This window comes from Pseudodesulfovibrio karagichevae (genome assembly GCF_041414475.1).
GTDB lineage: Bacteria > Desulfobacterota > Desulfovibrionia > Desulfovibrionales > Desulfovibrionaceae > Pseudodesulfovibrio > Pseudodesulfovibrio karagichevae.
On the sequence record NZ_JBGLYH010000035.1, the window covers coordinates 1 to 43,034 of the forward strand.

General features: G+C 64.8%; 35 protein-coding genes, 1 tRNA gene and 1 other RNA gene. 9 read left to right on the top strand and 28 right to left on the bottom strand.

The genetic code is table 11. The features are described from left to right. Window positions 1-86: 86 nt before the first annotated feature. Both AB6M95_RS12280 and AB6M95_RS12285 read left to right on the top strand, forming a co-directional pair. Entirely contained in the window at window positions 87-836 is a 750-nt protein-coding gene (locus AB6M95_RS12280; protein ID WP_371387049.1) for a TlyA family RNA methyltransferase, read from the top strand. A gap of 4 nt (window positions 837-840) precedes the next feature. Continuing rightward, window positions 841-1,716, top strand: coding sequence for a DMT family transporter (locus AB6M95_RS12285; RefSeq protein ID WP_371387050.1), 876 nt, complete (start codon window positions 841-843; stop codon window positions 1,714-1,716). Window positions 1,717-1,732: 16 nt separating this feature from the next. Here AB6M95_RS12285 and AB6M95_RS12290 read toward each other — a convergent pair whose 3' ends face one another. The 4 genes from AB6M95_RS12290 to AB6M95_RS12305 all read right to left on the bottom strand — a co-directional run bounded on the left by AB6M95_RS12290 (window position 1,733) and on the right by AB6M95_RS12305 (window position 5,463). Next, entirely contained in the window at window positions 1,733-2,557 is an 825-nt protein-coding gene (locus tag AB6M95_RS12290) for a rhodanese-like domain-containing protein (RefSeq protein ID WP_371387051.1), read from the bottom strand. Window positions 2,558-2,656: 99 nt separating this feature from the next. After that, window positions 2,657-3,367: a cobalt transporter gene (locus AB6M95_RS12295; RefSeq protein WP_371387052.1), complete on the bottom strand. Its 711-nt coding sequence runs from the start codon at window positions 3,365-3,367 to the stop codon at window positions 2,657-2,659. After that, a complete protein-coding gene (locus tag AB6M95_RS12300) occupies window positions 3,364-4,107 on the bottom strand; it encodes an energy-coupling factor ABC transporter ATP-binding protein (RefSeq protein WP_371387053.1) in 744 nt (247 codons plus the stop codon). The genes AB6M95_RS12295 and AB6M95_RS12300 overlap by 4 nt, the downstream gene beginning before the upstream one ends. A gap of 138 nt (window positions 4,108-4,245) precedes the next feature. Next, a complete protein-coding gene (locus tag AB6M95_RS12305) occupies window positions 4,246-5,463 on the bottom strand; it encodes an OmpP1/FadL family transporter (protein WP_371387054.1) in 1,218 nt (405 codons plus the stop codon). A gap of 280 nt (window positions 5,464-5,743) precedes the next feature. Between AB6M95_RS12305 and AB6M95_RS12310 the strand changes: the two genes are divergently transcribed. Further along, the gene (locus AB6M95_RS12310) at window positions 5,744-6,181 is read left to right on the top strand and encodes a hypothetical protein (protein ID WP_371387055.1); all 438 of its coding nucleotides are present in this window, start codon (window positions 5,744-5,746) and stop codon (window positions 6,179-6,181) included. Between the two features lie 40 nt (window positions 6,182-6,221). Here the strand turns inward: AB6M95_RS12310 and AB6M95_RS12315 are convergent, their stop codons facing one another. The 3 genes from AB6M95_RS12315 to arsS all read right to left on the bottom strand — a co-directional run bounded on the left by AB6M95_RS12315 (window position 6,222) and on the right by arsS (window position 9,046). Beyond that, window positions 6,222-6,968 (bottom strand): DUF4198 domain-containing protein, encoded by a 747-nt coding sequence (locus tag AB6M95_RS12315; RefSeq protein WP_371387056.1) that lies wholly within the window; start codon window positions 6,966-6,968, stop codon window positions 6,222-6,224. 129 nt (window positions 6,969-7,097) lie between these two features. Continuing rightward, complete coding sequence (locus AB6M95_RS12320; protein WP_371387057.1) at window positions 7,098-8,021, bottom strand: bile acid:sodium symporter family protein; 924 nt, start codon at window positions 8,019-8,021, stop codon at window positions 7,098-7,100. An 80-nt stretch (window positions 8,022-8,101) separates the two neighbouring features. Further along, complete coding sequence (gene arsS, locus AB6M95_RS12325; protein ID WP_371387058.1) at window positions 8,102-9,046, bottom strand: arsenosugar biosynthesis radical SAM (seleno)protein ArsS; 945 nt, start codon at window positions 9,044-9,046, stop codon at window positions 8,102-8,104. Between the two features lie 165 nt (window positions 9,047-9,211). On the opposite strand from arsS, the gene ffs reads away from it, so the two are divergent. Continuing rightward, window positions 9,212-9,305: signal recognition particle sRNA small type (ffs, locus tag AB6M95_RS12330), an RNA gene on the top strand. 41 nt (window positions 9,306-9,346) lie between these two features. On the opposite strand, the gene AB6M95_RS12335 is transcribed toward ffs, so the two are convergent. Further along, window positions 9,347-12,739, bottom strand: coding sequence for a hybrid sensor histidine kinase/response regulator (locus tag AB6M95_RS12335; protein WP_371387059.1), 3,393 nt, complete (start codon window positions 12,737-12,739; stop codon window positions 9,347-9,349). A gap of 226 nt (window positions 12,740-12,965) precedes the next feature. Further along, window positions 12,966-13,712: a transporter substrate-binding domain-containing protein gene (locus AB6M95_RS12340; protein WP_371387060.1), complete on the bottom strand. Its 747-nt coding sequence runs from the start codon at window positions 13,710-13,712 to the stop codon at window positions 12,966-12,968. 206 nt (window positions 13,713-13,918) lie between these two features. Between AB6M95_RS12340 and AB6M95_RS12345 the strand changes: the two genes are divergently transcribed. Then, window positions 13,919-14,107, top strand: coding sequence for a hypothetical protein (locus AB6M95_RS12345; protein WP_371387061.1), 189 nt, complete (start codon window positions 13,919-13,921; stop codon window positions 14,105-14,107). 170 nt (window positions 14,108-14,277) lie between these two features. Here AB6M95_RS12345 and AB6M95_RS12350 read toward each other — a convergent pair whose 3' ends face one another. The 4 genes from AB6M95_RS12350 to AB6M95_RS12365 form a co-directional block, all read right to left on the bottom strand. Then, complete coding sequence (locus tag AB6M95_RS12350; protein ID WP_371387062.1) at window positions 14,278-14,583, bottom strand: hypothetical protein; 306 nt, start codon at window positions 14,581-14,583, stop codon at window positions 14,278-14,280. 182 nt (window positions 14,584-14,765) lie between these two features. Continuing rightward, window positions 14,766-14,857: transfer RNA gene (locus AB6M95_RS12355), tRNA-Ser, on the bottom strand. A gap of 61 nt (window positions 14,858-14,918) precedes the next feature. Then, a complete protein-coding gene (locus AB6M95_RS12360; RefSeq protein ID WP_371387063.1) occupies window positions 14,919-15,836 on the bottom strand; it encodes a dihydroorotate dehydrogenase in 918 nt (305 codons plus the stop codon). Window positions 15,837-15,848: 12 nt separating this feature from the next. After that, window positions 15,849-16,634, bottom strand: coding sequence for an iron-sulfur cluster-binding protein (locus AB6M95_RS12365; protein WP_371387064.1), 786 nt, complete (start codon window positions 16,632-16,634; stop codon window positions 15,849-15,851). A gap of 11 nt (window positions 16,635-16,645) precedes the next feature. Between AB6M95_RS12365 and AB6M95_RS12370 the strand changes: the two genes are divergently transcribed. Beyond that, window positions 16,646-18,658, top strand: coding sequence for a peptidase U32 family protein (locus tag AB6M95_RS12370; RefSeq protein WP_371387065.1), 2,013 nt, complete (start codon window positions 16,646-16,648; stop codon window positions 18,656-18,658). A gap of 73 nt (window positions 18,659-18,731) precedes the next feature. On the opposite strand, the gene AB6M95_RS12375 is transcribed toward AB6M95_RS12370, so the two are convergent. The 8 genes from AB6M95_RS12375 to carB all read right to left on the bottom strand — a co-directional run bounded on the left by AB6M95_RS12375 (window position 18,732) and on the right by carB (window position 30,949). After that, window positions 18,732-20,759: a methyl-accepting chemotaxis protein gene (locus AB6M95_RS12375; protein WP_371387066.1), complete on the bottom strand. Its 2,028-nt coding sequence runs from the start codon at window positions 20,757-20,759 to the stop codon at window positions 18,732-18,734. Between the two features lie 307 nt (window positions 20,760-21,066). Then, the gene (locus AB6M95_RS12380) at window positions 21,067-21,405 is read right to left on the bottom strand and encodes a phenylpyruvate tautomerase MIF-related protein (RefSeq protein ID WP_371387067.1); all 339 of its coding nucleotides are present in this window, start codon (window positions 21,403-21,405) and stop codon (window positions 21,067-21,069) included. Between the two features lie 9 nt (window positions 21,406-21,414). Next, window positions 21,415-22,197 (bottom strand): PhzF family phenazine biosynthesis protein, encoded by a 783-nt coding sequence (locus tag AB6M95_RS12385; RefSeq protein ID WP_371387068.1) that lies wholly within the window; start codon window positions 22,195-22,197, stop codon window positions 21,415-21,417. A 15-nt stretch (window positions 22,198-22,212) separates the two neighbouring features. Beyond that, a complete protein-coding gene (locus AB6M95_RS12390) occupies window positions 22,213-24,561 on the bottom strand; it encodes a penicillin-binding protein 1A (RefSeq protein ID WP_371387069.1) in 2,349 nt (782 codons plus the stop codon). 10 nt (window positions 24,562-24,571) lie between these two features. Continuing rightward, window positions 24,572-25,135, bottom strand: a complete 564-nt coding sequence (locus AB6M95_RS12395) for a YkgJ family cysteine cluster protein (protein WP_371387070.1) — start codon at window positions 25,133-25,135, stop codon at window positions 24,572-24,574. Beyond that, window positions 25,135-26,148: a KpsF/GutQ family sugar-phosphate isomerase gene (locus AB6M95_RS12400; RefSeq protein WP_371387071.1), complete on the bottom strand. Its 1,014-nt coding sequence runs from the start codon at window positions 26,146-26,148 to the stop codon at window positions 25,135-25,137. Before AB6M95_RS12400 ends, AB6M95_RS12395 begins: the two co-directional genes overlap by 1 nt. 125 nt (window positions 26,149-26,273) lie before the next feature. Then, entirely contained in the window at window positions 26,274-27,686 is a 1,413-nt protein-coding gene (gene purF / locus AB6M95_RS12405; RefSeq protein ID WP_371387072.1) for an amidophosphoribosyltransferase, read from the bottom strand. A 29-nt stretch (window positions 27,687-27,715) separates the two neighbouring features. Beyond that, window positions 27,716-30,949 carry a carbamoyl-phosphate synthase large subunit gene (carB, locus tag AB6M95_RS12410; protein ID WP_371387073.1) on the bottom strand — a complete coding sequence of 1,078 codons (3,234 nt, stop codon included), beginning with the start codon at window positions 30,947-30,949 and terminating at the stop codon, window positions 27,716-27,718. Between the two features lie 319 nt (window positions 30,950-31,268). Here carB and AB6M95_RS12415 point away from each other — a divergent pair, with 319 nt between their 5' ends. The 3 genes from AB6M95_RS12415 to AB6M95_RS12425 all read left to right on the top strand — a co-directional run bounded on the left by AB6M95_RS12415 (window position 31,269) and on the right by AB6M95_RS12425 (window position 33,600). Beyond that, a complete protein-coding gene (locus AB6M95_RS12415) occupies window positions 31,269-31,550 on the top strand; it encodes a FeoA family protein (protein ID WP_371387074.1) in 282 nt (93 codons plus the stop codon). Window positions 31,551-31,688: 138 nt separating this feature from the next. Beyond that, complete coding sequence (locus AB6M95_RS12420; RefSeq protein ID WP_371387075.1) at window positions 31,689-32,639, top strand: YbgA family protein; 951 nt, start codon at window positions 31,689-31,691, stop codon at window positions 32,637-32,639. Then, on the top strand, window positions 32,632-33,600 hold the full coding sequence (locus AB6M95_RS12425) for a YbgA family protein (protein WP_371387076.1): 969 nt from the start codon (window positions 32,632-32,634) through the stop codon (window positions 33,598-33,600). The genes AB6M95_RS12420 and AB6M95_RS12425 overlap by 8 nt, the downstream gene beginning before the upstream one ends. A gap of 57 nt (window positions 33,601-33,657) precedes the next feature. On the opposite strand, the gene AB6M95_RS12430 is transcribed toward AB6M95_RS12425, so the two are convergent. The 7 genes from AB6M95_RS12430 to AB6M95_RS12460 form a co-directional block, all read right to left on the bottom strand. Next, window positions 33,658-34,416 carry a hypothetical protein gene (locus tag AB6M95_RS12430; protein ID WP_371387077.1) on the bottom strand — a complete coding sequence of 253 codons (759 nt, stop codon included), beginning with the start codon at window positions 34,414-34,416 and terminating at the stop codon, window positions 33,658-33,660. A gap of 404 nt (window positions 34,417-34,820) precedes the next feature. Continuing rightward, on the bottom strand, window positions 34,821-36,758 hold the full coding sequence (gene metG, locus AB6M95_RS12435) for a methionine--tRNA ligase (protein WP_371387078.1): 1,938 nt from the start codon (window positions 36,756-36,758) through the stop codon (window positions 34,821-34,823). 45 nt (window positions 36,759-36,803) lie between these two features. Continuing rightward, window positions 36,804-37,946 (bottom strand): PSP1 domain-containing protein, encoded by a 1,143-nt coding sequence (locus tag AB6M95_RS12440; protein WP_371387079.1) that lies wholly within the window; start codon window positions 37,944-37,946, stop codon window positions 36,804-36,806. A 179-nt stretch (window positions 37,947-38,125) separates the two neighbouring features. Then, the gene (locus AB6M95_RS12445) at window positions 38,126-38,521 is read right to left on the bottom strand and encodes a response regulator (protein ID WP_371387080.1); all 396 of its coding nucleotides are present in this window, start codon (window positions 38,519-38,521) and stop codon (window positions 38,126-38,128) included. Window positions 38,522-38,631: 110 nt separating this feature from the next. Further along, a complete protein-coding gene (locus AB6M95_RS12450) occupies window positions 38,632-39,513 on the bottom strand; it encodes an MBL fold metallo-hydrolase (protein ID WP_371387081.1) in 882 nt (293 codons plus the stop codon). Continuing rightward, window positions 39,513-40,376, bottom strand: coding sequence for an HDOD domain-containing protein (locus tag AB6M95_RS12455; protein ID WP_371387082.1), 864 nt, complete (start codon window positions 40,374-40,376; stop codon window positions 39,513-39,515). Before AB6M95_RS12455 ends, AB6M95_RS12450 begins: the two co-directional genes overlap by 1 nt. Before the next feature lie 48 nt (window positions 40,377-40,424). Next, entirely contained in the window at window positions 40,425-42,818 is a 2,394-nt protein-coding gene (locus tag AB6M95_RS12460) for a DNA internalization-related competence protein ComEC/Rec2 (protein ID WP_371387083.1), read from the bottom strand. Between the last annotated feature and the right edge of the window lie 216 nt (window positions 42,819-43,034).

Consider the following 43,034-nt stretch of genomic DNA (forward strand, 5'->3'; position numbering starts at 1 on the left):
GGGATGGGGGTCCGGGGGAAGGGAGGGAAAGAACCCTTTTCAAAGGGTTTTTCCCTCCCTTCCCCCGGCCGCCGGAGGCACACACCATGCCCAAGAAACAACGCGCGGATCAGCTCCTGGCCCAGCAGGGCCTTGTGGAGAGCCGTGGCAAGGCCAAGCGGCTGATCATGGCCGGCAAGGTCCACTACATGGACCGCGGCCAGAAGACGCCGGTTATCAAGCCGGGCCAGCAGTTCGACCCGGAAACGGAATTCGTGGTCCCGCACGACGAGCGCTTCGTGTCGCGCGGGGCGTACAAGCTGCTCACGGCCATCGAGGAATTCTCCATCGATTTCACGGGCAAGGTCGCGCTGGACGCGGGCGCGTCCACGGGCGGGTTCACGGACTGCATGCTCCAGTACGGGGCGGTCCGGGTCTATGCCGTGGACGTGGGCTACGGCCAGCTGCACGAAAAGCTCAGGCAGGACGAGCGGGTGATCAACCTGGAGCGGACCAACGTGCGCCACGCCGAGCCCGACCTGATCCCCGAGCCGGTGGACGTGATCGTGGCCGACGTGTCGTTCATCTCCCTGACCAAGATCCTGCCCGCATGCCTGCAGTTCCTCAAGCCCGGCGGCGAGCTGGTGGTGCTGATCAAGCCGCAGTTCGAGGTGGGGCCGGGCCAGACCGACAAGGGCGTGGTCCGCAGCAAGCGGCTGCAACAGGAAACCGTGGATACGGTGGTCGGGTTCTGCGAGACCGAGCTGGGGCTGACCGTGCGCGGCGTGGTGCCGTCCCAGATTCTGGGCCCCAAGGGCAACCAGGAATACATGGCCTACATGGCCAGACCGGAATAGCACCATGCTCCAGGGGCTCATTTATGCGCTGATCTCGGCCGCCTGCTTCGGCTCCATGGCCATCCTGGTCAAGTTCGGCTACGCGGCGGGCATGGACGGCGCGGTGATGATGCAGACGCGCTTCACCCTGGCCACGGCCATGCTGTTCGTCTACCTGCTGGTCAAGTCCCCCCGGATGCTGCGCATCTCGCTGCCCGACCTGGCCAAGTGCGCCTTTCTGGGGCTGGTGGTCTGTTGGATGCAGACCTCCTGCTTCGTCTACGCGCTGGAGACCATCCCGGCCTCCACGGCGGCTCTGGTCCTGTACGGACACCCCATGGCCGTGACCCTGCTCTCCTCCCAGTTCCTGCGCATGCGCATCAACCGGGCGGTCATTTTCTCCCTGATTCTGGTCATGACCGGCTGCTGCCTAGTCTTCTACGACGCCTTCCTGCGCGAGGTGAACGGCACGGGGCTGGCCTACGCCCTGGGGGCCATGGCCACCTTCTCCATCTACGTCATCCTGGTCCAGGTGCTGCTCAAGGGGCTCAGGCCGCTGACGGCCACCTTCTATGTCATCGGGTTCGCGGCGGTGTCCTTCACCCTGTCGGGCGACATCCACGTATGGGGATCGATGAACCTGGAACAGGCGGGCATCAGCCTGGCGCTGGGCCTTTTCCCCGGCCTGCTGGCCGCGACCTTGCAGTACACGGCCATAGAACGGGTCGGCAGCGCGTACGTCTGCATCTTCTCGTCCGTGGAGCCGGTCATCACCCTGGCGGCGGCGGCCGTGTTCCTGGGCGAACCCGTGGTCTGGCTCCAGATCTGGGGCGCGGTCCTGATCATCCTGGGCATCATCGTGCCGAACCTGCGCAGACGGGAGCCCGCAGCGGCGGCCTGACGACGCCCGGGCGGGATCAGTCCCGCCCGTCCATGAACTTTCCGAGCAGCTTGAGGTGGGCCTTTTCCTCGCGGGCCAGGAGCTGGAGCACATCCCGCGCGTCGTCGCTCTTGGCGCGCATGGCGCAGCGCAGGTAGTAGTCCAGGGCCTGGGCCTCGACCATGGAGGCCAGTTCCAGCACGCCGCGATCGTCGTCGAACGCGCCGGGGAAACGGTCCATGAACTCATTGACCGGCACCCCGCCCTCGGCCAGATCCGAGGCGTTGCGCAGGGCCACTTCCTCGAACTCGTCGCGGCTCATGACCTCTTCGGCGGTGCGGGTGTACAGCTCGTACAAAACGTCCTTGTGCTTGTCCTCAAACCCGGCCAACTGCATGAACAACTCGATGCGCTCCATGGTCTCGGCCATGTCCGCGCGCTGCACGTAAAACGCCTGGAGCACGTTCTCCATGGCGTAGGCCTTGAGGATGATCTCGGCCGGTCCCTCGGCCCCGGTGAAGGCGATCATGCCCAGTTCCATGGGCCCGAACGCACCCTCGCCCTCCCAGGCGGAGATGCCGCCCACCAGGTTGTTGACGTCCTCGAAGCCCTGACCCTGAAGGAGCCCTGCGGCGGCCATGGACCGGCCGCCCGAGGCGCAATAGACCAGCAGGGGCCGCTCCTTGTCCAATTCGGCGAAGCGGTCGGGCAGCTCGGACAGGGGCACCAGCTTGGCCCCCGGAATGTGGTCCTGCTCGTATTCCACTTCCTGCCTGACATCGAGAAGGGTGTAGGCGTCCGGTTTGCTGCCTTCCATGAACTTGCGCGCCTCATCGGGCGTCATCTGGGTGATGGTGGACATGATTTCCCCCTGGATATTGCGGTCTGGCGGGCGAAAGATACCCTGTTTCCCCAAACAGTATGAGGGACGGTCCATTCCGTCAATACGGCGGGGAGAACGCTAGAGGAAAAACATGGCCCCGGCGGCCGCGAGCACAAAGGCGGACGCGAACCAGTCCCGGCCGGACCAGACGAAGTCCGGTTCCCAGGCCCCGGCCCGGTCCAGGCCGCGACAGGCAACGGCCAGGGTCTGGTTCCAGGTCTTCTGCCCGAGATTGCGGATCACGGCCTGGGGGACCATACGCATGCGCCGGAAGAACCCGGCCTCGGGGAAACGCCGGGCGGCCACCTCGCGCACGCCCGTCAGGGTGGACAGGCAGGCGGGCAGGAAATGGACCATCAGGGAAAGGGCCAGGGCGATGCGCCAGGCCCGCTCCCGGCCCAGGAAAGGCCGCAGCGCCCAGGCCACGGCCAGCCCCAGGGCGCGGGCCGAGGTGGACAGGGCCAACCCCAGGCCGAGCATGAGCAGGGCCACCAGCCGTACGGCCAGCTGGGCCGCGTCCGAGGCCATGTACTCCACCGGCACCCCGCCGATGGCGTCCAGGACGACCTTGATCGCCACCCAGAAAAAGACGAAGGAAAGCAGGCTGCGAACCATCTTCCCACCACCCGGCTGCCCGGCGGCCAGGAACCGGACCAGGAGCAGCAGGAATACGGCGCAAGCGACGGCGGCCGAAACCGGGACCTTCCACAGGCAGGGGCCGACCAGCAGGGCCGCCGCCAGCTTGAGGCGCGGGTCCAGGGAGCGGACCAGCCCGGCGACGTCGGTCATCGGCGCGTCCCCTCGTCCCAGGGCACGATGGTCCGGCAGGCGGTCCAGGAACCCGGCGCGCGCACCGCGTGTTCGGCCACGCGATCCAGCACGGTCTCGGCCGGGCCGTTCAGAACCAGTTCGCCGTTGTCGAGCACGGCCAGTCCGTCCACCAGGTCGATGAAGCTCTCCAGGTCGTGGCTGGAGACCACCTGGGTCAGCCCGGCCTCCCGATTGGCCCGGATCAGGGCGCGCATCTCCCGCACGCCGGGATAGTCCAGCCCGCTGAACGGCTCGTCCAGGAGCAGCACGCGCGGCCGGTCGAGAAGGGCCGCCGCCAGGCAGAGCTTGCGCTTGGTGCCCCAGGACAGGGTCTGTACCGGACGGTCCCAATATTTCAACAGGTTGAGCCGTTCGGCCATGGCGCGGGCCTCGGCCGTCACGGCCTCGCCGCGCTCGCGGCCCAGGAGCAGGTCCTCCTCCACCGTGGCCCCGAGGATCTGCAGATCCGCGTCCTGCATGACCAACCGGCAGATGGACCGGATGTCCCCCTCATGGCCCGGGCTGACCCGCCCGGCCACTTCCAGCTTCCCCCGGGTGGGCGCGTACAGCCCGGCCACCAGGGCGAGCAGGGTGGATTTGCCGCTGCCGTTGGCGCCGGCCAGCCCGAGCAGCCCGCCCTTGCCCACGGCCAGGGAAACTCCGGACAGGACCTCCTCCCCGGCGGGATAGGCGAACGTAACGGTATTGAGTTCTATCATCGCATTCCTCTCGCCCAACACTTGACCATCCCAAACCGGGCTGTCAACGGCGGAGTTGGCGACACCCACCGCCGCCCGGCGGCCGGACAACAAAAAAACCCCGCCGGAGCGGGGTTCATGTTGTCCGTAAGGCGGGCTCTAGAAGGTGTAGCCGATGGAGGTGCCGAGGCCCCAGGTCCGGCCATTCTTGAAGTCCGCGTCGAAGGTCTCGGGACCGTTGGACATGGACAACCCCGTGCGCTCCTTGGTGATGATGTACATGCCGGCCACGTCCAGGGTCCAGGCGTCCCACTTGTAGCCCGCGCCCAAGGTGAACATCTGGCGGTCGTTGGCGGGCAGCATGGGCGAGGTGTACTCGTGGCGGGTCGGAGTCTGGTCGTAGACGTATCCGGCGCGCAGAGCGAACGCGTCAGTAAAGCGGTACTCCGCCCCCAACTGGAACCGCCAGGTGGACTTGTAGTTGAAGTCCTGATTGTTGTCGGGCAGCCCGGAGCCGGTGAAGTCGAACTCGATGCGGTCGAACTGCTCCCACTGAGTGTAGACCACGTCGAACTCGACGGTCAGGTCTTCCAGGGGCTTGAGCCCCAGGCCCACGGTGTAGCTGGCCGGAAAATCGGCGGTCATGGTGCAATCGCCCGTGCCGTTGGTGAAAAAGCCGGCGTTGGCCACCTCGACACTCCCCCTGCCCTCGAAATGCACGGGTGAACGGTAGGTGAGCCCAACGGTCAACATGTCGTTGACGTCATACGCCAGACCGAGGTTGAAGGCCAGGGCGGTGTCGCTCACGTCGGTCTTGACGTTGCCGCCGAGGGCCAGGTCGGAGATATCCTTGCGAACGACGAAGCTGCCCTTGACGACCTCCACGCCGCCCGCGACGGACAACTTGTCGTTGACCTTGTAGGCGACGCTCGGATTGAAGGAAAAGGTTTCCAGCAGGGCGTCCTTGACCAGCGTCCTGCCGGCCCAGTTGTTGTTGTAGTTGGTCCCCAGGCCGAAGCGCGTGAACACGCCCACGCCGATGGTCCAGTCGTCGTTGAGCTTGCGGGTCGCAAAGGCGTGCGGCACGCCGAAAACCTGGTTCTGGGTCTGGCTTTTCTGGCCGTTGATGTACACGTCGGAGTTGGGCGAGACTGCGGTGACGCCGCCGTAGACGTTGGTGGTGCCTTCGAGTTTGGTCATCAGCGCCGGGTTGTAGGCGATGACCGAGGCGTCGTTGCCGGTGGCGTAGTTGGCCGTGCCCATGCCCAGGGCGCGGTTGCCCCACTCATACAGCGCAAAACCGCCTGCCTGGACCACGGATGCGGTCGCCAGCAGGCAGACCAGAAAACTCAATACAAATGCGGATGCGCGTTTCATCCTTCCCCCTTGGTTGCCGCACGCGGCAGCGTCTTCCAATGCCTCCAGCACCCTCCCAGATGCGGCGGTTCCATCCCGTCCCGGAAACATTGCGTTACTATTTGCACAAACTGGCAAGTCATACATGACGCGCAATACAATGTCTAACGGAAAAGTCTTTTCAAACAGCTGTTTAACCAATTTCCCAAACCCATAAAACGGCCGAGCAAGCGGCATGAATCTGGCAAAGGACAGGGCATGCGCCGGGACGCGGAAGATATTTCCCGGCGCGGGAGGACGCATGAAAGAATACATTCCCCGGCTGGACGCCAAGGAGAAGAGTTTCCACGGCCTGCTGGCCATCGGCGGCCTGGCGGGCATCATTGAGGGGTCGGTACGGTACGGCTTCACCCTGCATACCGCGTTTCCGGGCATGCTGCTGACCCTTTTGGGGGCTTTTCTCGGCGGGTTTACCGGATTTTTCCTGAAGGATTGTTTCCGCACCTGGCGGGGCATGAAGCCTTACCGGGGGGTGCACAACGACGGTTGGATGCTGGGCGGGTTCATGGGCACCTTTGTCGGCACCCTGTCCCAGGTGGCGATCAGCCCGGACGGAGCCAACCTGGTCATCGGCTCCATTGTCGGGGCCTACATCGGCGCGGCCTGCGGGGCCCTGCCGGACGAATTCGTCACCCCCATCCTGAGCAGGATGGCGGAAAAGACGTCCGACAGACCCTGACACCGAAAGCGCCGCCAGAGGCCTGCCGGACAGGGACAGGCTATTTCATTTCCACCCAGATGACCGCGCCCATTTCGAGCTCGCGGCCTTCATAGGGCTTGTCGGCGGTGGTCAGGCCGGCAAAGCCCCACCACCCCTTCCACGGACAGGCGAAGGTGAACACGCCCTGCCCGTCGGCAATCACTTCCTGCGTGCCCATGCGCTCGTTGGGGGCCTGGCGCTTGCCGTCCTTATTGTAGAATTCCACTTCCACGCGGGTGTACGGGGCGGGCTTGCCGTTCACCATGACCACGCCCTGAAAGACGTTGCCCGCGTAGTTGCCGAAGGGCCGCGTCAGGGGCACGATCTCGGTGTCCAGGCCCAGCGGGGTGTTCCAGTCCTCGCCCTCGCCGTAGGCGTCGACCACCACCTTGGTGATGTGGCGGATGTAGTTGTTCTCGGCGTCTTCCTTATAAGGGGCCGGGTCGAAGACGAAGGTGTACAGGCCGGGGGCCTTGGGAGTGAAGGAGGTCTTCCAGGCCGTGTGGCCCATGACCTCGGTCTTCTTCAGGGTGGGCAGCAGGTCGACCCGCTGGTCATTGTCCACGGCCACGAAAAAGGCGGCGGGCTTTTCCATCTCCATGCCCTGCCCCTCGAAGGGATGGGAGAAGGACAGGACCAGGTTCACGGTCCGTTTGGCCTGGGTCAGTTCGTCAGTGTCGGGAATCAGCATGCCGAAGTGGGCCAGGGCCGGTCCCGCATACAGCACGGCGCACAGGATCGTTAGAGCAAAAGTCAGTTTTTTCATCACACACTCCTCAATGGTTATGGCAGATATGAAAGGCCATTTCTTGATCGCTGGATGTTACTAGTATCAAATTAGTAACACAAGTCAAGCAAGAATATGGATTCATTACCCTTCACACTGAGGATCGCCCTACTCCGCCCGGTTGCGCCAGCGGCGGGCCAGGGCCACGCCGGACAGGTTGTGCCACAGGCTGAAGAGCGCGCCGGGCAGGGCCGAGGCCGCCCCGAAATGCTTCACGGCAAGGGCCACGCCCAGTCCGGAATTCTGCATGCCCACTTCGATGGCCACGGTCCGGGCGTCCCGCCTGTTGCAACGCGCCGCGCGGGCCAGCCCGTACCCGGCGGCCAGCCCCAGGGTGTTGTGCAGGATCACCGCCAGCAGAGCCAGGAAAGGCAGCCCGAGCAGGGTCGCCTGGTTCAGGCCGATGATGCAGGCGATGAGCAGGGCGATGACGATGATGGACAGGGACGGGAACCAGCGCAGGAACGGCTCCAGCCTGCGCCGGAAGATGCGCCGCAGGACGAGGCCGTCGATCAGGGGAAAAACCACGATCCAGAACACGGAGGTGACCATGGACCAGAAATCGATCTCCACCTGGCGCTCCAGGAGCAGGTAGATGATGGCCGGGGTGAGGAGCGGAGCCAGGCAGGTGGAGGCCAGGGTCATGGTCACGGACAGAGGCACGTTGGCCTTGGCCAGGTAGGCGATGACGTTGGAGGCCGTGCCGCCGGGACAGGCCCCGACCACGATCATGCCGATGGCGATGTCCGCGGGCAGCCCCAGCGCAGAGGAGATGCCCACGGCCAGGAGCGGCATGATGGCGTACTGCAGGATCACGCCCAGCCCCACCAGGGGCCACTTGCGCAGGATGTCCATGAAATCCCCGAACTCCAGGGTCAGCCCCATGCCGAACATGATGATGCCCAGCCCAAGCGGGATATGCGGCTTGACCCAGGTAAAAGTCGGGGGATGCGCCAAGGCCACGGCGGACATGGCCACGGCGATCAGGATGAAGTTTCGCTCGATAAAAAGGGGAACGGAGTCGATTTTCATGCCCGTGGGGTGGCCCAAATACGGCTTCTTGTCAACGCCGGAGCCAAAAAACAGAAGTCAAAAGGCGTTTTCAGCGAAAATCAGACCTCGATGGCCCCGCCGCAACTCGACCCGGCCCCGGCGGTGCAGCCCAGGCAGTGCGGCCCGGTGACAATCCTCCGCCCGATCCAGGCCGCCAGGTCGAAGTCGGCCAGCTGGTCCGGCGCGTCCGGGTCCGTGCCGATCTTCAGGGCCTGGTTGAAGTCGCAGTCATAGAGCCGCCCGTCCCAGCCGACGTTGACCTGGTGGCGGCACATGAGCCCGTCCACGGTGGCCGGATTGAAGGAGCCGTCCAGCAGGTCCAGGTATTCGCGGTCCCTGCCCTGCTCTTCCAGCATGTGCAGGAACCGGCCGATGGGCAGGTTGGTGATGGTCAGGAGGCGGTCGAAGACCACCCCGTGCCGGTCGAACAGTTCCCGCTTGTAGTCCTTTTCCAGACACTCCTGCCCGGGGGGCAGGGCCGGGGCGCCGGGGTTGAAGACCAGGTCCAGGGTCAGGCCGTTCCCCCGGCCGTATCCGAGCCCGTTGAGCCGCTTGAGCATGCGCACGGAGCTCGCGTAGCAGCGGTCCCCGCGCATGCGGTTCACGTTCTCCTCGAGGTAGCAAGGCATGGACGCCACCAGGGCCACGCCCTTTTCGGCGAAGAATTCGGGATAGTCTTCCGCACCCGGCTCCTCCATGGCGGACAGGTTGGTCCGCGACTGCACGGCCAGCCCCCGGTCCGTCAGAGCCGTGATGAAATCCTTCAGGTGCGGGTTGAGCTCCGGCGCGCCGCCGGTGATGTCCACCAGCCCGGGCCGGGCGGCATCGGCCAGGTCCACGAGCCGTTCCATGGTCGAGGGGCCCATGAGTTCCTCGCGCGCCGGGGAACACTCCAGATGGCAGTGGATGCAGGCCTGATTGCACTTGAGTCCGACGTTGACCTGCAGGATATCCAGACCGGCGGCCCGAAGCGGCCCGCCGATTTTATGATCGAAAGCGTTCACCGACACCTCGCCTGTTGGGGTTTTCACCAGCCTATACGGCAAAGCCGCTCCAGCGCAATATCCAGATGCCGCTGGTGGGACATTGTCGTCGAGGTTCATGCGAATCAATGCAAGGGAAGAGTTGACGAACGGCCGGGAACGCTGTAGGAAAACCATTCCCGTACAGAGGGAAGCCGGACGGCGGTTGCGTTGAGAACCCCGTCAGGTCCGAGAGGAAGCAGCGGTATCGATTGCTGCCGGGTGTCCGGTTTCCACTCAAAGGCGCGTTCAGCGATGAACGCGCCTTTTTTCATTGCCCCGTCACGCCTCGCCGTCCGGGGCGGCCCTGAGCGCCGCATCCAGCTCCTCGAGCACGGCCAGGGCCTTCTTGAAATCGTACTCGGCGATGAACTTGACCAGTTGCTTGACCTCCGGCTGGATCTCTTCCGGCCAGACCAGCGCCTTGACGTCATTGCTCCGCTCCCGGCACTCCACCGGCGCGCCCTGGGAGAGGGGCGACCTGAGGCCGTCCAGGCTGGCCAGAAGGTCCTCCTGCGAAGCGACCTCGCCCACCTCCGGGAATTCCGACTGCTCGCCCTGGGAATCCTTGAGCTCGCCGATGCTCCGGACCACCTCTTCCAGCCGCGCGGTGAACGTGGCCAGCAGCAGAGCCGGATTCGCCTCGCCCTGGTCCAGGGCCTTTTCCAGCGCCCCTGCGGCCTCGAACAGCTCCATGGCCCCGAGCATGCCGGAAGTTCCCTTGACCGAATGGGCCAGGGCCACGGCCTCCCGGGTGTCCCCGGCGGCCAGATGCTCTCCGATTTGTTTGGCCGCGTCCGCGTACTTCTCGTCCAGGAGAAGGAGCAGCGTCCGGTAGAGCTTCTCGTTGCCCCGGGCGCGCCGGAGGCCGAGCTGCACGTCGATGCCCTTCATCATGGCCGGGAGCGTCTCCTTGTCCGTGGCGGCCCGCTCGGGCTGATTGTGCGCCTGCGCCGGACCGGCCTCCGCCTGTGCCTCCCCACCGGTCAGCCACTTCGTCAGGACGGCGAACAGGTCGTCCGGGTCGAAGGGCTTGGCGATGTGGCCGTTCATGCCCACTTCCTTGCTCATCTCGATGTCGGCGAGCATGGCGTGGGCGGTCATGGCCACAATGGGCAGGTCCTTGTAGCGTTCCTGGGCGCGGATGCGCCGGGTGGCCTCGTGCCCGTCCATGACCGGCATCTGAATGTCCATGAGCACCAGGTCGACGTCGTGCTTCTCCAGAAATTCCAGGGCGCTCTGCCCGTTGAAGGCCTCGAAGACCTTGACCCCGATGGAGGCCAGTATTTCCTGGGCCACCTGGCGGTTGATTTCGTTGTCCTCCACCAGCAGGACCCGCTTGCCGGCGAGCTTGTCCAGCGCCCTTTCGGGCCGGGCGGACTCGTTCAGGGTGACCATGCCCTTGCCCAGGGTCTCCACCACCAGGTTGAACAGGAAGGACTGGTTCACCGGCTTGAACAACAGGCCGCGGAAACCCAGCTCGTTGGTCCGCTTGACCAGGGAGGCGTTGCCGTAGGCCGAAACCATGAACATGGGCGGCTTGACCTTGATGGCGTCGTCCTTGAGAATCCTCTCGGCGGTCTCCAGGCCGTCCAAGTCCGGCATGCGCCAGTCCACCACGAGCAGCTTAAAGGTATCCTTGTCCCCGCAGCGCTGCAGGATGTCGATGGCCTCGAAACCCGACTTGGCCGTGGTCACGGACAAACCCATGTACTCGAGCATGCCCTTGAGGATGATGCGCGAGGTGGGGTTGTCGTCCACCACCAGGGCGGGCATCCCCAGCAGCTCCTGCGGCAGGGTCGCGTTCTCGACCTCCTCGCGGTAGATGGGGAAGGTGACCTCGAACCAGAAGAGGCTGCCCTTGCCGAAATCGCTCTCGGCCCCGATCTCGCCGCCCATGAGCTCCACCAGCTGGTTGCACAGGCTGAGCCCAAGGCCGGTGCCGCCGTACTTCCGGGTGGTGGAGGCGTCCGCCTGGGTGAAAGGCTGGAACAACTCCTGGATCTTGTCGGGTTTGATGCCGATGCCGTCGTCCTTGACCGTGAAGCGCAGCTTGGCCGTGTCCATTCCCTTTTCCACGGTGGAGATGCCCACCACCACGGACCCTTCGTCGGTGAACTTGACGGCGTTGTTGCACAGGTTGATGAGGATCTGGGCCAGGCGCATGGGGTCGCCCTGGATGGCTGGCGGCACGTCCTTGCCCACGCTGATGAGAAATTCGAGCTTCTTTTCGTTGGCCCGGGGCGAGACGATGGTGGTCAGCTGTTCGAGCACCTGCTCCAGTTTGAAGCCCACGGATTCCACCGTGAGCATGCCCGCCTCTATCTTGGACAGGTCGAGGACGTCGTTGATGATGCCGAGCAGGGATTTGGCCGAAATGTCGATCTTGTTCAGGTAGTCCCGCTGAGCCAGCGAGAGCTCGGTCATCTTGATCAGGTGGGTCATGCCGATGATGGCGTTCATGGGCGTGCGGATTTCGTGGCTCATGTTGGCCAGGAACTCGCTCTTGGCCTGAGTGGCCTTTTCCGCCGCCTCCTTGGCCTTGATGATCTCCTTCTCGGTCTGCTTGCGGATGTGGATTTCCGAGGTCAGCAGCCGGTTGGTCTTGTTCAGCTCGTCCGTGCGTTCGACCACCCGTTTCTCCAACTCGTCGTAGGCGGTCTTGAGATTGGCCTGGGCTATGCGCAGGGGGGTGATGTCCGTGATCATGGCGAACACCCCGTTGAATTCGCCCTTGGCGTCGAACTGGGGACTGGCCGAGATCAGGGTCCAGACCTCGGAGCCGTCCCGGCGCACGAACCGGCGCTCGTACTGGGAGGCCAGCCCGGCGCGGCGCTTTTCGATCTCGCTGCGGTGGCTCCCCTGGTCCTCGCCGAGGAGGAGATCCGGCACGTACTTGCCCACCAGTTCATCCTCGGTATAGCCCAGCATGTCCGCGAAAATCCGGTTGACCTGGAAGATGTGCTCGGACGCGTCGATCATGACGATGCCTTCGATGCTCGTCTCGAACAGGCGGCGGTACTTCTCCTCGCTCTCGCGCAGTTCGGTCTCGCGCAGCCGGACCTGCTCGGCCATCTCGTTAAACTTGGACAGGATGAGCTGGACCTCCTGGAACCCCTCCTGCTCCTCCACGTGTTCGGAATATTCGCCGGCGGACAGCCCCTCGATGCGCTGGATGAGCTGCCCCAGCGGCATGCGCAGGCTGCGGTTCAGGATGAGGCGGGTGGACAGGCCGAGGACGATAACCACGGACAACAGGGACAGCAGGCTGATCCAGGTGGTCTCGTAGACCTTCTCCCGGAAGATGGCCGGGGTCAGGCCGAGCCGGACCACGCCGACCTCGATGTTGTCGTAGCTGATCCGCTTTTCCTTGATGATGGTCTCGCCCGGCGTGATCTCGCCATAGCGGTAGATGTCGTTGCCGCGATGGTCGCGGACCTCGATGAAGACCACGATGTCGATGTTGGCGAAGGTGTTGCACAGGTTGACCACGGACTCCTCCTCCATATGCCAGAGGTAGGATTCCAGGCTGTTGGCCAGGTGCGTCAGTGCCTCGTCGGCGCGCTGCTGGAACTGCGCCTCGGACTTCTGGAACAGGAGGGCGAAGATGACCGAGGAAACGGCAACGGAGGAGAGAACAACCACCATGACCAGGCTTGTGGTCAGGTGTTGCACCAGGGAGCGCTTTCTCCTGATTTTATGCAACAACGGCATTCTCCCCGTCCTCTCCCAAAATGATACGAGCCCCTGCTACAACCGGCTTGCCGGCACGTTGCGCGACGGCCTTGCGCGGGTACCGGTCTGATCCGAAATCTCCATCCGCCCCTCTCTCATAGGCCGAAGTTCATTTCCAGTCGATTATATTCAACATCCTCAGTCTGATCGGGATCGGGCGACGGCCTCAGTGCAGCCAACGGTCCAGGACCGGCTGGAGGGCGCCTTCCCGCTTCAGTTCCTCCAGGGCGTTTTCCAGCCTTTTCAGGAGGACGTCGTTGCTCTTTTCCACGGCGAAGCCCACCGGAGAGCCGGGGTCGCCCACGTCGATGACCCTGACCGGCATGCCCTGCCGCCCCGCCAGGAGCCGCCCCACGGCTAGGGGGGCGATGACCGCCACGACCTTGCCGTCCTTGAGCATGCGCATGGACTGGTCCTTGGTCCTGGTCCTGATGATGCGGATGGCGTCGAGCAGGCCCAGCTCCTTCAGATAATGCTCCACAAAGGAATGCCGGTCCCCGGCGACCGCCTTGCCGACCAGGTCCTCCACCGACTTGAAGCCGGTCTCGTCCCGGCGGACGAAAATGACCACTTTCCGGGTGTAATAGGGGGTGGTGAAGGCAAAGAAATGCTCACGGTCGTGGTTGATTTCCATGCCGCACACGAAGTCCAGCCGCCCCAGGCGCAGGCTGGCCACGACATCGTCCCAGTCTCCGGGGAGCACACGGCCCGTGACGCCGAGCCGGGCCAAGACGAGCTTGGCCACCTCGGCGTCGAGGCCGGCCGGTTTCCCCTGGGCGTCCAGATACTGGTACGGCGGATAGCCCCGGGCCATGCCGCAGTCGAGAGGCGTCTCCTCCGCGGAGACGACGGCGGGCGCAAGAAGAAGCCAGAGGCAATATGCCGCCCAGGAAAACTGAAGAATCCACCTCATGCTCGTTCCCCGAAGGGTCAACCTCCCATCCGTCCAATTCGATAAAAAAGCAGTGAAGATGCAATAGCATACCACACGCTCCCGCCCCCTGCCAGCCCTTTGTGTCCGTGGCTTCCGGCCGTGCAACCACCTTTTTTATGTAACTCTTGCGGCCTTCCGAGCGCTTTTTACTATAGGAGGGGGAAACCTCAACCAAGGTGGCAGACATGTTCGGCAACAACGGCCACAAACCCATACTCAGCGAAATGGAAATCCGATTCCTGCTGTCCGATTGGCCCACTCACGACAATCCGTCCCTTCACCCCCAGGCGGACGAAGCGACCGCAACGGCTGAAGGCACCGAAAAAGAAACCATCGTCAACGACCTGCTCGCGACAATCCGGGAGCCCCGCTAGACAGGACCCCCCCCCGCGCGCGACATGAACAGAGGCTTACGGGAATTTCCCGTAAGCCTTTTTGTTTTCAATGGCGGCGAGAATGGGGATCTGAACCGCCGTGGACGTTCTACAGGCCCGGTCCCTCGGCGTTCTCGCCGCCGGACCGGCCTGCTGATCGGAGCGGCCGCCTATTGCTTGATCGTACCGGCACCGTCATCGTAGGTCATCTCCCGGTGCGGCGCCTGCGTGACGGATGTGCCGAATCCCTTTTCAATCATGCCAAGTTCCCGGATGATGAGGGACACGTTCTGCAGAATTTGCCGGATCTGGCCGTTGGAGAGCGGCGTGGAAACATCGTCGACGCCGCCTCGTATGCGCATGGCCTCTTCGAGGAGCTTCCTGATGGCCCTGTCAAAGGCGTTCTGCGTGTTGAGCGTCTTGTTGACGAGGTCATCTATGATTTGAATCGCCTGTTCGGCACTGGGATTTTCCATGTTGCGCTTTGCCCTCCAATTCTTCCGTTTTGAATCTTGAAGCAAATAGTACGCCTGCATCTGTTTATTTTTATTAATGCATTATGTTGATTTGTTTGTTGTCGGAAAAGACCCCCCAACCTTGCCCGGCGGGCACGAAAAAAGGCTTACGATGTTTCCATCGTAAGCCTTCCTGCATTCGCTGGCGGAGAGGAGAGGATTTGAACCTCCGTTGGAGTTCCCCCCAAACACGCTTTCCAGGCGTGCTCCTTAAGCCGGACTCGGACACCTCTCCGCGTTGAGAGGCAGTTTCTAACCAATATGATGGTGCTTGGCAAGCACTAATTTTCTTCTTTTTAAAGCGGCAGTTGCAGGCTGCCGCGGAACTCGTCCAGGCTGGCCGCGCCGATCTCGGAAAGCAGGGCCTCCATCTCGTCGGCCAGGCCGAAGGCGAAGTCCGGTCGCAGGAAATTGGCGGTGCCCACCTGCACGGCCTGCGCGCCCACCAGGAGGAACTCCAGGGCGTCCTCGGCCGAACTGATCCCGCCGATGCCGACCACCGGGATGTCCACGGCGTGGACCGCCTGGTGCACGCAGCGCAGGGCAACGGGCTTGACCGCCGGACCGGACAGTCCCGCGATGACGTTGGCGATGCGCGGCCTGCGGTTGCGGATGTCCACGGCCATGCCGGACAGGGTGTTGATCAGGGACAGGGAGTCCGCCCCGCCCTCGGCCGCGGCCTTCGCGCAGACCCCGATGTCGGTCACGTTGGGCGAGAGCTTGACCATGACGTGCTTGTTCCCGGCCTTCTTCTTGACCGCCTCGGTGACCCTGGCGATCTGGGCCGGGTCCTGGCCAAACGCCACGCCGCCCTCCTTGACGTTGGGGCAGGACACGTTGACCTCGAGCGCGGCCACGCCCTCCTCGCCCGCCAGCACCCCGGCCAGCTCGCCGAACTCCTCGGCGTCGCAGGCGTAGAGGTTGGCGATGACGGCCACCTCCTTCCAGGGGAGCATGGGCAGCGCCCGGGTGACGAAATATTCCACGCCCGGGTTCTGGATGCCGATGGCGTTGAGCATGCCGCACGGCGTCTCGGCGATGCGCGGCATGGGATTGCCCTCGCGCGGCTTGAGCGAAAGGCCCTTGGCCACGAAGCCGCCGAGCCGGGTCAGGTCGCCGTAGGGCGCGAATTCCAGGCCGAAGCCGAAGGTCCCGGACGCGGTCATGACCGGGTTCTTGAGGGAAAGACCGCCGAAATTGACTTGCATATCCATGGTTGCGGTCTCCTACAGTTCCACTTTGTCCGCCCAGAACACCGGGCCCCGCGTGCACACCTGGACGTGGTGCCCGCTGCCGTCCTTGGTCACGCACCCCAGGCACGCGCCCACCCCGCAGGCCATGCGGTTCTCCAGCGAGACCTGCGCCCTGGCGCCGAACTCCTTGGCGAACCGCTGGACCGTGCGCATGAACGGCGTGGGGCCGCAGGACAGGACCAGGCCGCCCTGCTTCGCGTTCTCCTCGATCAGCCCGCGCAGGGTGTCGATGATGCAGTCCAGATCGGCGGGCTTGGCCTCGAGCATGCAACGGCTTTTCACGGACTTGGACAGCAGGTCATAGGGGTAGCAGTCCAGCGGCAACCGGTGGGCCAGGAAGAGGGACAGATTCTCGGGGCGCGGATGTTGCTCGACATAACCGCGAAAAGGTGCGATGCCGATGCCCCCGGCAAGCAACAGGGTCGGAGTGTCGGGCTCCACGGCAAAGGAATTGCCGAGGGGCCCCCACATGGTCACCACATCGCCGGGCGACAATGCGGCGATGCGCCGGGTGCCACGCCCCACGGCCTGGATGAACAGGGTCACGGACGACTCGTCGCCGCAACACAGCGAAAACGGCCGCCCCCAGAGCATGTCGAGCTCCCAGGCGCTGGGCCGGATCATGACGAACTGGCCGGGCTTCCACCCGTCCCAATCAGGGCGTTCGAGCGTCAGCTCGAAAAATTCACCGGCCGTTTTTGATTGACCGACCGGGGATACATTCAATACCTTGACACTGCGGCAATTCCTCAAGGACATACAGACACCTTATGAGCAAAAAACATATTCCGGAAATCATGGCCCCCGCGGGGGACAAGAACGCCTTCCTGGCGGCCGTCGCGGCCGGGGCGGACGCTATCTACGTGGGGTTGAAACACTTCTCGGCCCGCATGCAGGCCCAGAACTTCTCTATCAGCGAGCTGGCGCAACTGGCAAGCCTGGGCCGGGATCGCGGCACCAAGACCTACGTCGCCATGAACACCCTGGTCAAGCCCCAGGACGTGGAATCCGCAGGCAGGCTCATCGACCGGCTGCAACGAAACGTCAAGCCGTTCGCCCTCATCGTCCAGGACCTGGCCATGCTGACCCTGGCCAAACAGGCGGGCTACACCGGCGAGCTGCACCTGTCCACTCTGGCCAACGTCTCCCACCCGGCGGGGTTGGAGGTGGCCAAGAAGCTCGGCGCCAACCGCGTGGTCCTGCCCCGAGAGCTGAACCTGGACGAGGTCAAGCTCATGGCCGACGCCTGCCCCAAGGACCTGGACCTGGAAATTTTCGTGCACGGCGCGCTCTGCCACTGCGTGTCCGGCCGCTGCTACTGGTCCAGCTACCTGGGCGGCAAATCCGGCCTGCGCGGCCGCTGCGTGCAGCCCTGCCGCCGCCTGTACACCAAGGGCAAGGACCAGCCCGAACGGCTCTTCTCCTGCTCGGACCTCTCCCTGGACGTGCTGACCAAGCCCCTGCTGTCCATGGACCGCGTGGCCGCCTGGAAGATCGAGGGCCGCAAGAAGGGCCCGCACTACGTCTTCTACACGGTCAAGGCGTACCAGATGCTGCGCGACAACCCGCAGGACGCCCAGGCCAAGAAGACCGCCATGGAATTGCTCGACCAGGCCCTCGGACGGCCGTCCAGCCACTCCGTGTTCCTGCCCCAGCGCCCGTTCCAGCCGGTCCAGCCCAAAGAGGAGACCAGCTCCGGGCGGCTCATCGGCGAGATCAAGCGCGACCAGAAAAAGCTCTTCTTCGAGCCGCGCGAACAGCTCGAGACCGGTGATCTCGTGCGCGTGGGCTACGAGGACCAGCCCGGCCACCGGACCATCCCCATCCGCCGCCGCGTGCCCAAGCGCGGGCGCATGGACATCCCCTTTTCCAAGAAGCAGGTCGGCCCGCCCCTGCCCACGGGCACCAAGGTCTTTCTCGTGGACCGGCGCGAACCGGAGCTGGTCAAGCAGATCAGGGAGCTGGAAAAGGAGCTCGACTTCTTCCCGGCCCCGGAGATGAAGGAATCCACCTTCACTCCTACCTGGCCCAAGGCCGCACCGCGCTCCCGGAGCAAGGGCAGGAGCAATGGAAAGAGTTTCCCCCGGACCGAGTCCGTGAGCCTGTTCCGCCTGCCGCCCAAGGGCAAAACCTGGGACCGTCCGGCCTTCTGGCTGGAGCGTTCGGTGCTCGGCAAGGTGGCCGGAAAGGACACGGCCCGCGCCCAGTGGTGGCTCCCCCCGGTCATCTGGCCCGATGAGGACAAGAAGTATCGCTCCTTGATCAAGGAAGCGGCCCGCAAGGGCGCGCGCGAGTTCGTGCTCAACGCCCCGTGGCAGGCCGCCTACTTCGAGGACCGCAAGAACATGACCCTGACCGCCGGGCCGTTCTGCAACACCGCCAACAAGCTGGCCCTGGACGTGCTGCGCGGGCTCGGCTTCTCCAGCGCGATCATCAATCCGGAGCTGCCTCTCGAAGACCTCCAGGGACTGGCCCAGAACCCGCCCCTGCCGCTCGGCTTCGTCATCAAGGGGTTGTGGCCCTTCGGCATCTCCCGGTTCCTGGCCGATTCCGTGCCGTTCGACGAGGCCATCAAGAGCCCCATGAACGAGGTCGCCTTCGTGCGCAAGTACGGCCAGAACAACTGGATCTTCCCGGGCTGGGAGGTCGACTTGACCAAGGAGTCCCGCACCCTGGAAAAGCTCGGCTACAGGACCTTCGTGACCATGCTCGAACCCTGGCCCCGCAACGTGCCCCGGCCCACCCGGACCAGCGAATTCAACTGGCGGCTGAAGCTTTTGTAGGAAAAGGGATTCCGCCTCCGGCGGGTCTGTTCATTTTGGTGAAAAAGGGGCGGCCGATGACGGCCGCCCCTTTCTATTGCACCGCTCCCAGCTTGGGGCCGAACGCGAGTCCGGCCGGAGCCCCTGCGGATTCCTGCTCGTCATTGCTCAGGTGGCCGATGATCGCCTGCAGGGTCTCCGCCATGGCGGCCAGGCCCGCGATGGCCGAGGCCGACTCCTGCACGTCCTCGGCCGTACCCGAAGCCAGGCGGCTCACGTCCAGCACCGCGCCGCTCATCTGCTCGGTGGCCACGGACTGCTGGCGGGCCGCGATGGCGATGCCCTCGATGCGGTCGGCCACATTGGCCGAAAACTCCTGGATGTTCCGGAAGGCGCCCACGGAATTGCCGACCTCGCCGTTGGCGTCGGCCACGTGGGACAGGGTCGCCTTGACGTCGCGGATGTTGCGGCCTGTTGCCGCCTGGATGGCGGTGATGCGCTCCTCCACCTCCTTGGTGGCGACCATGGTCTTCTCGGCCAGCTTGCGCACCTCGTCGGCCACCACCGCGAACCCCCTCCCCGCCTCGCCCGCGCGGGCGGCCTCGATGGCCGCGTTCAGGGCGAGCAGGTTGGTCTGGTCCGCGATCTCGTTGATCACGCTGATGACCTGGCCGATGGACTCGGTGTCCGTGCCCAGGCGGGTCATGCCCTCCTCCAGCACGGAAACCGTCCCGGCCACCTCGGACATGGCCTTCTCGGCCCGCTGGACCACCAGGATGCCCTGGCTGGCCTCGGAGCTGGCCTCGCTGGCCAAGTTCGACGCGTCGCTCACGTTCATGGCCACTTCGTTGACCGTGGCGTTCATCTCCTCCATGGCCGTGGCGGACTCGGACATGCGTTCCTGCTGCGTGACCGCGCTCTCCGCGATCTTCCCGGTGCGGCCCTTGAGATCGTTGGATACCGTCGCCAGCTCCCGGGCCACCTCGCCGGCTCGCCCGGCGGCCTCGCCCATGCGCTCCAGCAGTGTTTGGACGCGCTCCTGCTGGGCCAGGGCCTCGTCGCGCGCCCGCCCGGCGGCCGCAGCCTGAGTGCGGGCGTCCTCCTCCATCTTCCTCGATTCACCGATCACGGCGCGGAGATTGGCGACCATGTCCACCAGCACGCCCTTGAGCGCGCCGAGTTCCGCGCTGAACCCGCCCTCGGGCTGCACGTCGAGGTCGCCCCCCGCCACGCTGCGCGCGTAGGCGTTGAGACGCATGAGCGGGCTGGTGATGGACCGCATGACCCACAGGAGCAGCAAGAGAATGGCCGCGCCCACGGCCAGCTCCACGCCGACCACGCAGTAGTCGATCATCCGCGCGTCGTGTTCCGACTGGGCCGCGCTACTGACCGCGATCTCGTCATAGACCGGCTCCAGGGAACGCGCCGCCTCGACGAGCCCGGCCGTGATGGCCGCGATCCGCTTCTCCTTGTCCACATAGTTGTTGAAGGAATCGAGATAGCCCTGCAGCGCCTTGAGCTGTCCGGCCGCCTCCTCCGGGGTGAACCGGGCCGTGAGCATGCCGCGCAGTTCCTGCGCGCCCTTGGCCACCCGGCCCACGTACTGCGCATCGCCCCGGATGATGTAGTTCTTCTCGTGCCGCCGCATCTGCAGCAGCTTGATGACGAACTCGTCGCTCATGGCCGTTTTCCCGAACTCGGACTCCATGTTGCGGGCCGCCTGGATGAACTCCCAGCGCAACCCTTGCTGCATGTTCAGCCCCATGGCCACATAGAGGTCGTTCACCTGGACCAGCGCGTCCTCGTAGCCCTTCAGCATGTCCAGGGCCTCCCGGCAGCGGGCGGCCAGCCCCGGCTTGAGCCGGGCGATCTCCTCCAGGACCCGGCCAGCCTTTTCCGCATCCTCCAGGGCATTGCGCGTATATTGCTCGTCCTTGCGCAACAGGAAATTCTTTTCTTGCCGCCGCGCCTGGAGGAACAGGGCGGTACCCTGCTGCGCCAGCGCCGCCAGTTTCCTCGTCTCGAACACGTACTGGCCGCCCGCGTAGTTCACGCCGAAGATGCCGACCAGGCCCACCAGCACGGATACGAAAATAAGGATCAGCTTGCTTTTGATGCTCATGAAATGCCCCCTCATGAATAAACGCGTTGCGAAAAGACATGAGAGTGCAAAAGGCGTGCACAATAATAATCCAATTATTCCAAAATATTAATTGCGCAACGTTATGCAATATCGATTTTGCGCGACCATTGCACGGAGTTCCGCCTTGCCGAAACGGTCTATGGGCGGACGCGAATCGTCTGCGCAACGCATTGGAATAGCGGGGGAAAAAGGCCGCGGAAAGAAAAGCCCGCTAAAAAAGGCCGCCCACGCAGGGGAGACGGCCCGGGAAGATCGGAGGGAGGATGCGACGGGGGGGCGGGGACGATTAAAACGTCTTGCCGTCCCAGCCGAAAAGGTGGCGCTCGATGTTGCCGAAGGCGATGTAGACGCGATCGGCCGGGATGGCCAGCTCCCGGTTCAGGAAGCCGCAGATGGCGGCGGACAGCTCCGGGGTGCGCTCTTCGGGCAGGCCGATGGAATCGAGGGTGACGTAGGCCGCCGGATCGGCGGTGCCGCCGAAGAGCAGATGCTTGCCCGGCTCGAACACGGCCAGGACGTAGGGTTCCGGCTTGCCGAGGATGTCGGCGGCCAGGGCGGAGACGGCCTTGAGGCAGCCGGTCTCGTCGGACACGGACACGTTGGTCTCCACTTTGATGAACGGCATGTCGGCCTCCTAGAGGTGAATGGTTCCGGTCATGTAGGTCACGGCGTTACCGGCTATCTTGACGCGGTCGCCGAGGTATTCGCAGCGCATGGAGCCGCCGCGCCTGGATGCCTGGTAGGCGTGGAAGGTCGTCTTGTCCAGACGGTCCGCCCAGTACGGGACCAGGGTGCAGTGGGCCGAACCCGTGACCGGGTCCTCGGGGACGGAATCGCCGGACACGAAGACGCGGGACACGAAGTCGTGGTCCATGCCGGGCGCGGTGCAGATGAGGCACAGCCCGTCCAGGCCGGAGATCAGCCGGAAGTCGGGCCTGAGCGCCCGGATCTGGTCCTCGGTCTCGAACACGGCCATCATGTCGCGGCGGCCCATGTAGAGTTCGGCTGGCCGTGTGCCCAGGGCCGCGGCCACCCGCTCGGTGACCTGGGTCTTGGAGCAGGACCAGGCCGGGAAGTCCATGGAATAGCCCTCGCCCTCGCGATCCACGAAGAGCCGCCCGCTCTTGGTTTCGAAGACCACGACCGGGTCGGTGTAGTCCAGGTGGCGGTAGAGGACGTGGGCGCTGGCCAGGGTGGCGTGGCCGCACAGGTCGATCTCGATCTCCGGGGTGAACCAGCGCAGCTCGAAGTACTCGCCCTTGCGCACGAAGAAGGCGGTCTCGGCCAGGTTGTTCTCCATGGCGATGTGCTTCATCAGGTCGTCGGACGGCCACTCGTAGAGCGGGACCACCGCCGCCGGGTTGCCGGTGAAAACCTCGTCCGCGAACGCGTCCACCTGATAGAGATCCAGTTCCATGAAGCCCCCAACTACCTAGAAGGTTTGCTTGAACAGGTCGTCGGCCGAGGCCGGAGCCTCCCCGTTTCCGCCGTAGGGGCGGGCCGCCTCCGTGGGTTCGGAACCCACCTTGAACGGCAGGAAGAACTCCTGGGTCGAGGACGGCGAGGCGAGCTTGCCCGTGTTGCCGTCCACCTTGACCATAACAATTCCCGGCGGCTGGGTGAAGTCCTCATAGGGATAATCGTTCTCCACCTGCTTGCGGTAGTCCACCCAGATGGGCGAGGCCGCGCGCGAACCGGTCTCCCACTTGCCCATGGGGGTCAGTTCGTCGAAGCCGACGTACACGCCGGTCAGCAGGTACGGGGCGTAGCCCATGAACCAGGCGTCCTGCTCCAGGTTCGAGGTGCCGGTCTTGCCCGCCACGGGCCTGCCCAGGACCTTGGCCCGCCAGCCGGTGCCGTTCTGGACCACCTGCTTCATGAGGGTGGCCATGATGTAGGCGGTCTGCGGGCTGATGGCGTCCACGGCCTCGGGCTTGGAGGAGTACAGCTCGTCGCCCCAGGCGGACTTCACGGACAGGACCGTGCGCGGCTTGATATAGGAGCCGCCGCGCGGGAAGGTGGTGTAGGCCTCGCACAGGTTCATGGGAGAGACCACGGCGGAGCCCAGCGCCACGGACAGGTCGTGCGGGAAGTCGGTGTCCAGGCCCATGGCCTTGGCCCGCTCGATGATGGTCCGGATGCCGATCTTCTGGGCGATGCGGATGGTGCACAGGTTCTTGGACTTGACCAGGGCGGTGCGCAGCAGGGTCGGGCCGTCGAAGGTGCCTTCGAAGTTCTCGGGCCGCCACAGCTTGCCCTCGGCGTCGTTGGCGTAGACGATGGGCGCGTCCAGCACGATGGAGGCGGCGGTGAAGCCGTTGTCGATGGCCGCCGAGTAGACGATGGGCTTGAAGGCCGAACCGGGCTGACGCCGGGCCTGGGTGGCCCGGTTGAACTGGCTCTTGGCGAAGGAGTAGCCGCCCACCAGGGCGACGACCTCGCCGGTGTCGGGCTTGATGGAGACCAGAGCGCCCTCCACCTCGGGCTCGCGCTCCAGGTCGAGAATCCAGGTGCCGTCCTCGTTTTTCGGGGCCGTGTCCACGGTCACCCAGACCACGTCGCCCTTCTTCAATATCTTGCGGGCGTCGGTCGGGTCGGGCACGTCCTCGTGGCTCTTGCGGATGTCGGGCTCACGCACCCACCACATGGCCTTGATGGGGATTTCCCCCTTGTACTTGCCGAAATGGACCAGGGCCTTGTCCTGGGACACCTTGGTCACGAAGGCCCTCATCAGGTTGTCCTTCTCCAGGATGTGCTCGGTGGTCTGCGGTCCCTCTTCGAGAATCATCGGCTCGTCCGCCGGGGTGAACCGCCCCACCGGGCCGTTCCAGCCGCGCCGCTTGGCCGAGTCGATGAGCCCCCGGCGCAACGCCTTCTCCGCGGCCGCCTGGTGCTTGAGATCGCACGGGGTGGTCACGGTCAGGCCGCCGTTGTAGACCTCGTCCTCGCCGTACTGGTCGACGAGCCAGCGGCGGACCTCTTCGAGATAGTACGCGCCCACCTGCCAGGACGGGTCGTCCATGGACTTGAGCTCAATGGGCTCGACCATCGCCTGCTGGTACTGCTCCTCGTTGATCCAGCCGAGATTGCGCATCTGGCCGAGGACGTATTCCTGGCGCTGCCGAGCCTGCGGGTAGTTCTGGTAGGGATTGTACCGCGACGGGGCCTGGGGCAGGCCCGCGAGCATGGCCGCCTCGGCGATGGACAGGTCCTTGGCGTGCTTGGCGAAATAGGTCCGGGCCGCGGCCTCCACGCCGTAGGAGTGCGCGCCCAGGAAGATGTGGTTCAGGTAGATGGTCAGGATCTCTTCCTTGGTCAGGTAGTTCTCCAGACGGAAGGCGAGGATGGCCTCCTTGAGCTTGCGCTTGTAGCTGCGCTCGGAGGTCAGCAGGAGGCGCTTGATGATCTGCTGGGTGATGGTCGAGCCGCCCTGCCTGGTGCGCCCGGCCATGAGGTTGGCCTTGAAGGCGCGGACGATGGCGGTCAGATCCACGCCGTCGTGCTCGTAGAAGGAGGCGTCCTCGGCGGCCAGGAACGCCTTGGGAATCCAGGGGCTCATCTGGTCCAGGGTGACCAGGAACCGCTTCTCCTTGTAGAAATAGCCGAGCACCTTGTTGTCCTTGGCGTACACCGTGGTCACCAGGGGCGGCTTGTAGTCCGTGATGTTCTTGAAGCCGGGCAGGTCGCTGGAGGCCCAGTGGTAGAGCCAGACGGCCCCGCCGATGCCGGAAAGGGTGCAGACAAGAACGAATATGCCGAATATTTTCAAGAATTTCTTCATGTTCTATCCATCAGAAGGTTTTCGTGACCGGGTGCGCGCCCTTGGACGGGGGCAATCCCCAGACCAGGCGCAACCGGCCGTACAGATCCTTCACGGTCGCCTTGTTGGTGTCAAGGATGTCCAAAATCCGCACAAGTGTGCCCCCTTCCCGCCGGGCGAGGCAGGTGGGGGTGTCGAAATGCGTGACCGTGCGTCCGGCCATCCAAAAGGGGAACAGGCGGCAGTAATAGGGGCGCGCCTCCTGCGGGATCTCGCAACCCAGCGGGCCGAGGAAACGGCATGCGCCCATGGAGTCCACGGCCAGCCGGAAGTGCTCCTTGCCTTCGGGGAAGACCCGCCGGACCAGTTCCTCCTCGCCGGGGAAAAGGCGGCAGGCGTAGTCGATGAACGCCTTGGAGTTGCGCGAGACCACGAAGCCGCCGGTGTACGGCACCAGCTCCTGGATGCGCTCCTTCTCGATCTGGGACAGGGGGAAGCAGTACTCCTCCTGGCCCGAGACGATGCGGCAGCAGGTCGGCCCCTGGAAGGAGCACCGCCTGCACACGTCCGCGTCTTCGGTCCGGGCCCGGGCCATCAACCCGCTCCCCCGCCGTTGCCGCCCGCAAAGGTCAACTCGCCCTTGCCGAGCAGGTCGTGCAGGTGGACCATGCCCGCCAGCCGCCCGTCGTCGCGGACCACGGGCAGGACGGTGATCTGGCTGCGCTCCATCAGGTCGAGCACGCGGGCCGAGGACTCCCCGGCCGCGGCCCTTCTCGGCGACACGGTCATGACCTCGCGCACGGGCCGGTCCATGTCGAGCTCCCCGGCGCAGACCAGGCGGCGCACATCGCCGTCGGTCAGCACGCCCTTGAGCAGCGTGGCCGGGTCGACCACGGCCACCAGGCCGAGCCCGCCGCCGTTCAGGGTGGCCAGGGCGTCCCGCAGGGGGGCGTCCTCCCGCACCACGGGCAGGCCGTCGGTGTGCATGAGCTGGTCCACACAGGTGGCCAGCCGCTGCCCCAGCGAACCGCCGGGGTGAAAACGCTTAAAATCGTCCTTGCCGAAGGACTTCCACTCCATCAGGCAGACGGCCAGGGCGTCGCCCACGGCCAGCTGCGCGGTGGTGGAGGACGTCGGGGCCAGCCCCATGGGGCACGCCTCGCGCGGCACGCGGACCTGGATGTGGATGTCCGAGAGCACGGCCATGGGCGACGCCGGGTTGGAGGTCATGGCGATGACCGTGGCCCCCAGGGACCTCAGCGTGGGCAGGATGGCGTTGACCTCGTCGGTGGCGCCGGAATTGGACAGGGCCAGGACCACGTCCTCATCACGGATCATGCCCAGGTCGCCGTGGGCCCCCTCCACCGGATGGAGGAAGAAGGACGGCGTGCCCGTGGACGACAGGGTGGCCGCGATCTTGCGGCCCACCAGCCCGGACTTGCCCAGGCCGGTGATGACCACGCGGCCCGTGCACCGGGCCATGGCGGTCAGGGCCTCGATGAACGGCCCGTCCAGCTGGTCGCGCACGGCCTCGAGCCCCTGGACCTCGATGTCCAGGACCTCGCGGGCCAGGGCCAGCCAGTCCTTGCGCTCGGATGTGCATGCCATGCGTTATTCTCCCGAATAGGAACCGGAGCGGACGCAAAAGCGTCCTCTCCCCGGCGGGCGGCCTCATGCCGCCCCGGCCCGACCTCGCCCCCTTCCGGAGGCGCCGGGCGTTGATGATTCGCAGCCTAGCAGAATTCCTTGATGATCCCGGGCGTGGCCTCGAGGCAGTCCTTGCCCATGTGGTCGGTCAGGGGAACCGGGTAGTTGCCGTCGAAACACGCCAGGCACCACTCGTCCTGCGTCACGGAGTCCACGAGTCCCTTGATGCTCAGATAGTGCAGGGAATCCAGCCCCATGAAGCGGGCGATATCCTCTTCACTGTGGTTGGCCGCGATAAGCTCGCCCTTGGAGGAGAAGTCGATGCCGTAGAAGCAGGGGAACCGGATGGGCGGGCAACTGACGCGCAGGTGGATCTCCCGTGCGCCCAGTTCGCGCAGCTTCTTGACGCGGGCGCGGATGGTCGTGCCGCGCACGATGGAATCCTCGATGATGATGATACGCTTGCCCGTGATCATGGACTTGACGGGGTTGAGCTTCACCCTGGTGGAGAAATCGCGCATGTCCTGGGAGGGCTGGATGAAGGTCCGGCCCACGTAGTGGTTGCGGATCATGGCCAGCTCCAGCGGCAGGCCGGACTCCTGGGAGTAGCCCACGGCCGCATAGTTCCCCGAATCCGGGAACGGCATGACCAGGTCTGCGTCCACCGGGGCCTCCTTGGCCAGCATGGCGCCCATGGCCTTGCGCCGCTCGTAGACCACGTCGCCGAAGATGTGCGAGTCGGGGCGGGCGAAGTAGATGAGCTCGAAGATGCACTTGCTGCACCGGATGGGCTCGGCGAAGCGGTGGGAGGTCAGCTTGTTCTTGTGGATGACGACCATCTCGCCGGGCTCCAGGGGGCGCAGGTACTCGGCCTCGACCAGGTCGAAGGCGCAGGTCTCGGAGGCGAAGACGTAGTTGCCCGCCACGGTGCCGAGCACCAGGGGCCGGAACCCATTGGGGTCCTTGACCGCGATCATCTTGTCGTTGGCCAGGATGAGCATGGAATAGGCGCCGCGCACCTTGTTGCAGGCCTTGCCCACGGCCTCCTCGATGGTCTCGGACTCGTGCAGGTACTTGATGATCAGATGGGCGAAGACCTCGGTGTCCATGGTGGTCTGGAAGATGGAACCGTTCTGCTCCAGCTCGCTGCGCAGCTCGTAGGTGTTGACCAGGTTGCCGTTGTGGGCCACGGCCAGGCGCAGGTCGCCGTGGCGGACCAGGAACGGCTGGGCGTTGCGGATGAGCGACGCGCCCGTGGTGGAATAGCGGATGTGGCCCATGGCGATGGAGCCCTTGAGCTCCTTGCCCAGATGGCGTTCGTTGAACACGTCGGCCACCAGGCCCATGCCCTTCTGTTCGCGGATCTTCTCGCCATCCCAGGTAACGATGCCCGCGGACTCCTGCCCGCGATGCTGCAGCGCGTACAGACCGAAGTAGGTCATGCGCGCCGCCTCCTTGTTGCCGTAGATGCCGAAAAGACCGCAATACTCTTTTTTCATGAAGACTCTCTCGTGTGTCCGGCTTCTCTCTAGCCGTAGTATTCTTGCAGGCTCTTCACTTGCAGCCCGGTTTGTCTGAGTTCACATATGGCCTGCACCACCGCGCGGGCCCCGGACACCGTGGTGGTGTAGGGGATGTTGTACAGCAGCGCGTTCTGGCGGATCATCTTGGCGTCGCCCACGGTCTTCTTGCCCGACGGGGTGTTGATGACCAGGTCGAAGGCGCCGTTCTTGATGTGGTCGACGACGTGGGGCCGCTGGCCCTCGTGGACCTTGTGAACCTGCTCCACGTTGACGCCCTTCTCGATGAGGAAGTCGGCCGTGCCGCCCGTGGCCGCCACCTTGAAGCCCATGGCCTCGAAGTCCTTGGCCACCAGCACGATCTTGGACTTGTCCCAGTCGTTGACGGACATGAAGACCGTGCCGCTGGTCGGCAGCTTCTGGCCCGCCGCCAGCTGCGATTTCATGTAGGCCAGGCCGAAGCTCGGGTCGATGCCCATGACCTCGCCGGTGGAGCGCATCTCGGGTCCGAGGAGCACGTCCACGTTGGGGAAGCGGTTGAACGGGAAGACCGATTCCTTGACGGATATATGGCCCCGCTTGCGCAGTTCCCAAGGCTTCAGGTCCTTGAGCTTTTCGCCGAGCATGACCCTCGTGGCCATCTTGGCCAGGGGCACGCCCGTGGCCTTGGACACGAAGGGCACCGTGCGTGAGGCGCGCGGGTTGACCTCGATGATGTAGACCTCGTTGTCCTTGATGGCGAACTGGACGTTCATCAGCCCGACCACGCCCAGCTCCTTGGCCATGGCCACGGTCTGGCGTTCGATCTCGCGGATGAGTTCGGAGCTGAGCGAGTACGGCGGCAGCACCGAGGCGGAGTCGCCCGAGTGAATGCCCGCCTCCTCGATGTGCTCCATGACCCCGCCGATGTACACGTCCTCGCCGTCGGCCAGGGCGTCCACGTCCACCTCGATGGCGTATTCGAGGAACTTGTCGATCAGGGTCGGGTGCTCCGGGGAGACCAGGGCCGAATGGCGGAAGTAATGGTCGAACTCGTCCATGGAGTAGACGATGTCCATGCCCCGGCCGCCGAGCACGTAGGACGGGCGCAGGACCAGCGGGAAGGTCAGCTTCTCGGCGATCTCGCGGGCCTCGACCATGGACATGGCCGTGCCGTTGGGCGGCTGCTTCAGGTTCAGCTTGTTCAGGAACTGCTTGAACCGCTCGCGGTCCTCGGCGCGGTCGATGGCGTCCGGGCTGGTGCCGATGAGCGGCACGCCCGCCTTCATCAGCCGCAGGGCCAGGTTGAGCGGGGTCTGGCCGCCGAACTGGACGATGACCCCGTCCGGCTTCTCGAACTCGATGATGTTCATGACGTCCTCGAAGGTCAGCGGCTCGAAGTAGAGCTTGTCCGAGGTGTCGTAGTCGGTGGAGACCGTCTCCGGGTTGGAGTTGACCATGATCGACTCCACGCCCATCTCCTTGAGAGTGAAGGAGGAGTGGCAGCAGCAGTAGTCGAACTCGATGCCCTGGCCGATACGGTTGGGGCCGCCGCCGAGGATGACGATCTTCTTGCGCTCCTCGCGGACGTTCTCCTGACCGGTCTCGTAGGTGGAATAATAGTACGGGGTGTAGGCCTCGAACTCGGCGGCGCAGGTGTCGACCAGGTAGTAGGTCGGCTCGATGCCGAGTTCCTTGCGCAGGCTCCGCACCGCGTCCTCGCTGGTCCGCCACATGGACGCCAGCTGCGGGTCGGAATAGCCGTACTCCTTGGCCTTGCGGAGCATCTCGGCCATGCCCTCGGCCTCGGCCGTCACGCCTTCGCGCTTGCCGAAGTCGATGAGCGCGTGCTCCATGTCGACGATGTCCTTGAACTGGCGCAGGAACCACGGGTCGATCTTGGTGGCCTCGAAGACCTCCTCCTCGGTCATGCCGCAGTTGAGCGCGTTGCGCAGGGCGTACAGCCGCTGGGAGTTGGGACGGCGCAGGAGCTTGAGGACCTCGTTGCGGTCGATGTCGCAGTTGTCGAACTGCTCGCCCAGGCCGGGATGGCCGGTCTCGAGCGAACGCAGCCCCTTCTGCAACGCCTCCTTGAAGGTCCGGCCGATGGCCATGGTCTCGCCCACGGACTTCATGGCCGTGGTCAGGTAGTCCTCGGTGCCGGGGAACTTCTCGAAGGTGAAGCGGGGTATCTTGACCACGCAGTAGTCGATGGCCGGTTCGAAGGAGGCCATGGTCTCGCGGGTGATGTCGTTGGGAATCTCGTCCAGGGTGTAGCCCACGGCCAGCTTGGCCGCGATCTTCGCGATGGGGAAGCCGGTGGCCTTGGAGGCGAGGGCGGACGACCGGGACACGCGCGGGTTCATCTCGATGATGATCAGCTCGCCGTCCTCGGGGTTGACCGCGAACTGCACGTTGGACCCGCCGGTCTCCACGCCGATCTCACGCATGACCGCCAGCGAGGCGTCGCGCAGCCGCTGGTACTCGTCGTCGGTCAGGGTCTGGGCCGGGGCCACGGTGACCGAGTCGCCGGTGTGCACGCCCATGGGATCGAGGTTCTCGATGGAGCAGATGATCACGCAGTTGTCCTTCTTGTCCCGCATGACCTCCAGCTCGTACTCCTTCCAGCCGAGGATGGAGCGTTCGAGCATGATCTCGTGCTTCATGGACAGGGCCAACCCGTTGGAGCAGATCTGTTCCAGTTCTTCCATGTTGTAGGCCACGCCGCCGCCGGAGCCGCCCAGGGTGTAGGCGGGCCGGACGATGATCGGAAACGGGATCTTCTCGCCCCATTCGCGCACGTCGTCCATGTTGTGGCAGATGCCGCTCTCGGGCATGCCCAGACCGATGTTGCGCATGGCCGCGCGGAATTCCTCTCGGGATTCCGCCTTGTTGATGACGTCGATGTTGGCCCCGATGAGCTCCACGCCGAACTTGTCGAGTACGCCCATGTCGGCCACGGCCAGGGCCGTGTTCAACCCGGTTTGCCCCCCCAAAGTCGGCAAAAGAGCGTCGGGACGCTCTTTTTCGATGATTCGGGCTACGGTCTCGGGCTCTATGGGCTCGATGTAGGTGGCATCTGCCAACTCCGGGTCCGTCATGATGGAGGCCGGGTTGGAGTTGACCAGGACCACCTCGTACCCCTCCTCCTTGAGCGCCTTGAGGGCCTGGGTACCGGAGTAGTCGAACTCGCAGGCCTGGCCGATGACAATGGGGCCGGACCCGATCAGCATGATCTTCTTGATATCTGTGCGTTTAGGCATTCTGCTCGAAGTAGTTGAAGTTACGGCGGTATTCGAGGGAGGGGGTCGGACGACATCCCCCCGCCCGGCTCGGCACCGCCGCCGCCCGCCGGACAAGCAATCTTTATTATAAGGTTATCCCCCGAAACGCAACGGTTATGTACCGAGACTCCCGGCTTTCGGGAGCGCTCCCTCAGGAGGGAAACCGCCGCGTCCCCGGAACATAAGTATCCTGAACCGGTTGCCAAGAGGGAGCCGAAAGATCGCAGTTTCCCGTTGACAGGAAAGAAGTTGATACTTACTCTCAACCTCAACGATAGCTTTGAGGGAAAGTCCAGCGATGCAAAAGCCTTTGACCGAGTTTCCGACAGGGTCCATAGTTCGAATAGCCGGTATAGACGGAGGCCGCCAGGCCCGCGCGCGCATGCTCGCCATGGGCATGACGCCCGGCTGCCCGGTTCAGGTGCTGAGCGGCGGCCCCAAGGGATGCCGGGTACGCGTGCGCGGCTCGGACGTGGTCCTGTGCTGCGGCCTGGCCGGAAAGATCCTGGCCGTGCCCGACGAGTCGGACGAAGGCCCCCGCTGCTCCTGCTGCCCCGGTCCGCGGGCCCGGGCTTCCTAGTTCCCTCCCCCTCCGAATTTTTCTCAAAGGCCGCCCCTTGGGGCGGCCTTTCGCATGCCAGGCGGCCGCCGCGCGATTTTAGCTTGTTTCGCGTTGCCGCCCGGTGCTAACTTGGAAGGAAGAACCTCGGGAGGGGCAATGTCCGACAGCATCAAGATTGGCGTCAGCGCCTGCGTGACCGGGGAAAGGGTCCGCTTCGACCGCACCCACCGCCGCAGCGCCTACCTGACCGAAACACTGGCCAAGCATGTGGAATTCGTGCCCATCTGCCCGGAGATCGCCTGCGGCATGGGCATCCCGCGCGAACCGCTCAGGCAGGTGGACTGCGCGGGCGAAATCCGGCTCATCGCCTACGAGTCCGGCAAGGACCTGACCGCCAAGATGACCAACTGGGCCAAGCGCGTGTTCAAGGGACTGGACAAGGAGGGCATCTGCGGATTCGTCCTGCGCGTGCACTCCCCGTCCTGCGCGGTGAACAAATCCAGCATATACTCCACCCAGGGCACGCCGCCGCGACTGGGCCCTGGCTTCTTCACCCGCCTGCTCCAGGAGCACGACCCCCTGCTGCCCGTGGTCTCCTCCGAAGGGCTCCAGAACTCGGTCCAGCGCGAGAATTTCATCCGCCGGGTCTTTGTCCTGCACCGCTGGCGCGCCCTCACCGCCAAGGGGACGTCCATCGGCAACCTGGTGGACTTCCACACCCGGCACAAAATGCTCATCCGCGCCCACGACCTGGGCGGCTACCGGGAGCTCGGCCGCCTGCTCGGCGAAAGCACCATGCACAACGCCGAGGCGATCTTCGACCGGTACGGAACGCTGCTCTTCAAGGCCCTGACCCTCAAGGCCACGCCGAGCAAGAACCGCGATGTGCTGACCCACGCGGCGGGCTACTTCAAGAAGGACTTGGACGCAGAGGACAAGCGCGAGCTGCACGCCGCGATCACGGCCTACGCCAAGGGCAAGGTCCCCCTGCTCGTGCCCGTCACCCTGCTCAACCACTACGCCCGCAAGTACCGCGCGCCGTACCTGACCCAACAATACTATCTCAATCCCGAACCCGACGAACTCAAGCTGCTCAACCATGTCTGATCGCGCCGAGGAACGCATCCGCATCGGCATCAGCGCCTGCCTGGCCGGACAAAAGGTCCGCTACGACGGCACCGCCGCCAAGGCCGAACACCTCACCGGCGTCCTGGCCGACCACCTGGAGTTTGTGCCCGTCTGCCCGGAGGTCGGCTGCGGCATGGGCGTGCCCCGCGAGGCCGTGCGCCTGGTGGGCACCCCGGAGGACAACCGGCTCAAGGGGCGGCAGACCGGCACGGACTGGACCGACGCCATGCGCGGCTGGGCCGGGTCGTTCCTGCCCGAACTGGAAAAGGCCCGGCTGTGCGGGTTCATTTTCAAGGCCAAATCCCCGTCCAGCGGCATGGGCCGGGTCAAGGTCTACGCCGAATCCGGCGGCCAGGCCGTAAGCTACGCTGGCGTGGGGCTGTTCGCGGCCATGGTCATGGAACGATTCCCCCTGCTCCCGGTGGAGGACGACGGACGCCTGCACGACGTGGGGCTGCGGGCCAACTTCATCGAGCGCATCTTCACCGAACACCGCTGGCACCGTTTCCTGGACAGCGGGCCGACCATGCAGGGACTGATCGAATTCCACACCCGCAACAAGATGCTCGTCCGGGCCCACGACGTGACCGGCTACCGGGAGATGGGCAAGCTGGTGGCCGAAGGCAAACGGCTGCCCATGGAAGAACTGCTGCGCCGCTACCACGAACGGCTGGCCCAGGCCATGGCCATGAAATCCACGGTGCGCAAGAACGTGGACGTACTCATGCACATCCTCGGCTATTTCAAGAAACTGCTCGCCCCGGACGAAAAAAAGGAATGCCTGGAGCTCATCGAGCACTACCGCAACGAACGCGTACCCCTCATCGTGCCCGTGACCCTGTTCAACCACTACGTGCGCAAATACGACGTCCCCTACCTGCGCGGCCAATACTACCTCAACCCGCACCCCCTGGACCTCAAGCTGCGCAACCACGCCTGACGAGAAAGCCCCCGCGACGACCGTCGCGGGGGCTTTCTTCATCCGAAATATACGCGCCTAGGAAAAGGCCGAGTGCTCGGGATCGAGAAGCAGGCGCACGCCCTTCAGGTCGCCGCCGCCCGCCAGCCAGGACCGGAGCAGCTCGCGGTTGCGGAAGACCACCGGGTGCGGACAGCCGTATCCGGCCTGGTCGAGGAGCCCGGCCGCCTGGTCGGGATAGTGCTTGGCGGCCGACAGGCAGGCCAGCAGGTTCAAACACAGTTCGTTCATGGGGAAGCGCAGGGTCATGGCCTTGCCCAGCGGAAGCATGACGTCGTGCAGCCGACCGGCCCGGTAATAAGCCACGGCCAGGTCGAACTGGGCCGCATGCAGACCGGGCAGCCGCCCGGCAATGGCCTCGCGCTCGGCCACGCTGTAGGTGATCCGCTCGGCGGCATAGGACGCGCCGTCCAGGTTGCGGATGCGCACGTCGAACCCGTAGCGCCGGGCCCAGAACAGCCCTTCCACGGCCTCGTCCGGATCCAGCCGCATGTCCAGCCGCTGACACCCGGCCAGCCGCATGGCCTTGAGCAGCCCGTCCGTGGGCACCGTGTCCATGCGCGCGCTCCACACCACGTTCAGGTCGCGCACGCGCATGTCCGTGCACATGTCCACGACCCGGTTGTGGTCCGCGAACATGGCCGCGTCCTCAAAGGCCAGGGCGGCCAAACCCCGCTCGCGCACCGCGCGTTCCACTTCGTCCAGACACCAATTCCGGTCAAAGCGGACAACACCGTGCGCAAAGGGACTCTCCCCCCACTCGGCCTTGTCAGGCATAATTGTTCTCATTTCCAATAGCATACGGCATCCCATCCGCCCGTTTTTTGACACTCCGGGCGCACCTGACAACGATTATTGCAAACACTTTGCCAAAAGGCATGCCTCCGGCGGCCCCATCCCCTTTCCCTTCCCAAACTTTTTGTATGCGCATCCGCGCGTGCGGCGGGTCGAGAAAGGCCGAACGGCTTCCCCCAAGTTGATCGAAACCCACAAAACAAAAAAAGAGCACGCCGAAACGAGCCCGCACAGCTCCCGCGAAGCGGCGCCAAAAAGTTTTGAAGGGGAGTCCAGAGGGGAAACTTTTCCAAAAGTTTCCCCTCTGGCCGCCGGAGGCATTCCAAACGAAAGGGGGGCCGCTATGCGGCCCCCCTTTCGTTTGATATATGCCACCCGTCGAGCGGCTAGCTGACTTTGCTGCCCGGAGGGACTTCGCCGGTGGGGGAGAGGAGTTCCATGCCCTTGTCGGTCTTGACGGCCAGGACCATGCCCTGGGAGAGCTGTTTGCGCAGCTTGCGGGGCTTGAGGTTGGCGACCACGACGACCTGTTTGCCGACGAGATCGTCGGGCTGGAAGAAATCGGCCAGTCCCGCCACCACCTGGCGCAGGTCCTTGTCGCCGGTATCGACCTTGACGAGCAGGAGCTTATCCGCGTCGGGGTGTTTCTCCACTTCCTTGACCGTGCCCACGCGCAGGTCGAGCTTCTGGAAGTCCTCGAACTCGATCTCACAGACGGGCTCTTCGGCCTTTTCCTTTTTGGCGGCCTTCTTGGCCTTCGGAGCGGGCTTTTCCGGGGTTTCCTCGGCGGGCAGGTCCACGCGCGGGAAGAGATTGGAGGTCTCGGCCACGGTGATGTCGGACTCGATCAGACCCCAGACGTCCAGTTCCTTGGGCAGGTTGACCTTTTCCGGGGCAAAGGGGATGCCGAGCTGCTCGAGCATCTTCTCGGACGCCTCGGGCATGACCGGCCACAGGTGCACGGCGATCTTGCGCATGTTTTCGAGGAGCACGTAGATGACCGTGGACAGCCGGCCGGTATTCCCGGCCTTGAACAGGGCCCAGGGCGCGGTTTCGTCGATGTATTTGTTCAGGCCGCGCACCAGTTCCCACAACCCTTCCAGGGCGCGGGAGAATTTCAGGTCGCTGAAGAAGTCCTGGAAGGACTGCATGGCGTCCTGGCCGATCTTCTTGATCTCCGCGTCGACCACGTCCTCCACGTCGGGGCGGGGGATATGGCCGCCGAAGTACTTGTGGGTCATGGACAGGGTGCGGTTGAACAGGTTGCCCAGATCGTTGGCCAGGTCCGCGTTGAGGCGGCCGACCAGGGCCTTTTCGGAAAAGCTGGAGTCCTGGCCGAAGGACATCTCGCGCAGCAGGAAGTAGCGGAAGGCGTCCAGGCCGTAGGCGTCCTTCATGGCCAGGGGCTCGACCACGTTGCCGATGGACTTGGACATCTTGGTGTCCTCCACCAGCCAGTAACCATGCACGTTGAGATGCTGGTACGGCTCGATGCCGGCGGCCTTGAGCATGGTCGGCCAAAAGATGGCGTGGGGCTTGAGGATGTCCTTGGCCACCAAGTGGTTGGCCACGGGCCAGAATTTCTTGAATTTCTCGCCGTCGGGCCAGCCCAGGGCGGCCACGTAGTTGATCAGCGCGTCGAACCAGACGTAGGTGACGTAGTCCTTGTCGAACGGCAGCTCGATGCCCCAGGTCAGGCGGGACTTGGGCCGGGAGATGCACAGATCCTCGAGTTCGCCGGATTCGAGCAGGGAGACGACCTCGTTTCTGTAGCGCTCGGGACGGATGAAATCGGGGTTCTTGTTGATATGGTCCAGAAGCCAGTCGCGGTATTTGGACATCTTGAAGAAGTAGTTCTTCTCCGCGATGTACTCGGGCTTGGTCTGGTGGTCCGGGCACAGCCCGTTGACCAGTTCCTTCTCGGTGTAGAACCGCTCGCAGCCGAAGCAGTAGTGCCCGCCGTACTCGCCGAAGTAGATGTCTCCGGCGTCGTAGACCTTCTGCAGGATCTGCTGGACGACTTCCTTGTGCCGGGGCTCGGTGGTCCGGATGAAGTCGTTGTTGGAGATGTTCATGTTCGGCCAGAGATCCTTGAAGAGCTTGCTGATGACGTCAACATACTCCTGGGGGGTCTGGCCGTTGCTTTCCGCGGCCTGGACGATCTTGTCGCCGTGTTCGTCGGTGCCGGTCAGAAAGTAGGTCTCCTCGCCCATGAGCCGGTGGAAGCGATTCAGGGAATCGGCCACCGTGGTGGTGTACGCATGGCCCAGGTGGGGCTTGGCGTTCACGTAGTAAATGGGCGTGGTGATGTAAAAGCGTTGCAAATCGAATTCTCCTTGTCGTGGCGAAAGCGGCCGCCCGGACGGGCGTTACTTCTTGGTAGGCCTGCGCCTGCGCCTTCTGGGCCTGCGGCCGCGCTTGGACTTGTCGGCATCATCGCCTTCGGGGGCGGATGCCGTCTGCTCGGGGCTCGCGTCCGGACCTTCCGCCTTGCGCGGAACATCCTTTCGGGGACGGCGCTTGCGGTCGTCCCGGACGGGGCGTGCCTCCCCGGGGCTGGGCGGATCTTCGAGTTCCGACAGATCGGGCTCACCCGGCTGCGGGCCGAGGCTGTCGGGCCGCATGGGACGCCGTCCGCCCCTGCGGGCCTGGGGAGCGGCCGCCCGGGCCTTGGCTTCCGCCTTGGCCTCGTCGCTCGGCGGCTTGTTAACTATTTCATTCCATTCGTCAATGGAAACTTCCTGCTCTTCGAAGTTCTCGTCAAGCAATGAAAGGGATTTCTTGAAGAAATTGGAGCGCAGCACCTTCATCTGGCCGAGCGAGGTCTGGTACTTCTTGCCCACGCGCGGGCACATGCGGTGGAACTCCTCATAGCCCTGCTGCTCGAAGCTCAGGCAACAGAGCAGACGACCGCAAATACCCGATATCTTGGTGGGATTGAGGAACAGATTCTGCTCCTTGGCCATCTTGATGGTCACGGGCACGAACTTGCGCATGAACCGGCGGCAGCAGCACATCTGGCCGCAGTTGCCGATGGCCCCGAGCATCTGGGTCTCGTGGCGCACGCCGATCTGCCGCAGCTCTATGCGGGTGCGGTACTCCTTGACCAGGTCCTTGATCAGCTCGCGAAAATCGATGCGGCCGGGCGCAGTGAAGTAGAAGACCATCTTGGAGCGGTCGAAGAAGACCTCCACGTCCACCAGCTTCATGCCCAGCTTGTGGGTGGTGATGCAGGCGCGGCAGAACTTGAAGGCGTCCTTGGACAGGGCCTCGTTCTCGGCCACGGCCTCCATGTCCTTTTCATTGGCCAGGCGGTAGATGGCCTTGTGCCCCTCGGGGTCCTCGTCGTCCATTTCCTTGGGGGCCTGGCGGACGAGGATGACCTTGCCCAGCCCCATGCCCTGGTCCGTCTTGACGATGACGTGCTGGCCTTCGCGGACTACGAACGGGCCGGAGCCGAAGTAATATACCTGCCCGTAGTCATTGAATTTAACACCAAGTGTTTGGCTCATGGATTCCTATCCTGTATAAAAGCCCCCCTGGTTGCGGAGGGAGTAAGTATCAAGCAAAGAGTGTTAACATATTAGAAAACGGCTCCAACTTCAAATGCGTTCCGGAACGCGAAACCGGGTGCCGCCTTTAGGCACGGCACCCGGCTGTTATCTCTTCTTATTTGCAGGTTTTGACCGGTTCAGATGAGGCCGAGGCTCTTGATCTCGCCCATGAGCTTTTCCTCGTCGATGGGCTTGACCAGATAGGAGGTGGCCCCGCCGAGAAAAAAGGCGTCGTGCGTCTCCTTCTCGTCCGCGAGCATGGTGGTGACGATGACCTTGGATTCGCTGTACGGGCTGACGCCGTTCTCCTGCTCCAGGTTGCGGATTTCACGCAGGGCCTGCTGGCCGTCCAGTTCGGGCATGAGCAGGTCGAGGCAGATCAGGTCGTAGGGCTCCCCGTCGAGCAGGCCCCGCCGGAAGGCCTCGATGGCCTCCTCGCCGTTCACGGCGATGTCGCATTTGGCGACCTGACGCAATATCTCGTGAATCATGTTGCGGCTGTAAAAATCGTCATCCACGATCAACGCTTTCATCTTTCGCCCTCCTCTGTGTCTCATCGTCTTGAATTGGAGATATGTTTCAATGTCACTTTCTCAAGAAAAGCGCAACAGTTCGGCCGATAGCGGACCGGTAGTACGGCCGGTCACGGTCGCAGTTCCATGCCCTCCCGGGCCAGTTCGAAACGCACGCCCCGGCCCTTCCAGCGGGCCCGCAGCCAGGCGTCCAGACCGTCCAGGTCCGCGTCCGTCCGGTTCACGTCGTGATGGGTCAGCACGGTCAGCCCGGCCCCGGCTTTGTGGCCCAGCTCCAGGGCCGTGGCCATGGAGCCGTGGCCCCACCCCTTTTTCCGCTCGTATTCCTCGGGCGTGTACTGGGCGTCGACAATCAGCAGGTCCACGCCGCGCAGCAGGTCCAGGACGACCCGCCTGCGCTCCTCCACGAGGGCCGCGTAGGCCTCGAAATCGTCGTCCCCCGGCAAATATATGTTGCCGAACGGCTCGTGGTCACCGGTGAAGAACAGGGTGCGACCGTCGCAACACACCAGGTAGCCGAAATTCGGGGCCGGGTGGTTCATGAGCAGGGGCGTGACCCGGGCGAACCCCAGGTCCACGGTCTCGCCCTCGACCAGGGTGTGGTAGTGGATGTCCGCGGCGAGTTCGGCGGTCCGCACCGGGAAGAACGGGTACTCCATCTGCCGGGCCAGGGCGGCCTCGATGCCGGTCATGTTCAGGGGGTCGGCCGGGCCGTGGAGGGTCACGCGGCTGCCGGGTACGAACAGAGGGAGGAAGAACGGCAGCCCGGAAATGTGGTCCCAATGGGTGTGGGTGATGAAGATGTCGCAGATGGCCGGACCGTCGGCCGCCAGTTCGCGCCCCAGCTCCCGGATGCCGGTGCCCGCGTCGAGGATGAGCAGGCCGCCGTCGTCGGCGCGCACCTCGATGCACGTGGTGTTGCCGCCGTACTTGACGGTCTGCGGGCCCGGAACAGGCAGAGACCCGCGCGTGCCTCGAAACCGGACGCGCATCAGCGGGACTCCCCGAGCTTGATGAAGATGCGCGCGTTCTCGACCTCTTCGCCCAGGGAGGGCATGTCCGCGATGAGCTCGTCCATGGTCATGCCAAACCGGTTGACGACGCCCGCCGGCAGCGGCTCCACGTCGAAGTCCCCCGCCGAGCCGAAGGACAGCTTCTTGCTGATCTGGTTGGCGGTGAACAGGCAGTCGCTGAGCATGTACTCCCCGCCCTCGCCCATGGAATGATGGGAGGCGATGGCATCCTTCAACTCGCCGGGCAGGTGCCATTTCTCGGCCAGCAGCCCGCCGATGTCCGCGTGGGTGGCCCCGATGATCTCCCGTTCGCAGAGGTACATGGCCGCCCCGGGCTCGGCGGCCATGCGGGTAACGGCCTCGAACCGGTCGGGCATGTACAGGGCGAAGACCACCTTGCCGATGTCGTGCAGCAACCCGGCAGCGAAATAGTTGGCCACGTCGTCGCGGGAGACCCCGAGCTTGCGGCCGAGCATGGACGCGCAGGCGGCCACGGCCAGGGAATGGAGCCAGAACGCCCCCATGTCCAGGCGGTCCGAGGCGGACCGGGGGATGGCCCCCACCGCCGCCAGCCCGAGGGCCACGTTCTTGAGGGTGTTCAGGCCGAGATAGACGCTGGCGTGGTTGATGGAGGTGATTTCGCGGGTCAAGCCGAAATAGGGGGAATTGACCAGGCGGAGGATCTTGAGGGTGAAGACCGGGTCCTTCTTGATGACCTCCACCAGGTCCTTCTGGGAGCAGTTGATGTCCCCGGACAGCTCCAGGACCAGATGCACGCTCTTGGGGAACGCGGGCATCCGCTCCACGGCCTCGAGCAAAGTCTGTCTGACGTCGTTGTTCATGCCTTGATCCGCCTGCTCCAGCGGCGCTCCGGGGCGTCCCGCCTCTGTTTATTCGATGCCGGGCCCCGGCACGCCCTCTATATGGACTTCTATATCAGACGAGAATTCCTGGCAAGTGCCCGCCATGGGCCGGACCTTGAGCGCGCCGCCGGGCCCGTCCCAGGCGCAGACCACGCGTCCGTGGCGCCCCGTGGTGTACGCCCAGCCTCCGGCCGCCGAAGCCGCCGCAACCACGCCGGGGTCCGGGAACCCATAGCGGTTCATGAAACCGTTCGAGCACAGCACCGCCCAGGGATGGACACTCGCGTAGAAGTCCGGCTCGAAACTCCTGCGGCTGCCGTGATGCGGCAGGACCAGGACCTCGGCCGCCACGTCCGCCCCGGTGTCGAGCATGGCCCGGATGCCGCCGGTCTCGATGTCCCCCGGCAGCAGGGCCAGGGACCGGCCGTCCCGCTCCAGACGCAGCACCAGGGAGCGTTCGTTGGCCCTGCCACCGACGCCCCCCGCCACCGGATGCAGAACCGCGAACCGCACGCCGGACGACAGCACCACGGCATCCCCGGCGGCCAGGGTCGCGGGCTCGACGCCGCTTCGGGCCAGGGCCCGGTCCAGGCGTTCGCCCGTCAGGCCGCCCGGAAGCATGCCGTTGGTATACAGCGCCCCCACCTGAAACCGCTCCATGAGGTACGGCAGCCCGTGGCTGTGGTCCACGTCCGGGTGGGACAGGAAGATGCCGTCCAGCCGGGGCGGCCGCCCCAGGGCCAGGGACGGCCCGACCACGGCCTCGCCCAGGTCGTAGGTGATCGACCCGCCGCCCGTATCCACCAGCCAGCGATGCCCGCCGGGCAGAGAGACCACCAGGGACTGGCCCAGCCCCACGTCGAGCATGGCCAGGCTCACCTGGTCGCGGCTGTCCTCGGCCATGACCCATACGTGCGGCGCAACCAACAGGACGAACCCGAGCCCGGCCAGCAGGGCCGGGACCCTGCGCCGCGAACGGATACAGACCGCCGCCGTGACCAGGAGCAGCGTGAACCCGAGGATCTCGGACCACAGGGGCCGCAGCACCGCGAAGACCGGGGTCAGCCCGCTCCCCTGTACCGTGCCCAGCAGCCCGAGCAGCCCGTCCGCGATCCACGCCGCCCAGCCGAGCAGCAGCGCGCCCGCCGGTGCGGTCCAGCCGGACACGGCCAGGAGCATGCCGAGCAGCCCCAGCGGCATGACCGCCAGCCCGAGGACCGGCAGCCAGACCAGGTTGAGCAGCAGGTTGGGGCTGAACGTGCCGAAATACCAGGAGGCCAGCGGCATGATCGCCACCGTGGCGCAGACGCTGACCGCGAGCACGCCCGCCGCCCGGGACAGAAGCCTCGCCACCCCCCTGCGCCGGGCGACGAAAAGAAACCGGAAAAATGGATAGAGCAGCCCGATCCCGGCCACGGCGGCCATGTACATCTGCAACCCCAGGTCGAACACGGACAGCGGGGAGACGAAGACGATGGCCGCCAGGGCGAAGAACAGCCCGTCCAAGAGCACCCTGCCCCGCCCCTGGAGCAGGAGCACGCCCCAGAAGCCGAACATGACCGAGGCCCGGACGAGCGAGGCCGACGGCTGCCCGAGCCAGGCATAGGCCAGGACCAGGGGCGCTGCCATGAGCACGGCCAGCTTGGGCCGGGGCACGCGCAGCAGCAATCCCGGCCACAGCCATCCGGCAAGGTAGGCCAGCCCCCAGCCCATGGCGGCCACGAAACCCACGTGCAGGCCGGACAGGGCCAGGGTATGGGCCAGTCCGGCGCTTCGGGTGGCGTCCATGGTGGCCATGTCCAGCCGGGAGCGGTCGCCTGTGGTCAGGGCCAGGACCATGGCCCCGCCCTGCGTCGGCGGCAGAAGCCAGGCCACCAGCTCCCGCAAACGGCCGCGCAGTCCGGCCAGCGACACGCCGGGCCGCTCGCCCCAGACCGGCTTCTCCCGGCTCGCGGGCCAGGCGCGCCAGAACACGCCCTGCCGCTGCCAATACCATTGGTAGTCCCACAACCCCGGATCGCCGAAGCCGTGCACCGGCACCACCCTGGACACGGTCCGCACCCGCTGGCCCGGCAACGGCACGTAGTCCGGATTGCGGACGAACCAGGCGACCCTGCCGGGCAGCGGCTCGCGCCCCTGCCCCGCGTCGCACGAAACCTTATCCAGAATCACCCGCAGCCGATGCCCCGAACGCGGCTCGGCCCGGTCCACCGTGCCCTCCAGGACCACGGCCCGATGCGCCTCCATCCAGCCCGGCGCCTCGGCCGGAAACGCGGGCGTGCGCTGGGTCGCATAGGCGAACCCGAAAACCGCGCACAACAGAACGGCCAATACCGGCAACCGGCACTCCCGGCCGCGCAGCACGCGCTCGGCAACGAGGAGCAGCGCCACAGCCGCTCCGGCGGCCACAGCGAAACGCACGGCAAAAACTCCCGCCGTGAACGACAACACATAGGTCTGCCACGGCAATAACCCCGGCACCGATGCGTCATATGTCCAACAAGCGTCCTTCACCCCCCCTTCGTTACCAGGAACCCAACGATTGAGAAAGAGAAGGAGGATGCCTCCGGCGGCCGGGGGGAAGGGGAAAGGGAAACCCTTTGAAAAGGGCTTTCCCTTTCCCCTTCCCCCCGGACC

Bases quoted from the DNA above. Each gene is read 5' to 3' on its own strand.
- AB6M95_RS12440 (WP_371387079.1), bottom strand. From the start codon at position 37,946: ATGAGCCAAACACTTGGTGTTAAATTCAATGACTACGGGCAGGTATAT.
- AB6M95_RS12375 (WP_371387066.1), bottom strand. From the start codon at position 20,759: ATGAGCATCAAAAGCAAGCTGATCCTTATTTTCGTATCCGTGCTGGTG.
- AB6M95_RS12365 (WP_371387064.1), bottom strand. From the start codon at position 16,634: ATGTCCTTGAGGAATTGCCGCAGTGTCAAGGTATTGAATGTATCCCCG.
- AB6M95_RS12360 (WP_371387063.1), bottom strand. From the start codon at position 15,836: ATGGATATGCAAGTCAATTTCGGCGGTCTTTCCCTCAAGAACCCGGTC.
- AB6M95_RS12380 (WP_371387067.1), bottom strand. From the start codon at position 21,405: ATGCCGTTCATCAAAGTGGAGACCAACGTGTCCGTGTCCGACGAGACC.
- AB6M95_RS12285 (WP_371387050.1), top strand. From the start codon at position 841: ATGCTCCAGGGGCTCATTTATGCGCTGATCTCGGCCGCCTGCTTCGGC.
- AB6M95_RS12345 (WP_371387061.1), top strand. From the start codon at position 13,919: ATGTTCGGCAACAACGGCCACAAACCCATACTCAGCGAAATGGAAATC.
- AB6M95_RS12350 (WP_371387062.1), bottom strand. From the start codon at position 14,583: ATGGAAAATCCCAGTGCCGAACAGGCGATTCAAATCATAGATGACCTC.
- purF (WP_371387072.1), bottom strand. From the start codon at position 27,686: ATGAAAAAAGAGTATTGCGGTCTTTTCGGCATCTACGGCAACAAGGAG.
- AB6M95_RS12425 (WP_371387076.1), top strand. From the start codon at position 32,632: ATGTCTGATCGCGCCGAGGAACGCATCCGCATCGGCATCAGCGCCTGC.
- AB6M95_RS12370 (WP_371387065.1), top strand. From the start codon at position 16,646: ATGAGCAAAAAACATATTCCGGAAATCATGGCCCCCGCGGGGGACAAG.
- AB6M95_RS12385 (WP_371387068.1), bottom strand. From the start codon at position 22,197: ATGGAACTGGATCTCTATCAGGTGGACGCGTTCGCGGACGAGGTTTTC.
- AB6M95_RS12430 (WP_371387077.1), bottom strand. From the start codon at position 34,416: ATGCCTGACAAGGCCGAGTGGGGGGAGAGTCCCTTTGCGCACGGTGTT.
- AB6M95_RS12320 (WP_371387057.1), bottom strand. From the start codon at position 8,021: ATGAAAATCGACTCCGTTCCCCTTTTTATCGAGCGAAACTTCATCCTG.
- AB6M95_RS12455 (WP_371387082.1), bottom strand. From the start codon at position 40,376: ATGAACAACGACGTCAGACAGACTTTGCTCGAGGCCGTGGAGCGGATG.
- AB6M95_RS12450 (WP_371387081.1), bottom strand. From the start codon at position 39,513: ATGCGCGTCCGGTTTCGAGGCACGCGCGGGTCTCTGCCTGTTCCGGGC.
- AB6M95_RS12415 (WP_371387074.1), top strand. From the start codon at position 31,269: ATGCAAAAGCCTTTGACCGAGTTTCCGACAGGGTCCATAGTTCGAATA.
- AB6M95_RS12295 (WP_371387052.1), bottom strand. From the start codon at position 3,367: ATGACCGACGTCGCCGGGCTGGTCCGCTCCCTGGACCCGCGCCTCAAG.
- AB6M95_RS12340 (WP_371387060.1), bottom strand. From the start codon at position 13,712: ATGAGGTGGATTCTTCAGTTTTCCTGGGCGGCATATTGCCTCTGGCTT.
- AB6M95_RS12305 (WP_371387054.1), bottom strand. From the start codon at position 5,463: ATGAAACGCGCATCCGCATTTGTATTGAGTTTTCTGGTCTGCCTGCTG.
- AB6M95_RS12400 (WP_371387071.1), bottom strand. From the start codon at position 26,148: ATGGCATGCACATCCGAGCGCAAGGACTGGCTGGCCCTGGCCCGCGAG.
- carB (WP_371387073.1), bottom strand. From the start codon at position 30,949: ATGCCTAAACGCACAGATATCAAGAAGATCATGCTGATCGGGTCCGGC.
- AB6M95_RS12290 (WP_371387051.1), bottom strand. From the start codon at position 2,557: ATGTCCACCATCACCCAGATGACGCCCGATGAGGCGCGCAAGTTCATG.
- AB6M95_RS12315 (WP_371387056.1), bottom strand. From the start codon at position 6,968: ATGAAAAAACTGACTTTTGCTCTAACGATCCTGTGCGCCGTGCTGTAT.
- AB6M95_RS12390 (WP_371387069.1), bottom strand. From the start codon at position 24,561: ATGAAGAAATTCTTGAAAATATTCGGCATATTCGTTCTTGTCTGCACC.
- AB6M95_RS12280 (WP_371387049.1), top strand. From the start codon at position 87: ATGCCCAAGAAACAACGCGCGGATCAGCTCCTGGCCCAGCAGGGCCTT.
- AB6M95_RS12445 (WP_371387080.1), bottom strand. From the start codon at position 38,521: ATGAAAGCGTTGATCGTGGATGACGATTTTTACAGCCGCAACATGATT.
- AB6M95_RS12300 (WP_371387053.1), bottom strand. From the start codon at position 4,107: ATGATAGAACTCAATACCGTTACGTTCGCCTATCCCGCCGGGGAGGAG.
- AB6M95_RS12310 (WP_371387055.1), top strand. From the start codon at position 5,744: ATGAAAGAATACATTCCCCGGCTGGACGCCAAGGAGAAGAGTTTCCAC.
- AB6M95_RS12420 (WP_371387075.1), top strand. From the start codon at position 31,689: ATGTCCGACAGCATCAAGATTGGCGTCAGCGCCTGCGTGACCGGGGAA.
- AB6M95_RS12395 (WP_371387070.1), bottom strand. From the start codon at position 25,135: ATGGCCCGGGCCCGGACCGAAGACGCGGACGTGTGCAGGCGGTGCTCC.